Origin of the sequence: Bacteroides sp. 11BF (genome assembly GCF_019633765.1) — a bacterium.
GTDB lineage: Bacteria > Bacteroidota > Bacteroidia > Bacteroidales > Bacteroidaceae > Bacteroides > Bacteroides hominis.
This window is the reverse complement of record NZ_JAFKPJ010000003.1, coordinates 173,015-230,685: the sequence shown is the minus strand read 5'-3', so window position 1 is coordinate 230,685 and position 57,671 is coordinate 173,015. Positions and strand designations below refer to the sequence as shown.

At 41.3% G+C, this 57,671-nt stretch carries 53 protein-coding genes and 1 tRNA gene (2 of these 54 running past the window's edge); 26 read left to right on the top strand and 28 right to left on the bottom strand.

Annotated features, from left to right (window positions below):
* Positions 1-190: the end of an AraC family transcriptional regulator gene (locus JZY04_RS04350; RefSeq protein WP_004329302.1), read on the top strand. 710 nt of this gene lie to the left of the window's left edge; the window shows 190 of its 900 coding nt (coding positions 711-900); the start codon falls outside the window, past its left edge; its stop codon occupies positions 188-190.
* Positions 191-237: 47 nt separating this feature from the next.
* Here JZY04_RS04350 and JZY04_RS04345 read toward each other — a convergent pair whose 3' ends face one another.
* Positions 238-426: a hypothetical protein gene (locus JZY04_RS04345; protein WP_005775886.1), complete on the bottom strand. Its 189-nt coding sequence runs from the start codon at positions 424-426 to the stop codon at positions 238-240.
* 23 nt (positions 427-449) lie between these two features.
* On the opposite strand from JZY04_RS04345, the gene JZY04_RS04340 reads away from it, so the two are divergent.
* Entirely contained in the window at positions 450-1,109 is a 660-nt protein-coding gene (locus tag JZY04_RS04340; RefSeq protein WP_004329304.1) for an AraC family transcriptional regulator, read from the top strand.
* 21 nt (positions 1,110-1,130) lie between these two features.
* Here JZY04_RS04340 and JZY04_RS04335 read toward each other — a convergent pair whose 3' ends face one another.
* The 6 genes from JZY04_RS04335 to JZY04_RS04310 all read right to left on the bottom strand — a co-directional run bounded on the left by JZY04_RS04335 (position 1,131) and on the right by JZY04_RS04310 (position 6,905).
* Positions 1,131-2,078, bottom strand: coding sequence for a relaxase/mobilization nuclease domain-containing protein (locus JZY04_RS04335; RefSeq protein WP_117817625.1), 948 nt, complete (start codon positions 2,076-2,078; stop codon positions 1,131-1,133).
* On the bottom strand, positions 2,075-2,440 hold the full coding sequence (locus JZY04_RS04330) for a MobC family plasmid mobilization relaxosome protein (protein WP_004329306.1): 366 nt from the start codon (positions 2,438-2,440) through the stop codon (positions 2,075-2,077). Before JZY04_RS04330 ends, JZY04_RS04335 begins: the two co-directional genes overlap by 4 nt.
* A gap of 176 nt (positions 2,441-2,616) precedes the next feature.
* Positions 2,617-3,555: a toprim domain-containing protein gene (locus JZY04_RS04325; RefSeq protein WP_005775883.1), complete on the bottom strand. Its 939-nt coding sequence runs from the start codon at positions 3,553-3,555 to the stop codon at positions 2,617-2,619.
* A 257-nt stretch (positions 3,556-3,812) separates the two neighbouring features.
* Positions 3,813-5,018: a primase-helicase family protein gene (locus JZY04_RS04320; protein ID WP_004328112.1), complete on the bottom strand. Its 1,206-nt coding sequence runs from the start codon at positions 5,016-5,018 to the stop codon at positions 3,813-3,815.
* A gap of 277 nt (positions 5,019-5,295) precedes the next feature.
* Positions 5,296-5,685 carry a hypothetical protein gene (locus JZY04_RS04315; RefSeq protein WP_004328110.1) on the bottom strand — a complete coding sequence of 130 codons (390 nt, stop codon included), beginning with the start codon at positions 5,683-5,685 and terminating at the stop codon, positions 5,296-5,298.
* Positions 5,682-6,905 carry a site-specific integrase gene (locus JZY04_RS04310; RefSeq protein WP_005775881.1) on the bottom strand — a complete coding sequence of 408 codons (1,224 nt, stop codon included), beginning with the start codon at positions 6,903-6,905 and terminating at the stop codon, positions 5,682-5,684. The genes JZY04_RS04315 and JZY04_RS04310 overlap by 4 nt, the downstream gene beginning before the upstream one ends.
* A gap of 304 nt (positions 6,906-7,209) precedes the next feature.
* Here JZY04_RS04310 and JZY04_RS04305 point away from each other — a divergent pair, with 304 nt between their 5' ends.
* From JZY04_RS04305 to JZY04_RS04290, 4 genes are all read left to right on the top strand, one after another.
* Complete coding sequence (locus tag JZY04_RS04305) at positions 7,210-8,193, top strand: aminodeoxychorismate synthase component I (protein ID WP_122142198.1); 984 nt, start codon at positions 7,210-7,212, stop codon at positions 8,191-8,193.
* On the top strand, positions 8,177-8,773 hold the full coding sequence (locus JZY04_RS04300) for an aminotransferase class IV family protein (protein ID WP_122142084.1): 597 nt from the start codon (positions 8,177-8,179) through the stop codon (positions 8,771-8,773). Before JZY04_RS04305 ends, JZY04_RS04300 begins: the two co-directional genes overlap by 17 nt.
* A gap of 287 nt (positions 8,774-9,060) precedes the next feature.
* On the top strand, positions 9,061-9,729 hold the full coding sequence (locus tag JZY04_RS04295; RefSeq protein WP_122142086.1) for a DUF2461 domain-containing protein: 669 nt from the start codon (positions 9,061-9,063) through the stop codon (positions 9,727-9,729).
* A gap of 67 nt (positions 9,730-9,796) precedes the next feature.
* Complete coding sequence (locus JZY04_RS04290) at positions 9,797-11,809, top strand: alpha amylase C-terminal domain-containing protein (RefSeq protein ID WP_122142087.1); 2,013 nt, start codon at positions 9,797-9,799, stop codon at positions 11,807-11,809.
* Between the two features lie 69 nt (positions 11,810-11,878).
* Here the strand turns inward: JZY04_RS04290 and JZY04_RS04285 are convergent, their stop codons facing one another.
* The 4 genes from JZY04_RS04285 to JZY04_RS04270 form a co-directional block, all read right to left on the bottom strand.
* The gene (locus JZY04_RS04285) at positions 11,879-13,576 is read right to left on the bottom strand and encodes an alpha-amylase family glycosyl hydrolase (protein ID WP_122142088.1); all 1,698 of its coding nucleotides are present in this window, start codon (positions 13,574-13,576) and stop codon (positions 11,879-11,881) included.
* 11 nt (positions 13,577-13,587) lie between these two features.
* Positions 13,588-14,646: a Gfo/Idh/MocA family oxidoreductase gene (locus tag JZY04_RS04280; protein WP_122142089.1), complete on the bottom strand. Its 1,059-nt coding sequence runs from the start codon at positions 14,644-14,646 to the stop codon at positions 13,588-13,590.
* The gene (locus JZY04_RS04275) at positions 14,637-15,437 is read right to left on the bottom strand and encodes a patatin-like phospholipase family protein (RefSeq protein WP_005806024.1); all 801 of its coding nucleotides are present in this window, start codon (positions 15,435-15,437) and stop codon (positions 14,637-14,639) included. Before JZY04_RS04275 ends, JZY04_RS04280 begins: the two co-directional genes overlap by 10 nt.
* 180 nt (positions 15,438-15,617) lie before the next feature.
* Positions 15,618-16,826 carry an MFS transporter gene (locus tag JZY04_RS04270; RefSeq protein WP_005777683.1) on the bottom strand — a complete coding sequence of 403 codons (1,209 nt, stop codon included), beginning with the start codon at positions 16,824-16,826 and terminating at the stop codon, positions 15,618-15,620.
* 223 nt (positions 16,827-17,049) lie between these two features.
* Here JZY04_RS04270 and JZY04_RS04265 point away from each other — a divergent pair, with 223 nt between their 5' ends.
* The 4 genes from JZY04_RS04265 (at position 17,050) to JZY04_RS04250 (ending at position 20,800) form a co-directional block, all read left to right on the top strand.
* Positions 17,050-18,552, top strand: a complete 1,503-nt coding sequence (locus tag JZY04_RS04265; RefSeq protein ID WP_122142199.1) for a glutamine synthetase family protein — start codon at positions 17,050-17,052, stop codon at positions 18,550-18,552.
* An 87-nt stretch (positions 18,553-18,639) separates the two neighbouring features.
* Entirely contained in the window at positions 18,640-19,218 is a 579-nt protein-coding gene (locus JZY04_RS04260) for a Crp/Fnr family transcriptional regulator (protein WP_181996308.1), read from the top strand.
* Positions 19,219-19,289: 71 nt separating this feature from the next.
* Positions 19,290-20,003 (top strand): SDR family NAD(P)-dependent oxidoreductase, encoded by a 714-nt coding sequence (locus tag JZY04_RS04255; protein ID WP_122142091.1) that lies wholly within the window; start codon positions 19,290-19,292, stop codon positions 20,001-20,003.
* 203 nt (positions 20,004-20,206) lie between these two features.
* Positions 20,207-20,800 carry a phosphatase PAP2 family protein gene (locus JZY04_RS04250; protein WP_122142092.1) on the top strand — a complete coding sequence of 198 codons (594 nt, stop codon included), beginning with the start codon at positions 20,207-20,209 and terminating at the stop codon, positions 20,798-20,800.
* Positions 20,801-20,881: 81 nt separating this feature from the next.
* Here the strand turns inward: JZY04_RS04250 and JZY04_RS04245 are convergent, their stop codons facing one another.
* The 6 genes from JZY04_RS04245 to thiD all read right to left on the bottom strand — a co-directional run bounded on the left by JZY04_RS04245 (position 20,882) and on the right by thiD (position 26,120).
* Positions 20,882-21,091 (bottom strand): winged helix-turn-helix domain-containing protein, encoded by a 210-nt coding sequence (locus tag JZY04_RS04245; RefSeq protein ID WP_005777689.1) that lies wholly within the window; start codon positions 21,089-21,091, stop codon positions 20,882-20,884.
* Between the two features lie 724 nt (positions 21,092-21,815).
* Positions 21,816-21,986, bottom strand: coding sequence for a hypothetical protein (locus JZY04_RS04240; RefSeq protein ID WP_005806034.1), 171 nt, complete (start codon positions 21,984-21,986; stop codon positions 21,816-21,818).
* Between the two features lie 40 nt (positions 21,987-22,026).
* Positions 22,027-22,896 carry a succinate--CoA ligase subunit alpha gene (sucD, locus tag JZY04_RS04235; protein ID WP_122142093.1) on the bottom strand — a complete coding sequence of 290 codons (870 nt, stop codon included), beginning with the start codon at positions 22,894-22,896 and terminating at the stop codon, positions 22,027-22,029.
* Positions 22,893-24,041, bottom strand: a complete 1,149-nt coding sequence (gene sucC / locus JZY04_RS04230) for an ADP-forming succinate--CoA ligase subunit beta (protein WP_122142094.1) — start codon at positions 24,039-24,041, stop codon at positions 22,893-22,895. Before sucC ends, sucD begins: the two co-directional genes overlap by 4 nt.
* A gap of 255 nt (positions 24,042-24,296) precedes the next feature.
* On the bottom strand, positions 24,297-25,184 hold the full coding sequence (fabD, locus tag JZY04_RS04225; RefSeq protein WP_022012733.1) for an ACP S-malonyltransferase: 888 nt from the start codon (positions 25,182-25,184) through the stop codon (positions 24,297-24,299).
* Between the two features lie 102 nt (positions 25,185-25,286).
* Complete coding sequence (thiD, locus tag JZY04_RS04220; protein WP_122142095.1) at positions 25,287-26,120, bottom strand: bifunctional hydroxymethylpyrimidine kinase/phosphomethylpyrimidine kinase; 834 nt, start codon at positions 26,118-26,120, stop codon at positions 25,287-25,289.
* 342 nt (positions 26,121-26,462) lie between these two features.
* Between thiD and JZY04_RS04215 the strand changes: the two genes are divergently transcribed.
* The 4 genes from JZY04_RS04215 to xylE all read left to right on the top strand — a co-directional run bounded on the left by JZY04_RS04215 (position 26,463) and on the right by xylE (position 31,675).
* Complete coding sequence (locus tag JZY04_RS04215; protein ID WP_005806044.1) at positions 26,463-27,194, top strand: NUDIX domain-containing protein; 732 nt, start codon at positions 26,463-26,465, stop codon at positions 27,192-27,194.
* A gap of 50 nt (positions 27,195-27,244) precedes the next feature.
* Positions 27,245-28,750 (top strand): xylulokinase, encoded by a 1,506-nt coding sequence (locus JZY04_RS04210; RefSeq protein ID WP_122142096.1) that lies wholly within the window; start codon positions 27,245-27,247, stop codon positions 28,748-28,750.
* 92 nt (positions 28,751-28,842) lie between these two features.
* On the top strand, positions 28,843-30,162 hold the full coding sequence (gene xylA, locus JZY04_RS04205) for a xylose isomerase (RefSeq protein ID WP_122142200.1): 1,320 nt from the start codon (positions 28,843-28,845) through the stop codon (positions 30,160-30,162).
* Positions 30,163-30,226: 64 nt separating this feature from the next.
* Complete coding sequence (gene xylE / locus JZY04_RS04200) at positions 30,227-31,675, top strand: D-xylose transporter XylE (protein ID WP_022012729.1); 1,449 nt, start codon at positions 30,227-30,229, stop codon at positions 31,673-31,675.
* Positions 31,676-32,230: 555 nt separating this feature from the next.
* Here xylE and JZY04_RS04195 read toward each other — a convergent pair.
* Positions 32,231-33,439: a nucleotide pyrophosphatase/phosphodiesterase family protein gene (locus JZY04_RS04195; RefSeq protein ID WP_022012728.1), complete on the bottom strand. Its 1,209-nt coding sequence runs from the start codon at positions 33,437-33,439 to the stop codon at positions 32,231-32,233.
* 105 nt (positions 33,440-33,544) lie between these two features.
* On the opposite strand from JZY04_RS04195, the gene JZY04_RS04190 reads away from it, so the two are divergent.
* The 3 genes from JZY04_RS04190 (at position 33,545) to JZY04_RS04180 (ending at position 36,290) form a co-directional block, all read left to right on the top strand.
* A complete protein-coding gene (locus JZY04_RS04190) occupies positions 33,545-35,086 on the top strand; it encodes a carbon-nitrogen hydrolase family protein (RefSeq protein WP_005777718.1) in 1,542 nt (513 codons plus the stop codon).
* Between the two features lie 115 nt (positions 35,087-35,201).
* Positions 35,202-35,834, top strand: coding sequence for a peroxiredoxin (locus JZY04_RS04185; RefSeq protein WP_005777720.1), 633 nt, complete (start codon positions 35,202-35,204; stop codon positions 35,832-35,834).
* Between the two features lie 210 nt (positions 35,835-36,044).
* Positions 36,045-36,290, top strand: a complete 246-nt coding sequence (locus tag JZY04_RS04180; RefSeq protein WP_005777722.1) for an RNA-binding protein — start codon at positions 36,045-36,047, stop codon at positions 36,288-36,290.
* Between the two features lie 73 nt (positions 36,291-36,363).
* On the opposite strand, the gene JZY04_RS04175 is transcribed toward JZY04_RS04180, so the two are convergent.
* From JZY04_RS04175 to JZY04_RS04165, 3 genes are read right to left on the bottom strand one after another with little or no spacing between them, the layout of a single operon-like run.
* Positions 36,364-37,755 (bottom strand): cytochrome-c peroxidase, encoded by a 1,392-nt coding sequence (locus JZY04_RS04175; RefSeq protein ID WP_005777723.1) that lies wholly within the window; start codon positions 37,753-37,755, stop codon positions 36,364-36,366.
* Positions 37,756-37,770: 15 nt separating this feature from the next.
* On the bottom strand, positions 37,771-38,556 hold the full coding sequence (gene ccsA, locus JZY04_RS04170) for a cytochrome c biogenesis protein CcsA (protein WP_005806056.1): 786 nt from the start codon (positions 38,554-38,556) through the stop codon (positions 37,771-37,773).
* The gene (locus JZY04_RS04165) at positions 38,553-39,428 is read right to left on the bottom strand and encodes a cytochrome c biogenesis protein ResB (protein ID WP_122142097.1); all 876 of its coding nucleotides are present in this window, start codon (positions 39,426-39,428) and stop codon (positions 38,553-38,555) included. Before JZY04_RS04165 ends, ccsA begins: the two co-directional genes overlap by 4 nt.
* 270 nt (positions 39,429-39,698) lie before the next feature.
* Here JZY04_RS04165 and JZY04_RS04160 point away from each other — a divergent pair, with 270 nt between their 5' ends.
* Entirely contained in the window at positions 39,699-40,964 is a 1,266-nt protein-coding gene (locus JZY04_RS04160; protein WP_181996310.1) for a S41 family peptidase, read from the top strand.
* Positions 40,965-41,030: 66 nt separating this feature from the next.
* On the opposite strand, the gene JZY04_RS04155 is transcribed toward JZY04_RS04160, so the two are convergent.
* Positions 41,031-42,080 (bottom strand): DUF2776 domain-containing protein, encoded by a 1,050-nt coding sequence (locus tag JZY04_RS04155; protein ID WP_122142098.1) that lies wholly within the window; start codon positions 42,078-42,080, stop codon positions 41,031-41,033.
* 224 nt (positions 42,081-42,304) lie between these two features.
* Between JZY04_RS04155 and ileS the strand changes: the two genes are divergently transcribed.
* The 5 genes from ileS (at position 42,305) to JZY04_RS04130 (ending at position 48,289) form a co-directional block, all read left to right on the top strand.
* The gene (gene ileS, locus JZY04_RS04150; protein WP_122142099.1) at positions 42,305-45,730 is read left to right on the top strand and encodes an isoleucine--tRNA ligase; all 3,426 of its coding nucleotides are present in this window, start codon (positions 42,305-42,307) and stop codon (positions 45,728-45,730) included.
* A gap of 35 nt (positions 45,731-45,765) precedes the next feature.
* Positions 45,766-46,146 (top strand): TraR/DksA C4-type zinc finger protein, encoded by a 381-nt coding sequence (locus JZY04_RS04145; RefSeq protein WP_005777736.1) that lies wholly within the window; start codon positions 45,766-45,768, stop codon positions 46,144-46,146.
* 112 nt (positions 46,147-46,258) lie between these two features.
* Positions 46,259-46,891 (top strand): lipoprotein signal peptidase, encoded by a 633-nt coding sequence (locus JZY04_RS04140; RefSeq protein ID WP_005777738.1) that lies wholly within the window; start codon positions 46,259-46,261, stop codon positions 46,889-46,891.
* A 10-nt stretch (positions 46,892-46,901) separates the two neighbouring features.
* Positions 46,902-47,948, top strand: coding sequence for a DUF4296 domain-containing protein (locus JZY04_RS04135; RefSeq protein ID WP_122142100.1), 1,047 nt, complete (start codon positions 46,902-46,904; stop codon positions 47,946-47,948).
* An 8-nt stretch (positions 47,949-47,956) separates the two neighbouring features.
* Complete coding sequence (locus JZY04_RS04130) at positions 47,957-48,289, top strand: hypothetical protein (RefSeq protein WP_122142101.1); 333 nt, start codon at positions 47,957-47,959, stop codon at positions 48,287-48,289.
* Here JZY04_RS04130 and JZY04_RS04125 read toward each other — a convergent pair.
* The gene (locus JZY04_RS04125; RefSeq protein ID WP_005777744.1) at positions 48,243-49,004 is read right to left on the bottom strand and encodes an RNA methyltransferase; all 762 of its coding nucleotides are present in this window, start codon (positions 49,002-49,004) and stop codon (positions 48,243-48,245) included. The two genes, JZY04_RS04130 and JZY04_RS04125, sit on opposite strands and share 47 nt — an antisense overlap.
* Positions 49,005-49,310: 306 nt before the next feature.
* Between JZY04_RS04125 and JZY04_RS04120 the strand changes: the two genes are divergently transcribed.
* Both JZY04_RS04120 and JZY04_RS04115 read left to right on the top strand, forming a co-directional pair.
* Positions 49,311-49,829 (top strand): energy transducer TonB, encoded by a 519-nt coding sequence (locus JZY04_RS04120; protein ID WP_122142102.1) that lies wholly within the window; start codon positions 49,311-49,313, stop codon positions 49,827-49,829.
* A 120-nt stretch (positions 49,830-49,949) separates the two neighbouring features.
* Entirely contained in the window at positions 49,950-52,262 is a 2,313-nt protein-coding gene (locus JZY04_RS04115) for a BamA/TamA family outer membrane protein (RefSeq protein ID WP_122142103.1), read from the top strand.
* 81 nt (positions 52,263-52,343) lie between these two features.
* Here the strand turns inward: JZY04_RS04115 and JZY04_RS04110 are convergent, their stop codons facing one another.
* The 4 genes from JZY04_RS04110 to JZY04_RS04095 form a co-directional block, all read right to left on the bottom strand.
* The gene (locus JZY04_RS04110; RefSeq protein ID WP_005806068.1) at positions 52,344-52,898 is read right to left on the bottom strand and encodes a DUF3332 domain-containing protein; all 555 of its coding nucleotides are present in this window, start codon (positions 52,896-52,898) and stop codon (positions 52,344-52,346) included.
* Positions 52,899-53,019: 121 nt separating this feature from the next.
* Positions 53,020-53,457 carry a DoxX family protein gene (locus tag JZY04_RS04105; RefSeq protein ID WP_005806070.1) on the bottom strand — a complete coding sequence of 146 codons (438 nt, stop codon included), beginning with the start codon at positions 53,455-53,457 and terminating at the stop codon, positions 53,020-53,022.
* Positions 53,458-54,026: 569 nt separating this feature from the next.
* Positions 54,027-54,554, bottom strand: coding sequence for a hypothetical protein (locus tag JZY04_RS04100; protein WP_005806074.1), 528 nt, complete (start codon positions 54,552-54,554; stop codon positions 54,027-54,029).
* Between the two features lie 757 nt (positions 54,555-55,311).
* Positions 55,312-55,384, bottom strand: a tRNA-Lys gene (locus tag JZY04_RS04095).
* 522 nt (positions 55,385-55,906) lie between these two features.
* Between JZY04_RS04095 and JZY04_RS04090 the strand changes: the two genes are divergently transcribed.
* Positions 55,907-57,049 (top strand): OprO/OprP family phosphate-selective porin, encoded by a 1,143-nt coding sequence (locus tag JZY04_RS04090; protein WP_005777760.1) that lies wholly within the window; start codon positions 55,907-55,909, stop codon positions 57,047-57,049.
* A 122-nt stretch (positions 57,050-57,171) separates the two neighbouring features.
* On the opposite strand, the gene JZY04_RS04085 is transcribed toward JZY04_RS04090, so the two are convergent.
* Positions 57,172-57,671: the 3' portion of an MFS transporter gene (locus JZY04_RS04085; RefSeq protein ID WP_032530007.1), read on the bottom strand. Its footprint extends 712 nt past the window's final position; 500 of the gene's 1,212 nt are visible here — the last part of the coding sequence; the start codon falls outside the window, past its right edge — the gene reads right to left on this strand; the stop codon is at positions 57,172-57,174.

Sequence of the window (57,671 nt, the reverse complement as noted above, 5' to 3'; positions counted from 1 at the left end):
CCATTTGATAAAACAACGTCTGCTTGAGGAACTGAAGAACGAATTGCTATTCTCCAACCGCACTGTCAGTGAAATGGCGGATGATTTCAATTTCTCTGATCCGAGCCATCTCATGCGCTTCTTCAAACAGCAAACAGGCAAAACATTTACTCAGTACATGACGGATTACAATAAAGGCATATACGAATAACTTCTTAATATAGTCGATAGCGGCTATCGAAATATGGTTGTTGATGTTCAGGCGTTTTTGTACTGCATGAACCATTTTACGATTTCTGGATCTTCGTGCGAGCCGAGTAAGAAAGGCTTGTCGGTATCCAGCGTCTTTATCCGTGCCATGTCGTCGGCCGACAGGGTGAAGTCTAATATGTCGAGATTCTGCTTCATGCGTTCCGGTTTCACAGACTTAGGAATAATTATGCACACTGATATTTATCGCGCCCGGACAGGTGTTCGGTGCGGAAGATGACGGCATGCAGTTCCAACCAGATGGCTACCTGCTTATGTTCCATCCCGACCTGCTGCGGAATACACCTCTCGGGCGGATAATGCGTGAATATTCGTTCTTTTCCTACGAGACAAACGAGGCATTGCACCTTAGTGTGGAAGAACGGCAAATCATCATGGATTGCTTCCACAAGATTCAATATGAATTGAACCATCCGATACACCGTCACAGCAAGAACCTCATCACAGACAGCATCAAGACGTTCCTTGATTACTGCACACGTTTCTATGACCGTCAGTTCATCACACGCGACAACCAAAACCGAGACATCCTCGCAAGATTTGAGCGGTTGCTTGACGAATACTTCCATGATGGGGCTGCTAAACGGATAGGCTTGCCCACTGTACAGTATTGTGCAGACAAGCTCTGCCTCTCGCCCAACTATTTCAGTGATTTATTGAAAAAAGAAACAGGTTCAACCGCCCTGCATTTCATTCATGACAAGTCTATTGAAATAGCCAAGACGGAACTTGCATCTACAGACGACACCGTTAATGAAATCGCCTATAATCTCGGTTTTCAGTACCCGCAACATTTTACCCGACTGTTCAAGAAAGAGGTAGGTTACACTCCGAATGAATATAGAGCGCAAGTGTCGTGAGAATTGGATTAGTACAGAATATTAGAACCCAACACCTCTCTTGCGCTTAACTTTCTTCCTTCTGCGAAGTATATCCACCATTTCCTGATTGGCTTCCGCATCAGCAGCGTTATAAGATGAGCCACTGCTTTTTAGCAATCCCCAAGAGCCGTTGAACAACTCGCTTTGTGCCGTGCCGGACGGTGCGCTTGGTGTAGCCGTTTCATATATTCCGGCTGTTATTCCCATACGTTCCCTGCATCTGTTGTGCTGCAAAGCCGCGTCAATCTTGGAATAACTGAAACGCCTGTCCACTTTGGAGCCGTTGAAATGGTAGCCATTCATGGAGAATACAACACCCTGCACCTCGCTGGTCTGCCCCTTATGCTTGAAATGTACTTCCACTCCCTGCCGTTTCAGGTTGGCGATAAGCACGTTCCAGTTGCCGCATCTGCCGACTTCCATTTTGATGATGTCGTAAAGCGCATATTTCGTCCTGTCTGGCTCTTTCAGGCGGTTGCGTTTGACATTGTCCTTTCCGCCAGCCATATGCAAGCCGTATTTCAAGGTCAATTCCTTGCAGATGCGGGTACTGCGCAGACGCTCGTGCCTGTCCGATATGGTATTGCCGTTGTTGTCTATGCGGTTGAAAGCAATATGCACGTGCGGATGCTCCTTGTCGAAATGCTGGGCGATGAAGAACTGCGTATTCTTGATTCCCATCCGTTTCATATATTCAAGCGCGATGCCTGCCATGATACGGTTCGTCAGCCGTAACTCATCCTCTTTGGAAAAACTCAACGCGATATGTCCGACAGGTTTTGTCACCTTATCGTTCATCCGTGACTGGGCATTGAAACTCATGGCGATAGTTTCCAGATTTTCCATAAACAAGCCTTCGCTTGCTACTATCTGCGTATCCTTCTTCTTGTCGATGATGTAATCCACCGCACCCTTGAAGTCGCTTCCTTTTACGATTTTCGCCATCATATCCCTATCTTGGTTATAAGTTCATGAATCCTTGCCACTGCCACCTTGCAGTCCCACCGTTCATCGTGGAAGCCTCCGGCGTTTGCCTTACGCGCAAGCTGGTTGAGATTGTTAGCCATGCCGCAGAGTTGGCGGATGTATCCGGCATGTTCCTCCGACAGCCGTTCTTTCACATGACCGTTACGGAAACATTCCCTCATGTACTCGCTTGGTGATACGCCCGCCTCATGCGATCGTGTCAGCAGGCGGAAGTAGTCGGCTGCCGTCATTTTCACTGCGATACGGTATTTCAGTTTCTCGGTTGCTTCCTTCTTGGGGCGACCTCCCTTGTTGCGTTCCTTGTGTTCCTTTGTCTGTTCCATATTTTATTCCTTTTAATTCGGTTACTGATTCAACTGTATAGACCGACGGGATGCCACCTCCTGCAATTTGGATGGTGGGTGGCAAGCGGTTTCGGTACACCCGAAACACAAACTTGCTACCTCCCAATCCTTAAGGAATGAGTTTCGGGCATCTCCCGTTTTTCTCATTCGGGATGTCATAATCCCAACCCTTTCTTCTTGGGTTTTACGATAGTTCTTGGCGGTGGACTAACGGCTAATTTCTGCCGGATTCCACGCAGGTAATCGTTCAGGTCTTTATGCCCTTTGTAGTTGTCGGAGAAGTCGCGGATGCGTCCGGCGAACTTCCTTTCCAATTCCCGATACGCCTTTCTTCCCGCCTCGTCATTGTCGAGCATGCAGTGGATACGTCCATACCCGTGCAGCACATCTATAGCTTTGGAAACATTGGCGGTCGAATTGAGGATGACGTAATCCTGCCTGTCAAGGTCGGGCAAGTTCGAGCAGTTCCTCTTCCGCAACGTGAGGAATGAAAGATAGTCCATCATGCCCTCGAATACAAGGCATTTCTCTCTCGCTTCTCCCTGTTGCCGAATATGGCTGATGTCTTTGGGTGCGACACAGCCTTTGAAAAAACGGTTACGCACTTCAAATCCTCCCGCCACATTCGGAAAACCGATGGCGAAATAGGGCTTGCCGTTATGGGTGAAGTGGAGCTCTTTACATTGCGCCTTTGCCAAAGCGATGTTTATGCCCCGTTCCTGCAAGTATCGGAGCAATGCCGGATGGGTGAGTTCGCCCACCTCCAAATGTTGGAAACTCGGTTCGGATGCCTGCTGGCGAAAAGAGAAAGATATGGGACGGATGTGTGGTGCCTGTTCCGCTATCTTGCCAAGCAGATAAGGCACATGGTCGGATGCGTACAGTACCCCTGCAAGTGCGATGATGTTACCACCTCTTCCCAGTCCATAATCGAACCACAGGTTGCGGTCGGTGTTCACCTTGAACGAGGCTTCCGTTTCCTGACGGAACGGGGATTTATACCACAGGCAGTTTCCCTGTTGCTTTACGGGCGAATAACCCAAACTTTGCAGATAGTCCGCAATTTTGATTTGTTTTGCTTCTTGGATGTTCATGATATAATTTCTATGGATTTGATGATGACTGTAAAAACGTTGATTTGATGAATGAGATATGTATTGTCCTATACGTTAATGCTTTATATTCTCAACATCTTCTCAACAAACCACTCACAAATAGAGAATCCAACAAACTGATGCTGTTTCCCTCTCAACTTTTCTTTTCGATTGTTGAGAATTTGTTGAGAGTGTATGCTGTTTATTATCAGTATGGTTATATCATTATTCATCAATTCAACAAAAAAAGAATAGTATTACAGGGATTCAAGTTGTTCCCTTGTGACGGTGTAGAAACGACCGACTCTTTTTATCGGCTCATATCGGCACTCCCGATTGTAATTGAATTGGTAAGTGGTATATGTAAGCCCGTTAGAGGCAGGAGTAAGTTTCCAACATTCCTGCAATACCTTTCTGACTTGGTGCTTCTCCACCTTTACCTGCGAATGTACCAGCAAAAGAAGAATGTCGTTGTGGCAGAACGAGAATGTGTCCGTGCCGACACTTTCCATAATGTCAAGGATAAGTTCGCACATCTCTATCTCCAATCGGTTGCGGTTGCTGCGGATAATCTTCTGCAAGGCTTCGGTATGCAGCAAAGAGGGCGCAAACCACATACGGCTTTCCTTTTCGGTGGAAAGTTGTCTGTATTGCAGGTAATACAGAAAGGCAGGTATCTCAGCTTTCAGCTTTTGCAGGAAGTCTGTGTCATCGGATTGCAGACGGTCTATCTTGCGCACCCAATAGCGTGTTTCACCTGCATCAATGATAACAGGCAGATACTCGTTGTTGGAGCATAGCACGAACTTGGCAAAGAACGCTATCTCGTCACGGTCTTTGCCTTTGGCTTCCACCTTGTAGGAAAGTGTGGTGCTGAGGTTCTTCAACCGCTCGCTGTCCTCCCTGCGGTTGAGCAATACCTCGTCCACCACGATGAGCAGTTTTCCTGCCCAGTCGGAATTGAACTGGCTGCGGAAGTCCTCGTTGGTATTGAAAGTGACATTGTTTTGAAACACAGCTTTCAGGAAGTTCAGGAATGTACTCTTGCCCGTGTTGCGTTCTTCTGATACCAACAGCAGGATAGGCAGTTTCTGCACGGGTTGCAGGTAGAGCAATTGAAGATAGTCCATGCCCAATTCATACTGTTCACCGAAGATATGGCGCACCAATGACCGGATACAGGGAAACTCGCCTTGTTGCGGACGGTGTCCTATCGGCTCGTAGAGGTTCAGGAACTTGTCCACCACGGGACGGTAGTCCACATGGTCGGGGACGGTGCAGAAGCCGTCGTACTTCGGCACGGTGGCGAGATAGTCCTTGCCGTAGTCCTGCCGCAGTGTTTCGTTGTTCCACACGATGCGCTTCTTCACATAGCCTCCGTTCAGACGGGGCTGGTTCACTAACTTGTAGAGGGTAGTACCCACACGGATAAACTCCTCATTTTCAAAGTTGCCTTGTTTCATTAGCACTTCATTTTTTTGTTTAATCAGTGCAAAACTCGGCAATTAGCGCAGAACGGATTAACAACTCACGCATACCTCACGTAAGATTTTCTTGGATTTGGCTTTATGACATACAACAAAAGCCCGAAGAAATGCCATTCTAATGGATTTTTCTTCGGGTTTGTCGTAATCGTACGTATGAATGGCAATACACCTATTCACATACTCGTATAAATACATTGTTGGCAATGGGAATACGCATAGGTCTCACTACTTCATGTCGTCATATCATTAGAACTTATGCCTGATAATTAGACATATCCCAACCATTTATACCCAGCGAAAAGAAGATATTTGTTTTCTCTTTTCGCAAGTACAGCCTTTTAAATATGGCATTGCGCACCTGTTCCGCACCGAAGCTGTCAATGCGGAAAGCAAGTGCGACTATCATCGGAAAGCTGAACACATCGGCATGATACCCGTTCTCCTGCCGAACATACTTCTGTACCTCGTATTCTTTTAATGCTCCACTGTTATAGATGTTTCTGATGGCAGAACGAAGTGTCGGAGCAATTACTCCGAACAGTTCCACCAATTCCGGCTCGCTCATCCAAATGTTTGAGACATTCTCCGGCATGATGATATTGCCGGATTCATTCACTGTTATGCTGTTTCTTCTCATACTCATGACATCGTTATTCCGTTAAACGTCTTACTCAGTTTGTCGCCGAACATGGTCAGGTCGTTGTCGAGCTTCTGCGTGGTTATCTTTGCGTAGAGTTGGGTCGTGACTATATTCGTATGTCCCAACACACGGCTTACGCTTTCAATGGGCATCCCCTTGCTCAAAGCTAATGTTGCGAAGCCATGACGACTGCAATGAAATGATATTGACTTGGTTATGCCACATTCCCTTATCATCCGTTTCAACGGTTTGCAGATAGACCAATAGTTCAAGCCGGGGAATATACGATTGTCTTTCTGCATCGGTCGGTAGCGTTCGACTATCTGCAAGGGTATATCCAGCAGCTTCACTTGGAAGGCGACTTTTGTCTTGTGGCGTTTGGACAATATCCACTTCTCGCCGTTCACCTCCACGATGTTGTCATTCGTCAGTTCCTGAATGTCCACGAATGACAAGGCGGTGAAACTGGCAAAGATGAAAATGTCACGGATGTATGCGAGCTTGCTGTCTGCAAACTCATGTGTCATGACCGCTTTCAGTTCATCCTCCGTCAGATATTCCCGTTCTTTCACATTGGGGCTGATATGAAACTGGATGAAAGGATTGCGCGGTATCAACCCGTTATAATGCGCTTTCATGACCACGCCTTTCAGCCACATACAGTTTGCCCATATCGAACCGTTCCGCAATCCGGCTTCAGTCGAGAGGTATGCGGCGAACTCCTTGATGAAATCGGGAGTAAGTTCCAACATGGACATATCGCTGCGTCTGTAAAACGACTTGATAAAGGCGGCTACATGGTTTCTTGCCCGTACACGTGCCCGATAGGTAGCCATTACCCTGTCTTTGCCTACCCGTTTCTTGAACACTTCGTTCTCACGGTCGAATGCTTTTAGCAGCGTCTCATACTCGCTGCCGATTCCCTGATAGGCGTTGCGCACCATCTCAGCCGTAACAAATGCCTCGCGGTCTGAAATGCGCTGGTAATGTTTGATGATTTGCGCCTTGATGTTGTCAAGGGCAAGGTTGATGTCTCGTGCCTCGCGGCTCTTGCCTTTCGCCTTGTTTCCTTTCACGTCCCAAAGCGTTTTCGGGATGTTCTGCTTACAACTGAACTGCGCCACAGTCCCGTTGATTGTCACTCGTCCCATGATGGGGACAATACCGTTTTTCTCCTTGCTGCCGTTCACGTAGAACAGAACCTTGAATGTGCTTCTTGCCATACTCGTTTTTTGTTTGCAAAGTTATTACTCAACGAGTTAGACCTTGATATGCCAACCTGTGCCACAAGCTGCCAAATACAACACGGTGTGTTAAAAATCACCATTCGGCGGGTAATGATTTGGAGACCGTTCTTCTTCATAAATCCGCTTTCCTTTACGTTACCTCGATTTTTCGCCTGTCCTCATTTGTCTTCGCAAACGCCTTATTGACAGGCATTACGAAGACATTTGTCCCTTTTTATTCGTCTTTTCCAGAGATTTATTGTAAGTTTGTCACTTGAACTAAACAGTGAAAAAAAGAATGATGCAATCCTATAGTAAAAATGAAGCTATCGACCGTATAAACAAACTGGCCAAAACAGGAGAAGCGTTTCTGTTTATTATAAACTATAAACAAGATTGTTCTTTTGTAGAGCAGATAGATAATATTGACCCGTCTGAGCTTCTTTATAATCTGAATGGCTTTAGCAACTGTACGTCTGTACCTACACCTTTACAATCTCCTATAACATGGAGAACGACCCCAATATCGCTTGTACAATATAAAACTTCGTTCGATACTGTACGCAGAAATATTCTGGGAGGAAATAGTTTTTTAACGAATCTCACCTGTATAACTCCGGTCACTACAAATTTAGGATTGGAAGATATCTTTTATCATTCTCGAGCTTTATACAAACTTTGGCTGAAGAATCGCTTTGTCGTTTTTTCCCCAGAGATATTCATTCGTATAGAGAATGGGAAGATTTGTTCTTATCCTATGAAAGGAACAATGGACGCAACTTTACCTTCCGCCTTGGAAGTCTTGATGCAGGATGAAAAGGAGGCGGCAGAACATGCCACAATTGTTGATTTGATACGGAATGATTTGAGTATGGTGGCAGATTGTGTAGCTGTAACCCGTTATCGCTATGTAGATACTCTCCATACAAATCACGGCCCTATTTTACAGACCAGTTCGGAAATCAGTGGGATTTTGCCGAAAGATTATGTTTCCTGTTTGGGAGATATTCTTTTCAAGCTTCTCCCTGCCGGTTCCATTACGGGAGCCCCAAAACATAAAACGATGGAGATAATAGAACAGGCGGAAAATTATGATAGAGGGTTTTATACTGGCATTACCGGATACTATAACGGAAAAAAGTTGGATAGTGCCGTCATGATTCGTTTCATTGAAGAACAAGATGGAAAAATGTTTTTTAAGAGTGGAGGAGGGATTACCTGTAAAAGTGACTTAGAAAGTGAATATAATGAAATGAAGCAGAAAGTTTATGTGCCAATTTATTGAAACAATACATATAGAGAGAGGAATAATATATAATCTGGATTATCACACGAATCGGATGAACCGGACACGTGCAGTTTTTTGGCCGGAACAGCCTGCGTTAGAGCTATCAAAATACCTTTATCCTGTATCAAGCGAAGGAGTGATGAAGTGCAGAGTAATCTATGGTCGCGAAATAGAGGAGATTACATATACGTCTTATCAGATACGTCCGGTACATTCTTTACAGATTGTTTATTCGGATGATATCGATTACACTTACAAAAGTACAGACCGGAGTGTAATTAATGAGCTTTTCGCTCGCAGACAGGAACAAGACGACATACTAATTGTCAAGAATGGACTTCTGACAGATACATCTATAGGTAATATTGCTCTTTTCGATGGAAGTGAATGGTATACCCCAAAACAGCCTCTCCTTAAAGGTACCCGAAGAGCATCATTGTTAGCTATGAATCTAATCAAGGAAAAAGAAATAACCGTAGAGCGGTTGTTTGAATACTCTCAAATCTGTTTATTCAACGCAATGATCGACTTTGGTAAGATAAAGATTGATGTCAATCAGGATCTCATACGGATATAACGATTATTAACAAGTTTATTTCTGGTCTGTTTGAACAAAACCTCTTTGGGGCATGTTATATAGATGTGTTTTTCATAGTATTAGATATAAGATTAATTAAAGAGATTGTACCAGCTTGTGATAAGTAAGTACGTCAGAAACAGAGGCGTCTGTTTTATTGATAAATGTGTTAAAGTGTCGGCTACAAAGAGCCGACACTTTTTTTATACCTGTTTTTCGTCCATTTTATGGATAGTTACAAATAATTCTTATATATTTGTGGGATATAAACAGAAAAGAATGACACAATGAGTAATATACCTGTTATCTTTCGTTTTTTAAAAGACCTTACTGCGAATAACAATCGTGAGTGGTTTAATGAACATCGGGGTGAATATGAAATAGCCCGCATAGAATTTGAAAACTTCCTTTCTTCCGTAATGGCCCGTATTTCACTCTTTGACGAAAGTATCCGTGGCATTCAACCCAAAGATTGTACCTATCGTATTTACCGGGACACCCGTTTTTCTTCTGATAAAACTCCTTATAAGAATCATTTCGGAGGATATATTAATGCGAAAGGGAAAAAATCCAATCATAGTGGTTATTACGTACATATACAACCAGAAGGTTGTATGCTGGCCGGAGGTAGTTTATGCCTGCCACCCAACGTTTTAAAAGCATTGCGTCAATCTATTTATGATAACATTGACGAGTATCGTTCGATTGTGGAAGATCCTGAATTCAAAAAGTTCTTTCCAGTTGTTGGTGAAGATTTTCTAAAAACTGCTCCTAAAGGTTTTCCTAAAGATTTCAAATACATTGATTATTTGAAACCTAAAGAATTTACTTGTGCTTATTCTGTGCCAGACAGTTTTTTCCTGGCTCCTGATATTCTGGATAAAACAGAAGAGGTGTTCCGGCAATTCAAACGCTTTGCTGACTTTACGAATTTTACTATCGATGATTTTGAATAACGATTGGATAGTTATATCCTGAATGACTCTAAAAACAAATTCTGAAACACAATAATACATCCTTTTTATGGAAAAGACTCTTAATCTGATTAAAAATGATCCTTGGCTGGAACCTTACAAAGACGCTATCGTCGGACGTTTTGAACATGCCATGGATAAGAAGGCCGAATTGACCAATGGGGGAAAATCTACGTTGTCGGACTTCGCTTCCGGATATCTTTATTTCGGTTTACATCGCACTGATAAAGGATGGATATTCCGTGAGTGGGCACCAAATGCGTCGCATATTTACATGGTAGGTACATTCAGTAATTGGGAAGAAAAACCTACTTATAAACTAAAACGCCTGAAAAATGGTAACTGGGAAATTAAATTGCCTGCTGACGCTATCAAACACGGCGATCTATATAAATTACATGTATACTGGGAAGGTGGTCAGGGAGAACGAATTCCCGCTTGGGCTAACCGGGTGGTGCAGGATGAAAACACCAAAATATTCAGTGCCCAGGTATGGGCACCGGAGAAGCCATTTAAATTTAAAAAGAAAACCTTTAAACCCAGTACCGATCCATTGCTGATTTACGAATGCCACATCGGTATGGCACAGCAAGAGGAAAAAGTTGGAACATATAATGAATTCCGTGAGAAAATTTTGCCACGCATTGCCAAAGAGGGATACAATTGTATCCAGATTATGGCCATACAGGAGCATCCATATTATGGTAGTTTCGGTTATCATGTGTCAAGTTTCTTTGCGGCATCATCTCGTTTCGGCACTCCAGAGGAACTTAAACTGTTAATTGATACAGCTCATGAACTGGGTATTGCCGTTATTATGGACATTGTTCATTCGCATGCCGTAAAAAATGAGGTAGAAGGATTGGGTAACTTTGCAGGTGATCCGAACCAATATTTCTATCCGGGCGGACGCAGAGAACATCCGGCATGGGATTCACTTTGCTTCGACTACGGTAAAAACGAAGTAATGCATTTCTTGCTTTCAAACTGCAAATACTGGCTGGAAGAGTATCGCTTTGACGGATTCCGTTTCGATGGTGTCACTTCTATGCTCTATTACAGCCACGGATTGGGCGAGGCATTCTGTAATTATGGGGATTATTTTAATGGGCATCAGGATGGCAATGCCATCTGTTACTTGACACTGGCTAATGAATTGATTCATGAAGTGAATCCTAAGGCTATTACCATTGCAGAAGAGGTATCCGGTATGCCGGGACTTGCCGCCAAAGTGGAAGACGGAGGGTATGGATTTGACTATCGTATGGCTATGAATATCCCCGACTATTGGATTAAGACCATTAAAGAAAAGATAGACGAAGACTGGAAGCCATCCAGCATGTTTTGGGAAGTAACTAACCGCCGACAGGATGAGAAGACAATCTCATATGCCGAAAGCCATGATCAGGCGTTAGTAGGAGATAAGACAATCATATTCCGCCTGATTGACGCCGACATGTACTGGCATATGCAGAAGGGCGATGAAAACTATATGGTTCATAGGGGCATTGCTCTCCATAAAATGATTCGTCTACTTACGGCAAGTACGATCAACGGTGGATACCTGAATTTTATGGGAAACGAATTCGGACATCCGGAATGGATTGACTTCCCGCGTGAAGGTAACGGATGGTCATGTAAATATGCTCGCCGCCAGTGGGATTTGGTTGATAATAAAAACCTGACTTACCATTACTTAGGTGATTTTGATGCTGACATGCTGAAAGTAATCAAGAGCGTTAAAAACATTCAGCAGACTCCTGTACAGGAAATTTGGCATAACGATGGTGACCAAGTACTGGCATACCAACGTAAAGACTTGATTTTTGTGTTCAATTTCAATCCGAAACAATCATTTACTGATTATGGATTTTTGGTAACCCCCGGAACTTATGAGGTAATATTGAATACAGACAACGTAGTTTACGGAGGCAATGGCTTGTCAGATGATAGTGTGAAGCATTTCACATTACCCGATTCTTTGTATAAAAAAGAAAAGAAAGAATGGTTGAAACTCTACATTCCTGCGCGAACAGCAATGGTATTGAAAAGAACCAAATAAAAATGGGAATAAACAGATAAAAAAACAGCCCTTGCACAGATTAGATTGCAAGGGCTGTTTTATATTCAATTAAAATTTAATCTTCAGTATTTTACCGGTATATGCTCCTAAAGCTATTTCTGTGGCTTTATAAGGCAATAAACAGACTACTTCTTCTTTATCGGTCATTAAATCGGTTGCTTTGTATGAGTCAAATTGGGGAATCTGCAAAAAATCGAAGGCATGAGAAGGTACATTAATTGCAACATTTACCGATTGATTATCAAAGTTTACGACTACAAACAGCAATTCATTTTTATACTTACGCATGAAAGTATACTGCTTATGTTCATTAAATCTCCATCCATTTTCATTGGCATACATCAAATCAAAAAATACACCTTTTGATATTGCTTGCTCTTCATTACATAGAGTCAAAACCTTATGGTAAATTGCATATAAATGCTTTTGTTCTTCAGTTAGCATTTTTCCATCAAATTTACCTTCGTTACGCCAACGCCGAATGGTGTCTACACTCCAATAATCGAAAATAGTGGTTCGTCCGTCACGTCCGCTGAATCCTTCACTATCCATTCCCATTTCTCCGAACTCCTGACCAAAATAGATCATCATCGGATTCGTATTCATGCAAGCTGATACGATTAGCGCGGGAATGCCCTTGCGTGGGTCTCCGGCAAAGAAATCAGATGCAATGCGCTGTTCGTCATGATTTTCAAGGAAGTTAAGCATCCGCTTTTCAATCCCCCCCAAAGACTGCCAACTACGGGTGATGGCAGTTGCTGAATCGTAACCACAAGCCACGTTACGCAAGGTATCATACAGTCCTACTTTATCATAGAGATAATCGAACTTACCACGAAACAGATAATTTTTATATTCGTGAGGATTGTATACTTCAGCAATAAACAAAATATTGGAATAGGTTTGTTTCACTTGTGGAATAGCCCATTCCCAGAACTCTACCGGAACCATTTCAGCCATATCACAACGGAATCCATCAATGTTCTTGGAAGCCCAGAAAAAAAGAATATCCAACATTTTAATCCAGGTATCCGGAGTCGGTGAAAAATGACAGGTTCCTCCATTTTGATAATCTACTCCATAATTCAGCTTTACAGTTTCATACCAGTCATTTATATTCGGGTAAGCATCAAATCGATTGTTACCAGTTGCTTTGGCAGGAAATTCACGATAAGGTTCCACTGCGTTTCCTGTCATATCAAACTGACCGTGCAATTCCGATTGTGGAATATAATAAAAATTATTGTATGGACTGAACGAGTAATTAGGATCATCGTTGGCTCCGAGTTGGCTGGTACCATCCGGCTGTGCATCCGAATGATATTGGCGCGCTACATGATTCGGTACAAAGTCGATAATCACTTTTAGTCCTGCCCTGTGTGTGCGGTTTACCAGGTTTTCAAACTCTTTCATTCGTCCGGGAACATCAGTAGCCAAATCCGGATCTACATCATAATAATCCTTAATGGCATAAGGAGAGCCCGCTTTGCCTTTTACAATAGCCGGATGGTCCGGTCGGATATTATATCTTCTGTAATCAGTCTGAGTAGCGTGTTCGATAATACCGGTATACCAAATATGAGTCGCTCCGAGCTTTCTGATCTCACCCAAAGCTTTGGTTGTGAAATCAGCCATTTTTCCACAACCGTTTTGTAAGATGTCTCCGTTATTGATGCAGTGGTTATTATTATTTCCAAACAAGCGCGTAAACACTTGATAAATAATCATTTTTTCTTCGTTCTTCATTTTTATAAAAGCTATTTAAGATTAACTATTTTAGTTTCCCGATGGCTCTGATAAGCCGCTTCGATTATTCGTATCACATTCAAGATGTCTTGTGCATGCGTTTTCAACGTTTTTCCTAAACACAAGTGTTCATATATATTCTGATAGAAACCACCATAATTACCGGATATACCCGGATATTTCCGGCAGATTTCTTTTCCATTCATTTCTGTATGCAATAATCCCCATTCTTGTTCCGATTCCTCTCCCCAATTAGGGCTGCTAGGCATTTCACCAGCCAATAAGGCAGCTTCTTGTTTGTCGACTCCATATTTGACATACGATCCTAACGTCCCATGCAACATGAAACGTGGTTCGGCTTCCCGCATCAAATAGCTTGCTTTCAGGGTGATCTTCACATCAGGTGCCAAGGAAGGACGTAACAAATGAATTATAAAATAATCATCTACTTTTCCTCCATTACGAAGTACACCCAAATCGGCAAAAACAGCTTCAGGCATTCCGAAAAGCTGAACTGCCTGATCAATCAGGTGTGATCCCAGATTATATGTCAGTCCACCTCCCGATACTCCCGTTTCTTTCCATGTGTTAGGCTTGATGAAGTTTCGGTAACGGGCGAAAGTTGATTCATATTCCACTAAGCGACCTAACAACGACTTATCAAGAATATCACGTACTGTCAAAAAGTCTGCATCCCACCTGCGGTTTTGATACACACTAAGCATTAGTCCTTTTTGTTCAGACAAAGCTATTAATTCTTTTCCTTGTTCTGTAGTAGAAGTAAAAGGTTTCTCAACTACCACGTTTTTTCCGGCTTCAAGAGCCATTCGGGTATATTCATAATGTGTGCTGTCCGGGGTATTAACCACAATCAGATCTATCTCGGGATCCTCTGTCAACTCATTAAAACTACGCACAATCGTTGCTTGCGGATAACGTGCTTTAGAGAGTTCCTTGGTACGCTCTACTATTTTACAAAGTTTGAAATGCGGATTCGTACTGATAAACGGGGCATGAAATACCTGTCCCGACATACCAAAAGCAGCCAATCCGGTTTTTATTATCTCCATATCTTTCCTTTCTCCTCAATCAGTTGATCCAAAACTTCGGAAGCTGTGTTATAGCCTTGCTCAAAAATCTCTTCAGCTTTTTCAAGCTCAGTATTGCTGTAACCCTCCAGATTATAAGGTTCTATTAGTAAATCACAATTATCGCGCTCCGGAAACGTATTGGCGCGAAACATAAAATGATAAGAGCGCATGGCAATACTGACAATATTCATTTTATATTTCTCTGCCATCAGCGGACTGACATTTACTGCCACTACTTTTTCACATTCATTTCGGATGGTAGAAACTGGTAAATTCATCAAAAGCCCTCCATCCACATAGTGTGTATTTCCTATTTTTACAGGCGTAAACAATACCGGCATACAGCATGAAGCTGCCACTCGTTCGGCTATATTCCCTTTATGAAAATGCATACTGCGCCCATGATCCAGATCAGTGGCGGTGATGATAAGTGGAAGTTTTAAGTCTTCCAGTTTCTGTGCTTTAAGATTCGACTTCAGAAAGTCTATAAATTCTCCCAGTGCAAATAAACCGACTTTGGGAATCACAAGTTTGGTCAAGTCCTGAAATTTATGTCCGGAAAAGTAGTCCAACACTCTATAGGGTTCGTTACCGTCGGCGTAAAAAACTCCGGCCAAAGCTCCGGCACTTACTCCTGAAATGATATCCGGTTTAATATCATGCTCCAATAAGGCCTGGATAACTCCCAAATGGGCAAATCCTTTAATAAAGCCTCCGCTTAAGGCATATCCAATGTTATAAGGTTTTCCGGTTAATGCGTTATTCTCCATTTTCATTTACTTGATTCATATATGTACGCCACGAAATTAGTAAAATAATTAAGAGGGAGAATTGATATAAGAAAAAAACTGGTAGAAAATAGCATTAAAAAGGATAAAATCCGGAAAAGTGCTTCCGGATTTTATTTATTCAAATATAAAAAGCAGATACAGACTACTTTTCAATTATTCTTATTTTTCTTTTTTCGTTTTTTTTAAATCCGGTAAAAACCAAGTTACCAATCCTAATAACGGCATGAATGCACAAACATTGTATACCGCATCGATTCCAAATTTATCGGCCATATTGCCAAGGACAGCAGAGGCAATACCGGCAACACCAAATGCAAATCCAAAAAAGAGTCCCGAAATCAGCCCTAATTTATTAGGAAGCAGTTCCTGCGCATAAAGCAAAATAGCGGGAAAAGCGGACGATAACATCAGTCCGACGCAAAAACTAAGAAGTACAGTCCATACAAGTCCGGCATGTGGCATCAACAAACTAAACGGTGCTGTGCCAAGGATTGATCCCCAAATTACATATTTGCGCCCGACCTTATCACCGATAGGGCCTCCCATTAATGTACCGATGGCAGTAGCTACCAGAAATACAAATAAGAAGAGTTGTGATTGCTGAATACTTACATTAAACTTATGTATCAGATAGAAAGTATAATAGCTGTTCAGACTCGCCATATAAATATATTTAGAAAAGATCAAGATCATCAGTATCGTAATGGCAAATACTGTTTTGCCTGGAGAGAGCGGGCGTTCAATATAGGTTCTTGCAAGTATGGGACGTTTTTTAAGATGGTTCAGATAGGCCCGGTACCAACGACAAATAGGGAACATTGCACAGATAGCCGCTAAAGCAAGAATTGCAAACAAAGCAATATAATGCCTGCCGTAAGGAGCCACTAACAACGCCACTAACAAAGGGCCTAATGATCCGCCCAAATTGCCGCCCACCTGAAAGAGTGATTGCGCTAATCCCCGTTTTCCTCCTGAAGCTAAAAAGGTGATACGTGATGCTTCGGGATGAAGGACAGAAGAACCGATTCCAATAATAAAAACGGATGCAAGCAACCAGTGTAAATTGGATGCAAAAGCCAGATTCAACATACCTACCAGTGTGAAACTCATTCCGATGGGAAGTGACCATGCTATAGGACGTTTGTCAAAAATGAGACCGGTCAGTGGTTGAAACACGGAAGCGGACATCTGGTAAACAAGAGTTATCAATCCAATCTGAGCAAAACTTAACGAGAGATCTTCTTTAAAGAGAGGATATACAGCCGAAATGACAGCCTGCAAAAGATCATTTAAACAGTGAGAAATACTTAATGCGATCAATATAGGAAATGCAATCCTACGAACCGGTTGGACCTGATTTTGTACCATATATTCTATACCTTATTTAAAATCGGATGCAAAGGTATAAAAAACAAAGAAGTAAGTAGCATAGGAGTGAGTCTAAATTAAAGAATAGCCGAATCGTCAGCGGATGAGAGGGAGCTATTATTTTTCATGGGAATAAATCTTGATTTGCTAACTTTTTGTGTATCTTTGGTTCATAAAATAATCTGTTAACCCAAATAATTAATGAAACAACAATCAACGTATGATGAATCAAGAATTATTAATGAGTCCCAATCATCTGGTGACATTTTTGCACAAGCCTGCTGCTGAATTTACAAAAGCAGATATTATTTCCTATATCCAACAAAATGAAATCCGCATGGTCAACTTTATGTATCCTGCTGCGGACGGACGACTTAAAACATTGAATTTTGTAATAAACAATGCTGCCTATCTGGATGCTATCCTGACTTGTGGTGAACGAGTGGATGGATCAAGCCTGTTTCCTTTTATAGAGGCAGGGAGCAGTGATTTGTATGTAATTCCACGCTTCCGTACTGCATTCGTTGATCCATTTGCAGAATTACCTACACTCGTGATGCTTTGCTCTTTCTTTAATAAAGATGGAGAACCTCTGGGAAGTTCTCCCGAATATACCTTACACAAAGCTTGTAAAGCGTTTACGGAAGTAACAGGCATGGAGTTTCAGGCTATGGGAGAATTGGAGTATTATGTGATTGCCGAGGACGACGGAATGTTTCCGGCAACCGATCAGCGCGGTTATCATGAATCAGGACCTTATGCTAAATTCAATGATTTCCGTACACAATGTATGTCTTACATAGCTCAAACGGGAGGACAAATAAAATACGGGCATTCTGAAGTCGGTAATTTTATGCTTGATGATAAAGTCTACGAGCAAAATGAAATAGAATTTCTGCCAGTCCGTGCAGAAGATGCTGCCGACCAATTGATAATAGCCAAATGGGTTATCCGCAACTTAGCTTACCAATATGGTTATGATATTACATTTGCTCCGAAAATTACAGTGGGCAAAGCTGGATCCGGATTACATATCCATATGCGCATGATGAAAGACGGACAGAACCAGATGCTAAAAGGTGGGATTCTTTCTGATACAGCTCGTAGAGCCATTGCGGGCATGATGCTGCTTGCCCCATCCATCACGGCTTTCGGAAATACAAATCCTACTTCATATTTCCGGCTTGTACCACATCAAGAGGCGCCGACTAATGTTTGTTGGGGCGATCGAAACCGTTCTGTATTGGTACGAGTTCCATTGGGATGGTCTGCTAAGACAGATATGTGTGCGTTAGCCAATCCATTGGAGTTGGACAGCCACTATGATACGACGCAAAAGCAGACAGTGGAAATGCGTTCACCGGACGGATCAGCCGATCTCTATCAATTACTGGCAGGACTTGCAGTGGCCTGTCGTCACGGTTTTGAGATAGACAACGCCTTAACCATTGCAGAGAAGACATACGTTAACGTAAATATCCATCAGAAAGAAAATGTTGATAAACTGAAAAACTTAGCACAACTACCGGATAGCTGTGCGGCATCAGCAGACTGCTTACAGAAACAACGGACTGTATTTGAACAGTATAATGTATTCAGCCCTGCTATGATTGATGGCATTATCAGTAGATTACGAAGCTATAATGATGCTACCCTGCGTATAGAGATACAGGGCAAACCGGAGGAGATGCTGGCATTAGTAAGCAAGTACTTCCATTGCGGATAAAGTCCCCAAAAGATCATTTTAATGCGGATTGAGTATCATAGTTCAGTCCGCATTATTTATATTCGCACTTCAAAATGAAATTATATCATGGAAGAAGCAAAAGATTTCAATAAGTATACATCGAAGGTTAACTTTGCCCCCATTACAGATTTTGTACTTCAAAATGGGCAACTTACCCAATATCAAAAAGGAGATTTCTTTTGTCGACAAAATGAATCCTGCAAATTGATGGGGTATGTGGCAGAAGGTTCTTTCCGCTATTGCTGTACCAACAGTCGGGGAGAAAATAAAATTGTAGGCTATACATTCGAACACTCGTTTGTGGGTAATTATCCGGCATTCCGTTTAGGAGATAATTCAAATGTAGATATACAAGCCATTTGTAATTGCACTGTTTATATAGTAAACAACAGACAGTTAGAGGAATTCTATGACCGGGACGACACGAATCTGAAATTGGCCAGACATATAGCTGAAATATTGTTATGGGAAGTATATGAACGGATGATATCGATGTACAGCATGACGCCCGAAGAACGATATAGGGAGATACTTGAACGTTGTCCCGGACTGTTGAATTTGATTTCATTGAAGGAACTGGCATCCTATCTGATGATATGTCCGGAAACACTCAGCCGTCTTCGAAGAAAGTTAGTACAAAAATAAAATCTTGATTTCAGTCAAGATTCATTTGTTCCGATCCCAATACCTTTGTGTAAGCATTAAAAAGAATAAAAATGAAAAAGGTTATCATAATAGGAGCTACATCCGGGATCGGCAGAGGATTGGCAGAACGGTTTATTCAGGAAGGGAATATGGTTGGCATAACGGGACGCAGGGAAAATAAACTGCAAGAGCTTTGTTCACAAAATAAAAACTGTTTTTATACCATATCAGATGTTACAAAGGAAACTGATACAATCCGGCAACTCAATAATCTTGTGGACAGAATGGGAGGTATGGATATACTCGTGTTCTGTTCGGGGGTAGGGGAACTAAACCCTGAGCTCGATTATAATTTAGAGAGACCGACTCTTTTGACCAATGTTATCGGATTCACCAATGTAGCAGACTGGGCATTTTATTTTTTCCAGAGACAAGAATCGGGGCATCTGGTTACAATTTCCTCTGTAGGCGGGATGCGTGGTGAAGGAATAGCACCGGCATACAATGCTTCGAAAGCCTATCAAATCAATTATACGGAAGGCTTGAGGAAGAAAGCAGCCAAGCTATCTTACCCCATTCACATTACGGACATACGCCCAGGATTCGTAGATACAGCGATGGCTAAAGGAGAGGGGTTGTTTTGGGTCACTCCACTACAGAAAGCCGTACAACAGATATACCGGGCGATCTTTCGGAAAAGAAAAGTTGTATACATCTCAAGAAGGTGGAGATATGTAGCAATGCTTTTGAGAATAATGCCTGCTTCTATTTATTGTAAAATGTAACAGCAGAAGTAGGGCTCCGGTTTTTCTGATATTTGACAGATTGAGTTATCTACTTTCGTTCGATCTTTGCTGCTCCTGGAATATTTATTAATATGAATGTTATAATAAGACAAATAATATTTTCATATTAATTGTTCCTAATGTCTTCTGCATCAAAAGAATTATCTTTGTAGGCATATACTATAAACCTATAATAGAACGAAATGAGTCCACGTAAATTAATACTTTGGCTATTTGCCTGTACCCTTATAGTATGTGCCCTGCGGGCCGGGTTATTGACAAGTGCAGATCATTATATCTATCATCTGCGGAATATGCATGCTTCGACTTTTGCATATCGGTATGATGATTTTCTACCCTATCTACCGATTGTTGTCATGTTTATATTGAAACTTGCAGGAGTAAAAAGTCGTAGTGACTGGAAACGTATGCTCGTTTCAACTGCATTTGCGTATGTCTTGATGGGAGCAGTAGTCATCTCCATGAAATCATTGGCGGGTGTTCTCCGTCCAGACGGTTCGGATTTTCTTTCCTTCCCTTCAGGCCATACGGCTACTGCTTTTACGGCTGCTACTCTTTTATATAAAGAATATGGCTTCAAGACTCCTTTAGCCACCATTGCCACTTTCCTGCCGGCTGTTGTTACCGGCTTCACACGCCAATTAAACAATCGTCATTGGCTAAGTGACGTATTGGCCGGTGCTACCATTGGCATCATGATGGTAGAGTTAGCTTATTTTCTGACAAATTTAATTTTTAGGAAGGAGAGTGACACGCATACTTGTCCTAAACCGTAAGAAATATAATAGGGATTATCCTGATCGAATAATCCCTATTATATTTCTTAGACTCTGACAGTCAATTCTCTTAAAGTAAAATCAGAAAGCATCATGACTGACATATAGCAGGTAGTTGTGTCTCTGAATAAAAATATTATTTTCTCTGGCTAACCAACCTACTGCAAGTGCAACATCTTCAGCGCTGAGGTTAATTTTCCGACTAAGTTCCTGAATAGATATTTTTCCCCTCATTTCATTCAGGGTGCGCCATACTTTGCCGGCGTTTTCTCCAATTGTTTCTAATTCCATTTTACATTATTTGGTTATGTTCCTAATATACAGAAAAACATTCAAATACAGAATTTTTAAGTCATGTTTTTATTCTGGTTTTGCATTTTTTAGTGTAAATCTCAAGTACTCTTTACCGGATAATCCGGCTTTGGAACAAGAAGAGTAAAATAAACCATATTTGTGCAAATAATAAGGGGGATTAACTAAAAAAGGAGTCCGCGATAATCCCGGCCTCCTTTTTCAAACGTTTTTTTCAATCAAACTCTGTTTTATAATCCTTTATTCATGGAGCATTACATAGCCCCAAATCATAGAATCGGAATTACCGATTCTATCCAACAATCTTTTTACCCATTTCATAATCTCAAATTTTTATGTTATACCTTGAAAACATTACAAATGTAAGGGAGAAATATGACGATTGAATTGACGTAGGATAAAAAGGCTGTTTTAAACTGTTTGTTTTTGATGTATGTCAATGATTGCAGGATAATCCTGTTACATCTTATCAAAGAATAACCCGACAAAGAGTAAATGTGAAAATAAATAGTTAAAAGATGGATGAAAACGGAACAAAGTAGATAAAATACCGTCTTATTATAAATGTTATACAACTGATAAAGTGAGGGAGCCGTACACCCTTTATGCGTAGCCATTCCCGAAGGTAGCCGGGAGTATTCTATTTCCTTTGAAAAAGCCCGTACAATTTTTGTACGGGCCTTTTATTATGCAGAAAAGTGATTCAATCGTTATTATCTTCCTCGTCGTCGACCAAATTATTAAGTTCCACTTCCAGATCAACTAACTCTTGCTCCCATATCTTCAGTATCTCTCTGGGGGTATCTTTGGGAGCTTTCTTAATTCTTTCCTGAGCAAGAGATACCTCATGCTCTAATTCCTTGCGCCTGCTCATATCGTTAAGTCTATAAGTTTGATGAATTAAAATGATTTGTTCAAAAACGACCCTTTAACAGGTCCGGTATTTCCGAAGGTTCGCCGGCGACCCTGATTCCTGCAATCTCCAATGCTGAAATTTTTTCGGCAGCAGAACCGGAACTTCCGGATATAATGGCTCCGGCATGTCCCATCTGCTTGCCCGGCGGGGCAGATTGCCCTGCAATAAATGCTACTACAGGTTTAGTTACATGTTTACGAATATATGCTGCGGCCAGTTCTTCTGCATTTCCTCCGATCTCACCAATCATAACAATAGCATCTGTTTGAGGATCATTCTGTAACATTGCCAATAATTCGCGGAAATAAAGTCCAACAACAGGATCTCCTCCCATGCCGATAGCGGTGGATTGCCCCATACCTTCGGCTGTGAGATGTGACACGATTTCGTAAGTCAGTGTTCCGCTTCGGCTTATCACTCCTATATTGCCCGGACTGAATACCTGTCCGGGAAGAATACCTACCAGACTTTTCCCCGGAGAGATAAGCCCCGGACAGTTTGGTCCAATCAGTTTTGCCCCTTTCTGTTCAGCAAACCGATAGGCTTTTATCACGTCCAGTGTCGGAATTCCTTCTGTAATGCAAATAATCAATCGGATACCTGCGTCGGCAGCCTCCATAATAGCATCAGCAGCAAAACGGGCCGGTACAAAAATAATAGATGTATTGGCCTGTGTGCGACGGACAGCTTCATACATGGTATTGAATACCGGAAAGGTATCATCTACCATTGTGCCTCCTTTTCCGGGCGATGTGCCACCCACTACATTAGTTCCATATTCAGCCATCTTTTTTGCATGAAAGAGTCCGTCCCTGCCTGTAATTCCCTGTACCAGGAGCCGGGTGGATTTATCAATAAGTATGCTCATATCGATTCTTTTTTTAATGATTCTACAGCCATCCGAGTAGCTTCTTCCATTGTTTGTGCTACCTGAAAACGACTATTTTTACTCAATAATTCACGTCCCATACGTTCGTTCGTACCCGTTAGTCGTACAATAATAGGGATATCCGTATGTATCTGGTCAAATGCCTGCAATAGTCCGATAGCCACGTCATCACCTCGGGTGATGCCACCGAAAATGTTGATAAAGACAACCTTTACCTTTTTATCATCCAGCAATAATTTCATTGCTTCTATTACTTTGATAGGATTCGAGCTACCGCCAATATCAAGAAAATTTGCCGGATTACCTCCATAAAGTTTAATCATATCCATGGTTGCCATAGCTAAACCGGCTCCGTTAACCATACAGCCAATTTCGCCATCCATACGGACATAACTGAATCCCCTCTCTTTGGCAATAGCTTCAAGCTTTTCATCTTCTGTAGGTTCTGATAGTTTCTGCAAATCCGAATGACGGTAAAGTGCGTTATCATCAAACACCACTTTCGCATCAATTGCCAGTAATGTACCCGTAGGGGTAAGTACCAATGGATTAATCTCAGCCAGTGAGGCATCCTTTTCAATAAATGCTTTGTAAAGGTTTTGAATAATGGTTGTCATCCGATTGGCCTGCTCTGCTTGTTCGAATAGAGAGAAAGCAAATTTACGTGCCAGATAATCGGGAATCCCGACCAGAGGATCAATGTTGTAACGCATTATTTTTTCGGGATATTGACGAGCCACTTCCTCAATGTCCATGCCACCGGCTGCACTCATGATCAGTACAACAGAACGTGTATTACGATCTATCGTAATACTGATATAATATTCTGCGGCGATATTGATGGCTTCACTAAGAAGGACTCTGGTTACGGGATATCCTTTAATGGTCATCCCCAAAATCGTTTGAGCATATTGATAGACATCTCTGTCGTTATCGGCAAGTTTTACCCCACCGGCTTTTCCACGGCCCCCGGTCAATACTTGTGCCTTAATTGCAACCCGGTTTACACCCATACGGTGGTAAGCGGCTACAGCGCCGTCTGCAGTATGGCACAAAGCATGTCTTTCGACAGGTATTCCGTAAGAGGAGAAAATCTCTTTTGCCTGATATTCGTGTACTTTCATTGGACAAATAGGTTTGTTTCTAATTATAACAAAAGCATAGGCAAAAAGGTTGCAAAGTACTCAGGACACGCCAGATATGTCCACCCATCGGATTCACTTGTGCAAAATGGGTATAAAGGCAACTGGATATCTCCTTAAAACCAGAAGGAAGATTGTAAAATCAAGATATCGGATATGTTATTTTAAAAAAGTAACACCGAAACCCTATAGAAAGAGTTTCGGTGTTGTATTATAGGAAAGTCTTCAAAAAGACTTTTATGCAATTCCGTGAGCAGATACTGTAGAGTCGATCTTCTTGATCAGCCCTTGTAATACGGCGCCCGGTCCACATTCTGTGAAGTCGGTAGCACCGTCGGCAACCATATTCTTTACGGTTTGAGTCCAGCGTACAGAAGCTGTCAATTGAGCAACCAGGTTCTTTTTGATTTCTTGCGGATCTGTATGAGGCAGAGCATCCACATTCTGGTAAACCGGACATTTCGGAGTGTGGACTTCGGTTGCGTTGATAGCAGCTTCCAGTTCTACTTTGGCAGGATCCATCAGAGGAGAGTGGAATGCTCCACCTACCTTCAGCGGAAGTGCACGTTTTGCTCCGGCTGCCTTCATCAGTTCGCAAGCTTTCTCGATTCCCGGTACAGATCCGGAAATTACAATCTGTCCCGGACAGTTGTAGTTAGCCGGTACACAAACTTCGCCTTCGGCAGCAACAGCCGCACAGATTTCTTCTACTTTCTCATCAGGCAGAGCGATAATGGCAGCCATTGTAGAAGGAGTAGCTTCACAAGCCTTCTGCATTGCCATGGCACGTGCATAAACCAGTTTCAAACCGTCCTCAAAAGAAAGAGCACCGGCAGCAACCAATGCAGAAAACTCACCCAATGAGTGTCCGGCAGTCATTTCCGGTTTGAAATCTTCCCCCATGCAAAGCGCAGAGATAACAGAATGAAGGAATACAGCAGGTTGGGTAACCTTGGTCTGACGGAGGTCTTCGTCAGTACCGTTGAACATAATATCTGTAATGCGATATCCCAGGATATCATTTGCTTTTTCAAACAATTCTTTTGCTAAAGCTGAAGTTTCATACAGGTCTTTGCCCATACCTACGAACTGGGCGCCTTGACCGGGGAATACAAATGCTTTCATATTTTTGTTTTTTAATTTAATTTGCGGGTGCAAAGTTATATATTTTTGCAATATGATAGCACAGAATTGACAAAATTGTGCAATAGAGAAGCGTTTTTCGGTTTATTCCTCTTCTTTATCTTCCCATATATTGGCTTTTTCCGGTCCCCAGAAATGACACAACGGGCCGTTGCCATGACCGACAATTATTTCTTTTCCGGCATCAATGGCCCTGCTGACATATGTTTTAGCTTTGCCTACTGCCTGATCCATTGGAAGTCCTGATGCCAGATAGGTGGCGATTGAAGAAGAGAGAGTACATCCGGTACCATGTAAATTCCGGCTTTCTATTTTTCTCTCCTTATATATATAGGTGTTTCCGCCCGCAAACAATACATCCTGCATTTCGTTTCCCTGCAAGTGTCCTCCTTTCACCAATACCGCAGTATGATACATCGTGGAGAGCGTCCGGGCCGCATCTATCATCTCTTCCACTGTGGTTATTTTCATTCCTGTCAGCACTTCCGTTTCATCCAGATTGGGAGTTATCAGGGTTGTTTGCGGGATAAGTTCTTCTTTAATCAACTGTATTGCATCGTCAGTCATTAATTTCCGCCCACTGGTAGACACCATAACGGGGTCATAAACCACCGGGCGGTGAGGGTATTTCCGTAAACAATCCGCAATCACTTTTACGAGGAGCGGTTCACTTACCATACCTATTTTCAGAGTATCTGGACATAAGTCGTCCATTACCGCTTCAATCTGTCCCTGCACAATCCCGGCGGGAACCGTGTGTACAGCCTTCACTCCCCTTGTATCTTGTACGGTGACTGCGGTAATCACCGATGCCGCGTATGCGCCCAGAGCAGAAATCGTTTTAATATCTGCCTGTATACCCGCCCCTCCCGAACAATCGGAACCGGCAATAGAAAGAACAACCGGATAACGTTTCATTTTAGTTTTTTTTAATAATTCTACAACAAAGATAGGATAAAAACAAAGAAGATACAAAATGACACACCTTATAAAATACAATAAGTCCGCCGTAAAACCAATGGTCTGCCATCAATCGAAAGAGCTGATTATAAAGTATCCCCGTCTTTTTGTACTTTCTACAATTACTGTCTTTCCTGGAAGGTAGAAATACATATTGTTGTCTATACAATAAGATGAATACTCCTTAGTGTAAAACATACGATATGTATATATATGAAAAACAATGCTTTATAGCATATAATTTAATTGCTTACCAGATGAGAATATCTCTATATTTGCAATGTTCAAAGACTAAATATTATGCATGACATACCGAAACAAACCCCATTGGCAAACAATCATATCTCAGTAGACTGTGTAGTGATTGGTTTTGACGGAGAGCAACTCAAAGTCCTGTTGATTAAGCGGGTAGGAGAGGAAAACGGAGAAGTTTACCATGATATGAAGCTTCCCGGGAGTCTGATCTACATGGATGAAGACCTGGACGAAGCAGCACAACGTGTTTTATTCGAACTGACAGGTATCCGGAGCGTCAACCTGATGCAATTTAAAGCATTTGGTTCTAAGAACCGGACGAGCAATCCTAAAGATGTGCGTTGGTTGGAACGGGCAATGCAATCGAAAGTAGAGCGCATTGTCACCATAGCTTATCTATCGATGGTAAAGATAGACCGGGCGTTGGACAAAAACCTGGATGAGTTCCAGGCCTGTTGGGTGGCACTGAAAGACATAAAGACGTTGGCTTTTGACCATAATCTGATTATCAGAGAAGCGCTGATTTATATCCGGCAATTTGTGGAGTTCAATCCTTCGATGCTGTTTGATCTGCTGCCGCGCAAGTTTACCGCTTCCCAACTTCGGATCTTGTTCGAACTGGTATACGACAAAGCAGTGGATGTACGCAACTTCCATAAAAAGATAGCCTTGATGGAGTACGTCGTACCATTGGAAGAAAAACAAACCGGAGTGGCCCACCGGGCAGCCCGCTATTATAAATTCGACAAAAAGATATATAATAAGGTAAGACGGTAAGTCTTATGGAGATTTTATTTTAAATCACAAATTAATTAATAAACAAGATCATGTTTTTATTAGGGTATGACATAGGCAGCTCGTCTGTCAAAGCGAGCTTGGTAGATGCCGGGACAGGCAAATGCGTCGCTTCCGCATTCTTTCCGAAAACGGAGGCAGGCATTATTGCCGTACGCTCCGGATGGGCAGAACAGGAACCGGAAGACTGGTGGGAGAATCTGAAACTCTCCACACAGTCCGTCCTTTCAGAATCGGGGATAGCTGCCGGAGACATCAAGGCCATCGGCATCTCTTATCAGATGCACGGCCTGGTATGTGTAGACAGACAGCAGCGCGTGCTGCGCCCGGCTATAATCTGGTGCGATTCGCGTGCGGTCCCCTATGGACAAAAGGCGTTCGAAACGATCGGAGAGGAGTTTTGCCTTGCGCACTTGCTTAATTCTCCCGGCAATTTTACCGCTTCTAAACTGGCATGGATAAAGGAAAACGAGCCGCACATTTACGCACAGATTGATAAAATTATGTTGCCGGGTGATTATATTGCCATGAAACTGAGCGGAGAAATCTGTACGACAGTCGAAGGGCTTTCCGAAGGTATGCTTTGGGATTTCCGGAATGACCGTAAGGCAGATTTCCTAATGCAATATTATGGGTTCGATTCCTCTCTGATAGCCGACATCCGGCCAACTTTCGCCGAACAGGGACTATTAACCGGGAGTGCTGCCCGGGAACTTGGATTGCAGGAAGGTACACCGATCACTTACCGTGCTGGCGACCAACCCAACAACGCTCTTTCCTTGAATGTATTCAATCCGGGTGAAATAGCTTCCACTGCCGGAACGTCGGGAGTCGTATACGGAGTAAACGGGGAAATCAGCTATGATCCGCAGTCGCGTGTCAACACCTTTGCGCATGTCAATCATACTGCCGCGAATCCACGTCTGGGTGTATTGCTTTGCATCAACGGAACAGGAATTCTCAATTCGTGGATAAAACGCAATGTCGCTCCGGAAGGCATCTCATATACAGAGATGAACCGCCTTGCTTCACAGGTTCCGGTTGGCAGTGCAGGCATCAGCATTCTCCCTTTTGGTAACGGGGCGGAACGCATGCTGAGCAACCGGACGACCGGTTGCAGTTTTCACGGTATTGACTTCAACATGCATGACAAGGCGCATTTGATCCGTGCGGCACAGGAAGGCATCGTCTTTTCCTTTAAATATGGTATCGATATTATGGAAGGAATGGGTATCCCTGTCGAAAAGATCCATGCCGGACATGCCAATATGTTTCTCAGCCCCATTTTTCGTGAGACATTGGCCGGCACGACGGGAGCTACCATTGAACTTTATAACACAGATGGTGCTGTCGGCGCAGCCAAGGGTGCCGGGATGGGAGCAGGCATCTACAAAAACCATCAAGAGGCTTTCGCGTCACTCGACAAGCTGGAAGTCGTTGAACCCGATCCGGTCCGGCAACAGGAATATGCCGATGCATATGGACGTTGGAAACAATGCCTGGCCCGATCTATGCAGATGAATAAAGAAAACGAATAATCATAAGATAAAAAAATGAATCATCAAAGCTGTCTCCTGTGCTTTCTCCAAATGAAGAAGGAGCGGGAGAAGCTCCTAAAATTTTAAATAATATGGCAACAAAAGAGTACTTCCCAGGTATAGGGAAAATTAAGTTCGAAGGTAAAGATAGTAAGAACCCGATGGCATTTCGTTATTACGATGCCGAGAAAGTGATTAACGGCCGCAAGATGAAAGACTGGCTGAAGTTTGCAATGGCGTGGTGGCATACACTTTGTGCCGAGGGCGGTGACCAGTTTGGAGGCGGAACCAAACAATTTTCATGGAACGGTGACCCTGATCCCTTACAGGCAGCCAAGAACAAGATGGATGCAGGTTTTGAGTTTATGCAGAAGATGGGTATTGGATATTATTGTTTCCACGATGTAGACTTGGTTGCAGAAGCTGATACCATCGAGGCCTATGAAGCCAACCTGAAAGAGATGGTTGCCTACGCAAAGCAGAAGCAGGCCGAAACCGGTATCAAACTATTGTGGGGAACAGCCAATGTATTCAGCCATGCTCGTTACATGAACGGTGCGGCTACCAATCCCGATTTCGATGTTGTGGCCCGTGCTGCTGTTCAGATTAAGAATGCGATTGACGCCACTATAGAACTGGGGGGGACAAACTATGTCTTTTGGGGCGGACGCGAAGGATATATGTCGCTGCTGAATACCGACCAGAAACGAGAAAAAGAACATCTGGCACAAATGCTCACCATTGCCCGTGACTATGGCCGCGCACAAGGTTTCAAAGGCACCTTCCTGATTGAGCCGAAACCCATGGAGCCGACCAAGCACCAGTATGATGTCGACACCGAAACCGTCATCGGTTTCCTGAAAGCTCACGGGCTGGAACGCGACTTCAAAGTGAACATTGAAGTGAACCATGCCACCCTTGCGGGACATACATTTGAACACGAACTGGCAGTGGCTGTAGATAACGGTATGTTAGGATCTATCGATGCAAACCGCGGCGACTATCAGAATGGATGGGATACCGACCAGTTCCCGATTGATAACTTCGAACTGACACAAGCCATGATGCAGATTATCCGTAATGACGGATTGGGCAACGGCGGAACAAACTTCGACGCCAAGACCCGCCGGAACTCTACCGATCCGGAGGATATTTTCATTGCCCACATTGCCGGAATGGACGCGATGGCACGTGCTTTGGAAAGCGCAGCCAATCTGCTCAATGAATCTCCTTACCGGAAGATGCTGTCCGAACGCTATGCCTCGTTCGATACAGGTAAAGGGAAAGAATTTGAAGAAGGTAAAATGTCTCTGGATGAACTTGTTGCTTATGCAAAATCCAATGGTGAGCCGAAACAAACCAGTGGTAAACAGGAGTTGTATGAAGCGCTCGTTAACATATACTCACTATAAGTCCGTACAATGCGGTTTGCAGACAGTTTCCGTCTGCAAACCGTAATTCAAAAAAGCTAATGCCATGAATCATACCAACGAAGGTAGCAAGCTCTACCTGTATTCCATCACATCGGTAGCCATCCTGGGCGGACTGTTGTTCGGCTATGACACCGCTGTGATTTCGGGAGCTGAGAAAGGGCTCGAAGCCTTCTTCCTCACAGCCACAGATTTTCAATACGACAAAGTGATGCACGGCATCACCTCTTCAAGTGCACTGATTGGTTGCGTACTGGGTGGTGCATTGTCCGGCATCTTTGCTTCACGGTTGGGTCGCCGCAACTCGCTGCGACTGGCTGCCGTTCTCTTTTTCCTTTCGGCACTGGGGTCATATTACCCCGAGTTCCTGTTCTTTGAATATGGAAAAGCTGATATGAACCTGCTTATAGCCTTTAACCTTTACCGCATCGTAGGTGGTATCGGTGTGGGGCTGGCATCTGCTGTCTGTCCGATGTATATTGCCGAAATAGCACCATCCAATATCCGGGGTACACTGGTGTCCTGCAATCAGTTTGCCATTATTTTCGGCATGCTGGTAGTCTACTTTGTAAACTTCTTGATTTTGGGTGACCACCAAAATCCGATCATCCTGAAAGATGCCGCCGGTACACTTTCCGTCAGCAGCGAATCGGATATGTGGACCGTAACCGAAGGATGGCGATACATGTTTGGTTCCGAAGCTTTTCCGGCTGCCTTCTTCGGCATGCTGCTCTTCTTTGTACCCAAAACTCCCCGCTATCTGGTGATGATCGATCAGGATCAGAAAGCATATTCCATTCTAAAGAAAGTGAACGGAGCCGCCAAGGCACAAGAAATCTTGGCGGATATAAAGGCTACTTCGCAGGAAAAGGCAGAAAAGCTGTTCACTTATGGCGCAACAGTGATTGTCATCGGTATTCTGCTTTCCGTTTTTCAGCAGGCCATCGGCATCAATGCCGTGCTTTATTACGCACCTCGAATATTCGAAAATGCCGGCGCCGAAGGGGGAGGAATGATGCAAACCGTCATTATGGGGATTGTCAACATTATCTTCACACTGGTAGCCATCTTTACCGTCGACCGTTTCGGTCGTAAGCCCTTACTCATCATCGGGTCCATCGGTATGGCGGCCGGGGCATTCGCTGTTGCCTTGTGCGACAGCATGGGCGTCAAGGGGATACTTCCCGTGCTGTCGGTAATTGTATACGCAGCCTTTTTCATGATGTCGTGGGGACCTATTTGCTGGGTACTGATATCCGAAATCTTTCCCAACACCATCCGTGGCAAAGCCGTAGCCATTGCCGTAGCATTTCAATGGATATTCAATTACATTGTTTCGTCCACCTTCCCTGCCCTCTATGATTTCAGTCCGATGTTTGCTTACAGCCTTTATGGGGTCATTTGTGTGATTGCCGCACTGTTTGTATGGCGTTGGGTGCCCGAAACCAAAGGAAAGACATTGGAAGATATGAGTAAACTTTGGAAAAAACATTGATGGGAGAGGATTCTTGCCCCATTCCACTTTGAAAGCAGAATGGTCTGAATACTGACCGAATGTAGCATATACTTATCTATTGCTGACATGCACTTTTTATGAATCCGGCGAACCGGAAGCGTAATAACATGAAGCCTATAGTCCTACCCCTCTCAGAAGTAACGTGAGAGGGATAGAACGATAGGCTTTCGGACAAATTACAGTAAGCAAAGAGAGAAAATGGTTACTGCATTTGCTCATTATGCCGTAACCATCCCATCCGGATGATTACTACATTTGCCCCATATGGTATAATGATATTATAAAATGGTAAGAACGCAGACCTTTTTTCTCTATTTGAGCGCAAAAGATCAACAAGCGAAAAATAGAAAAAAGATCACTGTTTAGAGCCGACTCCGATCATAAAGCTTAAAATAACACAATCCTATTGTGCATATTGTAATAAATATACGCAATAGACTTGCATTCTTAAATAGACTGATTCAAATTCCGGGCGTTTTTTTTCTCCGCCTTGCCCATTGGACAGAAATATGCTATACTACACGCAGTAGATTATCAAAAAGACAGATCTTTCAGAATGTCTTTTATCCTTTCAAACTGTCCGTCCGTTTTCTCCGGAGTGATCTTCATCAAATACGCCAGTAACGGATAAATATCTACATTGACAAAACCTTTCGATTCATATCCTTCCTTAAAGTCGGGACCGCAGGCACGAAACATTACTTGCATATCCGGACTTTGCGGAAAATAACCATGAGCACCTTTCAGCGCACGCGGCACATCGGTAAATTGCCATCCCAATTCGGGAGCCACTACAATATCTCCAACACGGTCACTGCTTCCGTAATTCAGCTCAGCAGGAATCTCTTCTTTTTTCCAAACATGGATGTGGGCTACATTTTTTAAAGCATTGTATACCGAGTCACGATATTCCGGCTTGGTAAAGATAGAAGTCGGTGTCCGCCCGTCTACCGCTTCGCACCATTCCGGACGCAGATATTTATTCATATCTACCACCCGGTCGTCACTGATTTCCGTCATCCCATGATCGGCAGTAACAATCAGGTTGACATCTTTTCCGAAGGGGAGAGCAGCGATTCCCTGTCGCAACATTCCTATCAGACTATCCATACGATGTACGATAGCGGCAGCTTCCGCGCTTTGAGGACCATGATGATGCGTCACTCCATCCGGCTCCTCAAAGTAAAGCATAACAAAACGGGGACGTTCCGCTTCCGGCTTTCTCAGCAGAGCGATGGTCGAATCTACCCGTTGCTCAAAAGTAAGACGGGGCTTTTCTGCATATTCCCGGTAATAAGTGGGGTAGCAACCTTTAATGGCAATATCCGAACCTACCCAATAGATGTTTCCTGTTTTTACACCTTGCTTCTGAGCTGTTATCCAAATCGGTTCACCCAGATAATAGTCGGGATTGTTTCGTGTGGCAGGATCTCCCATGGAGTATTGCCGATGCCGTTTTACATCCCAGAAAGTGTTGTTGATAATACCGTTATGGTCAGGTACCAGCCCCGTAGCCAATGTATAATGGTTGGGGAAAGTAGATGCCGGATAGGAGGGGAGCATAGTTGCCTTAACCCCTTCGCGGGCCATCTGGTTCAGGTTAGGGGTATCATACATCTCCGGGTAATCCCAGCGGAAGGCATCCAACGAAACAATTACGGTGTAGTGCGGAGCCTTGTCCTGCGCTGCCAAAGTAAAAATAAAGAAAACATAGCAGCAGAAAGAAATAATAAATTTACGCATACTCTTGATAGTTGTTATGAAGTGCAAAGGTATAAAATTATATGAAAGCTGTCCGGTTATAAAGATAAAGCTTACCTTTGCAACGTTTTTTTAATACAAGTTACTATGGATTATCCTCATAAAATTAATAAGGTACAGATCCGTAACCTCCAGATTGAAGATTACGCTCAATTATCCCAATCGTTTACACGTGTATATTCGGACGGAAGTGATGTTTTCTGGACACACGGACAGATTGAGAAACTAATCAAGATTTTCCCCGAAGGGCAGATTGTAACCGTAGTCGACGAGAAGATCGTTGGCTGTGCACTCTCTATCATTGTAGATTATGATAAAGTGAAGAACGACCACACTTATGCCCAAGTCACAGGGAAGGAGACTTTCAATACCCACACAGCCCAAGGAAATATCCTATATGGCATCGAGGTCTTTATTCATCCCGAATATCGCGGATTACGGTTGGCACGGCGCATGTACGAATATCGCAAAGAACTTTGCGAAACGCTTAACCTGAAAGCGATCATGTTTGGCGGACGTATTCCGAATTACCATAAATATGCTGACAAGATGCGTCCCAAAGAGTATATTGACCGCGTACGCCAGCGGGAAATCTACGACCCGGTGCTCACTTTTCAACTTTCCAATGATTTCCACGTTCGGAAGGTGATGACCAATTATCTGCCGAATGATGAAGAATCCAAACATTATGCTTGCCTGTTGCAATGGGACAACATTTACTATCAGCCCCCTACACAGGAATACCTTGCTCCCAAAACGACGGTTCGCGTAGGATTGGTGCAGTGGCAGATGCGCAGTTACAAAACTTTGGACGACCTTTTCGAACAAGTAGAATTTTTCGTTGATGCCGTATCCGACTATAAAAGCGACTTTGTGCTTTTCCCCGAATACTTTAATGCGCCACTGATGTCAAAGTACAATGATAAAGGCGAATCACAAGCTATCCGCGGACTGGCCCAATATACCGAGGAAATTCGTGACCGCTTTATCAATCTGGCAATCAGCTACAATATCAATATCATTACGGGCAGCATGCCGCTGATAAAAGAGGACGGACTGTTGTACAACGCCGGTTTCCTCTGCCGGCGTGACGGAACTTACGAAATGTATGAAAAGCTTCATGTCACTCCGGACGAAATAAAGAGCTGGGGACTGAGCGGGGGCAAACAGTTGAAAACATTCGAAACAGACTGTGCCAAGATCGGCATATTGATTTGTTATGATGTAGAGTTTCCCGAACTTTCCCGCCTGATGGCCGACCAGGGAATGCAGATTCTGTTTGTGCCGTTCCTCACCGATACTCAAAATGCTTATTCACGTGTACGGGTCTGTGCACAGGCACGTGCCATTGAGAACGAATGTTTTGTTGTAATAGCCGGCAGCGTAGGCAATCTTCCCCGTGTACATAACATGGACATTCAGTATGCCCAGTCTGGGGTATTTACACCTTGCGACTTTGCCTTCCCGACGGACGGAAAGCGCGCTGAAGCCACTCCGAATACAGAAATGATCCTGGTTTCGGACGTAGATCTCGATTTGCTGAATGAGTTGCATACTTATGGCAGTGTACGTAACTTGAAAGATCGCCGGAACGATGTATATGAAGTGAGATTTAAGAAGCCGCAATAGATTTTGTCTATTATCCGATAGATATTATAAATCGTTAAACTTTGGTAGCAAACAAAGATTCTGATAGCTTTGTTTCCGAAATGAATCGTTTAATAACTTCTAAAACAAGAAAATTATGAGATCATTAATTGGAAAACAAGCGCCGAAATTTGATGCCACGGCTGTAATCAATGGGCATGAAATCGTTCAGGACTTCTCGTTGGATCAGTATAAAGGGAAAAAGTATGTAGTATTCTTCTTCTATCCGATGGACTTTACTTTTGTATGCCCCACCGAACTGCACGCATTTCAGGAAAAGCTCGACGAGTTTGAAAAACGGAACGTAGCTGTGGTAGGTTGCTCGGTCGACTCTGAATATTCTCATTTCTCCTGGTTGCAGATGCCCAAGAGCGAGGGAGGTATCCAAGGCGTGAAGTATCCTATTGTGTCCGACTTTTCTAAATCAATCTCTGAAAGTTACGGAGTACTGGCCGGAAGCTATGCTCCCGATGAAAATGGCAATTGGGTATGCGAAGGGGCACCGGTGGCTTTCCGCGGTCTGTTTCTGATTGACAAAGAAGGTGTAGTGAGACATTGTGTCATCAACGACTTACCATTGGGACGTAACGTAGACGAAGTACTGCGTATGGTGGATGCCTTGCAACATTTTGAAGAGTATGGCGAGGTTTGTCCGGCCAATTGGTCGAAAGGTAAAGATGCCATGAAAGCAACCGAAGACGGAGTGGCCAGCTATCTGAGTAAACATTAATAGAGACACATCTGTAAGAAAAAAGGGCGTTTATTGAAAAATAAATGCCCTTTTATAGTTGATAATCCAAATATTATGGCGTTCTTTGCTGCCGAAAACAATTGATCGTTTTATTTTACTCTATTTTCTACTGAATCAGTCGAATCCGGATCTAATCTCAAACTTCTGTTGTTTCTAAATTTATTTATCAATTTTTATTTTTTTTATTTTATGAACATGTACATTGGAAACCTTAGCTATCGTGTTAAGGAAGCAGATTTGAGACAAGTAATGGAAGAGTACGGAACAGTTGATTCAGTAAAACTGATCACCGACCGCGAGACTCGCAAATCTAAAGGATTCGCATTCGTTGAAATGCCGAACGACGACGAAGCAAAAAATGTTATCGCTGAGTTGAACGGTGCTGAATACGAAGGCCGTCAGATGGTTGTTAAAGAAGCCCTGCCTCGTAACTAATCCATTTATAGCATAAAACAAGAAAAGGATACTCTTTGCAGAGTATCCTTTTCTTGTTTTTATCCGGCAGACATTACAATGCCTTGCTCTGATTATCATTGGTCAGTGGTTTACCTTTATACTCTCCGGTCAGTGTTTCCAGGAAAGCTACTATTTTATTCAGTTCATCTTCCGGCAGATTCTTGTCTACCTGATATTTGGCCATATAATCCACGGCCTCCTTCATTGTTTTCATGCTACCGTCATGAAAGTAAGGAGCTGTCAAGGCAATGTTTCTTAAACCGGGAACTTTGAAACGATGTTTATCACGATCATTTTGGGTCTGTTTGAAGCGTCCGTTATCTTCTTCTGTCAATTCAATGCCACGATCTGCAAAATAATCTCTCTTCACACCCATTAACTCGTAAGACTGACCACCCAAAGTTTCACCTACATGGCAAGTAGCGCAATCGTATTTCTTAAACAATTCGTATCCGGCAAGTTCCATATCGTTAATAGCAGTCTTTTCACCTTTCAGATAAAGGTCGAAACGAGAATTGGGAGTGAGCAATGTCTTTTCGAACTCTTCGATAGCGTCAGTGATATTCTTTTCCGAATATCCGTCGGGATATACAGCTAAAAAAGCTTTGGTGAAATTAGCGTCCTGTTCGAGTTTTGCAATGATTTCGTCAAAAGACTGGCAAGCCATCTCGACCGGATTCAACGGAGGACCGGCAGCCTGCTCGGCAAGTGTTCCGGCACGTCCGTCCCAGAACTGCACGAAATTGTAGGCAGCATTGTATACCGTCGGAGCATTCACACCTCCGAATTGTCCACCTACACCTTCTGAATATTGCTTGTTGTCTACCCCTCCCGTATTCAATCCATGGCATGATGCACATGAAACGGTGTTGTCGGCCGAAAGGCGAGTATCGTGATAAAGCATATCTCCCAAAATCACTTTACGCATATCTACCGGAATGGAATCAGCGATGGGACGCACCGGCTCGTTAGCGAATTCGGCTGAAGCCAGCCCGTTAGCATAATGTGCCAGACGGTGTTGTTTTGCCCACGCCATAGCCATTTCCTTTTTAGCATCTGTCACACTGGCTCCCCAGTGTACCATATAGTAGGCATGTTTGGGCATTGTTCCGTCCATGATCACTTTCTCTACTTTGGCCAAAGCCACTTTTCCTACAGGTTTACCGACTTTTAAGGCTTCAGCCATTTCGGTCATGTCAAAAGCGCGATAACCTTGTTCCACGTCCTTCTGAACCATTCCGCCGGCAACAGGCCAGTTTGCATAAAAAGGAAGATCCGGACTACCCGAATGGCATTGCAGGCAGCCACCGGAAGTAATGATCTCTTGCATCTGAGCGTCAGCGGCAAGCTCTTTTGACGGAGCCTGATTTACGACGCGGTAAGTGATAGCCAAAGCTCCGACCGTCACCAGTAATGCGATGATAAATTTTGTACTTTTCTTCATTGTGGATTCTTTTAGTTAATTATTACGATTATATAAATGTACACTTTGTTGAGCCGAAGGCAAATAATTTACTCCATACCAACACATCTGCAAAGCCAAAAAGGAGAAAATAAGTATGACATACAGCATCTTTTTACGAAACCTGCCCCGTAAGCGCAGGTGCATATATAATAGGTATCCCATCCAGGTAACCACTGCCCAGGTCTCTTTGGGATCCCAACTCCAATAATTTCCCCAGGCCTCCTTTGCCCATAAAGATCCAAGAAGCATGCCGATCGATAAAAAAGCCACACCAGAATAGACCAGATTATCTGCTGTCACCAAATATTCTTCTTTGTGGTGTACAAGCCCGCAAATAGCAATAATGAAAGCACATCCCAATACAGAGTAGGAGAACATATAAACTGTGACATGGGGAATAAACCAGACACTTTGCAAAGCCGGCATAAGTGATTGGTCATGTATCTCGGGCTTCAGCAAATTGATGATAACAAAAACAGTGGACAGCAGAGTAGAGAAAGAAAGTATCCATCGATATTTCCAGCGAATATACGTCAACAGCCCGGCAATCCCCATAAAAAAGGAATACCACAAACGGGTTTCACCCATAGTGCGAAGAGGAGGGCGTTGCAGAGATATCCATAGCCCGGCAATGAATATCCCCAGACAAGTAATTCCTGCTACAGTCAGTACAACAGCTATTTTACTTTGTCCCGATGAACGAAGTGCCGATATGGCACCCGTAAGCCAAAGGCAGATGGAGACGGTTGCAAACAGATAGAAGTTATCCCAGGTTATCATGATTTAGCTTTTTTAGGACCATTAATAAATAGCAGAACAGCTCCTGCTAACATCATTAAAATACCAGTCACCATTACATATTTCCAGGGTTGACGTACAATCTGAAGAATGCAATATTGGGTATTTCCCACATTACGTGTATCATATCCGGTCAGATAAATATCTTCTCCCAAACGGTAACTGTGAGGATGATTTACTTCAAGCGTAGTTCTCTGCTCTCCAATACGTACATCTGCCGCAAAACGCGAAGGCATCCCGTTCGGATAATACTCTGTATTGAAAGAGTAGAGTTCCAATTCATAATCCAGATAATAGGCTTTCCCATCCATACTATAGGCTTCGCGTCCCGGTTGTCCGGCATAAAGCGGGATCCGTAATGTCTGCACATCGCTGCTACCGAAGAATCCGGCAAATAAAGCGAGCCATAATCCCAAATGGTTCAGGAGAAAACGCTTCTTTGCCGGTACACGATGATAGAAAGCATGGATAACCACCATTGCCAGATTACTCAATAATAGAAAAAGAATGGCAATGAATATCCAGGAAGTCATAAAGTTATAGCATCCCAATGAGGCTGGGACTCCTGATATGGATGCAGCTTCTGCTTCCGATAATTGGGGAAACAACCCGATAACCAAGCTGCCACCTACTAATAATAAGATTGATAAAATACTTGTCCGGGAAGACAGCAGAAAACGGGTTAACGGCAACTTATTCCCTTCTTTATAGAGACGCCATAATAAATAGACCCATATAACTGCTACAATCACATTCAGAGGGAATGCAAAAAAAGATAAGGGGAAATTGCCTGTCATAGTTTGCAATAATGCCGCTATTACAAAATATGCAGTTACTAATAGTTTTTTGTGCATAGTTGTGCCTTTATATGGTGCAAAGTAAGTAAAAATATGCCAATAAACGTATAAAAGGGCTATTAATTTGTATTAAATACAATTTTGAAGTAGATTTAAATTAAAAAGGAAAGTTACTATTTATAATATTGGTTGGGGATGGCCGGGATACAAAATAAAAGAAAATATAAATTAGTACTTAGAATAAAGTAGCTTTCCAGGAGATTATCTATATTAGCATTCACAAAATAGCTTTAATCATTAAATGTCTAATCTTAAAAACGGCAAAACATGAAAACTCCATCTTTAATTCTGATGATAATCATTTTATGTAATCTCAGCATCCCAATAAATGCTCAAGTACTAACCTCCCGCCAGCAAAAAGAAGATTTTGACACCTTATATAGCTTATTATGTCAAGTACATCCGGATTTATTTATGTATCAAACGCAAAAAGAATTCGAAGAAAAGCATGATTCAATATATCGCTTGTTAAATAAAGAACGAAACGTTTCTGATTTCTACTTTATAGTCTCTCCATTTGTTGCATCTGTAAAAGATGGTCATACTAATTTCGCAATTCCTGCTACTCCAGACAGAATCGACTATTTGAATCATGGAGGACTGACTCTGCCTTTACGCTTAAAAATAGTAGACGATAAGATCGTAGTTGATTTCCCCTTAATATCCTGTTCGATGCAGGAAAATGATGAAATAACATGTATGAATAATATAAATAGTCAAACTATATTAAGCCAATTGTATCTCTTACTGGGAGCTGAAAAAGGAAACGCTATTAAGGAAAATCAATTGACCCTTTATCTTTCTACTTTGCTATGGTATAAATATAATTGGGGTGACAAATATGATTTTACAATTAAAAGGGGAAATAAGATCTGGAAAGAATCATTGAATGGCATCGGACAAATAGATGCCCTCCCTGTTTTAAAAGCAAAACTTGGAAAAAGCCTGCCGCAATTTAGTTATACTCTAAGCCCCGATAGACAGACTGCTACTCTGCAAATAATGAACTTATATCAATTACCACAACTAAAACAATTTTGTGACTCTGTCTTTTCGGTGATTAACAGAGAGCATGTACCCAATTTGGTTATAGATATCAGGAATAACAAAGGAGGGTCAAGTGACGGAATTGACATGCTTCTATCATACTTATCGCATGATGCTTATACATTATATACTAAAACTGATTTAAAAATCAGTTCATACTCAAAACTGTATAATAAGCAAAAACATCCGGAAACCTATGAAGAGATCAAAAATTTACCTGACGGATCTTTATTTGCTATTCAAGATTCTTCTGTAGCGGGAAACCGGAATAAAGCAGATATTTATAAAGGAACAGTTACAGTATTGGTAAATGAAACTACTTATTCCGGAGCGTCGACATTTGCATCTGCTATTAAAAAATCTCATGCAGGAAAAATTCTTGGTGAAACCGGCTGTCCAAATGTATATTTTGGCAATTATATGTCATTCACATTACCCAATTCCCGATTAGAATATTATGTCTCACTTAATAAATTCTATGAATAAATGAACTCTCTAAAAAGAAAGCGGAATTGTGAACTCCGCTTTCTTTTTAGTATTGTCCTATTGCATTTATTTTGAAGATGTTCCACTCTCAAGAATACTGACAATTGAAAAGAGGGTGAAGCAAATGGCCCCTAAACCGGCTAATACGCGTGCAGGGATAAAATAATCATCGTGTGTTGTACCTAATTCGAAGGCGAAAGAGGCCAGAAACAGACAAGCTAATGCTGTTAATACCGGAATCAGAGGGATGCGGTTGGCCAAAGCAAATTCTCGTCCCCAGATTTTTGCCAGTAGAATTACTTTACTGGAAATACTGTAACAAACAAGGCCAAGCCCAATCATAATATATCCGATAACCCCATTTGTACTGCTTGAATCGGCAAAAATAACAAACAGCCCCCAAAGGAGGGAAATAGTTCCCATCAATAATACGAGTTTCGGCCATTGTTTACGTTCTTTATCCGTATATACATTTCTGATTTGACGGGCAATAGTAGCGACCAAAGCAATCAGGCTCGTGCAAATACAAGCCAGACCTGCCATCACATGCCCTGCTACGAAATAAGCAGGATGTACATCGCTTTGGGCCAATAAAACAAAAGCCCATATCCAAGCAATCAACGAGACAATAATAGCTATTGTTTTTAATACAAGTTCTTGACCTTTAGTAAACGCTCCTTTAGGAATATCATTACCAATCATTTTTGAGTTGGCAGGAATCAGTGAAAAACGGGTAGAAGATGTTGCAGCAGTTGCTACACAAGTAGTTATCAGTCCTACTCCGGCAACCACATGCCCAGCCACAAAGGAAGAGGCAGAGGCAGATCCGGTAAACATACAAATTCCACCAATAATAGTAACGGCAGCAGCCAAATAACCGATAATAGGCAGTGCGTACAGAGAACCGCGCCCATAAGTATGTATGATTTGCCGGATAATAGTAGCAGCCGTTGCAAACAATGCAATACAAATCATACCTAATGAAAAGACTACAGGACCTGCCACCAATCGGTTAGGATCATCTCCATATGCACTGATAAATGCTCCGTAGCCGAAACAAAACAGAGCCATCGCCAAAGGAATTGCTCTGAACAATATACTAATACCGTAATTCATAACATATAGGGTTTTAAAATTTCCCTGATAAACAAGGCATATAGTTTTTTGTTTTGCTCCCCTTACTACTTTTTACACTCTTTTCACAAGGCGGTCCTTCCTGTCAGACTGAAATTAAAAAGGCTTTTCTTGTATGAAAACGAATGTTTTTGTACATTTGCACCCTTAAAATAGGGAGGGTATCCCGATCTTAAATTGTAAATAGTAAAATTGTAAATATAGCCATGAGCAAGAAATTTGCCGAATATTCGCAGTTCGACCTCTCGCAGGTGAATAAGGACGTATTGAAAAAATGGGACGAAAACCAGGTTTTCGCCAAGAGTATGACAGAACGTGAAGGCTGTCCTTCGTTTGTTTTCTTCGAAGGACCTCCATCAGCTAACGGTATGCCGGGTATTCACCATGTAATGGCTCGTTCTATAAAAGATATTTTCTGTCGTTACAAAACGATGAAAGGATATCAGGTGAAACGTAAGGCAGGTTGGGATACACACGGACTCCCTGTAGAATTAGGTGTAGAAAAGTCTTTAGGGATCACCAAAGAGGATATTGGAAAAACAATTTCTGTAGCAGAATACAATGCTCATTGCCGTCAGGATGTAATGAAATTCACAAAAGAGTGGGAAGACCTGACTCATCAAATGGGGTATTGGGTGGATATGAAGCACCCGTACATCACATATGACAACCGTTACATCGAAACACTGTGGTGGTTATTGAAACAATTGTATAAAAAAGGATTACTTTATAAAGGATATACTATCCAGCCATATTCTCCGGCAGCCGGAACAGGATTAAGTTCACATGAACTGAATCAGCCGGGATGCTATCGTGACGTGAAAGACACAACGGTAGTGGCACAATTTAAGATGAAGAACCCTAAACCCGAAATGGAAGAGTGGGGTACTCCTTATTTTATAGCATGGACTACTACTCCATGGACACTACCTTCGAATACAGCACTTTGTGTAGGTCCTAAAATTGACTACGTTGCAGTTCAATCGTACAACGCATATACAGGACAGCCAATCACGGTAGTATTGGCAAAGGCATTGTTGAATGCACATTTCAACCCGAAAGCAGCCGAACTGAAGCTAGAAGATTATAAACCAGGTGATAAGTTGGTTCCTTTCAAAGTAATTGCTGAATATAAAGGTACCGATTTGGTAGACATGGAATATGAACAATTAATTCCATGGGTAAATCCGGGAGAAGGTGCTTTCCGTGTAATACTGGGCGATTATGTAACAACAGAGGACGGTACGGGTATTGTACACATCGCTCCGACATTTGGTGCGGATGATGCTCAAGTGGCAAAAGCTGCCGGTGTGCCTCCATTACAGTTGGTTAATAAAAAAGGTGAACTTCGTCCGATGGTAGATCTGACCGGTAAATTCTATACTTTAGATGAGTTGGATGAAGAGTTTGTAAAACAGCGCGTTAACGTAGATTTATACAAAGAGTATGCAGGTCGTTTCGTGAAGAATGCTTATGATCCGAATCTGTCCGATCAGGATGAATCATTGGATGTAAGTATCTGTATGATGATGAAAGTTAATAATCAGGCTTTCAAAATAGAAAAGCATGTGCATAATTACCCGCACTGCTGGCGTACAGACAAACCGGTGCTTTATTATCCGCTGGATAGTTGGTTTATTCGTTCTACTGCGTGCAAAGAGCGCATGATAGAGTTAAATAAAACCATTAACTGGAAACCGGAATCTACCGGAACCGGACGTTTTGGCAAATGGCTGGAGAACCTGAATGATTGGAATCTGAGCCGTTCCCGTTACTGGGGTACTCCGTTGCCTATTTGGCGAACAGAAGACAACAGCGACGAGAAATGTATAGAGTCGGTTGAGGAGTTATATAATGAAATCGAAAAATCGGTTGCCGCAGGGTATATGCAATCGAACCCCTATAAAGATAAAGGTTTCATACCGGGTGAATATAATGAAGAAAATTATAATAAGATAGATCTCCATCGCCCATATGTAGACGATATTATCCTTGTTTCAAAAGATGGTAAGCCTATGAAACGCGAAACAGACCTGATTGACGTATGGTTTGATTCGGGTGCAATGCCTTATGCACAGATCCATTATCCATTTGAAAATAAAGAGTTATTGGATAGCCATCAGGTATATCCGGCAGATTTCATTGCAGAAGGTGTGGACCAGACACGTGGATGGTTCTTCACTCTACATGCCATTGCAACCATGGTATTTGGCAGTGTTTCATACAAAGCAGTCATTTCAAACGGATTGGTATTAGACAAGAATGGCAATAAAATGTCTAAACGCTTAGGAAATGCAGTTGATCCGTTCTCTACTATCGAGAAATATGGGTCCGATCCCTTGCGTTGGTATATGATTACCAATTCTTCTCCATGGGATAACCTGAAGTTTGATGTAGAAGGCATCGAGGAAGTTCGTCGTAAATTTTTTGGTACTTTATACAATACCTATTCTTTCTTTGCTTTGTATGCTAATGTAGACGGGTTTGAATACAAAGAGGCTGATGTTCCGATGAGCGATCGTCCGGAAATTGACCGATGGATTCTCTCTGTACTGAACACATTAATAAAGGAAGTAGATACCTGTTATAACGAATATGAACCGACTAAAGCAGGACGTTTAATTTCTGATTTCGTAAACGATAATCTGTCTAACTGGTACGTCCGCCTGAACCGTAAGCGTTTCTGGGGTGGTGGATTCACTCAGGATAAACTATCTGCATATCAGACTTTGTATACATGTCTGGAAACGGTAGCCAAATTAATGGCACCTATCGCTCCTTTCTATGCAGACCGTCTGTATGGCGACCTAATCGGTGCAACAGGACGCGATAATGTAGTTTCTGTCCATCTGGCGAAATTCCCGGAATACAATGAAAAAATGGTAGATAAGGAACTCGAAGCACAAATGCAGATGGCACAAGACGTTACTTCCATGGTGTTGGCATTGCGTCGTAAAGTGAATATTAAAGTTCGTCAGCCGTTGCAGTGTATCATGATTCCTATAGTGGATGAAGCACAAAAAGCCCATATCGAGGCTGTAAAAGCACTTATCATGAGTGAAGTCAACGTAAAGGAGATTAAATTCGTTGATGGTGCAGCCGGCGTTCTGGTGAAAAAGGTTAAATGTGACTTCAAGAAATTGGGACCAAAATTCGGCAAACAAATGAAAGCTGTAGCAGCAGCTGTAGCAGAAATGTCACAGGAAGCTATTGCCGAACTCGAGAAGAACGGCCGTTATACCCTTAATTTAGATGGGGCAGAAGCTATTATAGAAACTGCAGATGTAGAGATCTTCAGCGAGGACATTCCGGGATGGTTGGTTGCCAATGAAGGGAAATTGACTGTTGCGCTGGAAGTTACTGTAACGGAAGAACTTCGCCGTGAAGGAATTGCACGTGAATTGGTAAACCGCATTCAAAATATCCGTAAATCAAGTGGTTTCGAGATTACAGACAAAATAAAAATAACATTATCTAAAAATCCGCAGACAGATGATGCGGTAAATGAATATAATGGTTATATTTGTAACCAAGTTTTGGGTACATCCCTTACTTTGGCAGACGAAGTAAAAAGCGGTACAGAATTAAATTTCGACGACTTCTCTTTGTTTGTGAATGTAGTGAAAGAATAATTCTAATACTAATAACCTAATAAACAGTAAAAGTTATGGCAGAAAAGACAAGATATTCGGATGCGGAGTTAGAAGAATTCCGTGCCATCATTAATGAAAAACTGGAACTAGCACAACGTGACTATGAACAGTTAAAACTAAGCTTAATGGGACTGGACGGAAATGACACAGATGACACGTCCCCCACATATAAAGTCTTGGAAGAAGGAGCAAATACATTGTCGAAAGAAGAGACTACACGTTTGGCTCAACGCCAACTGAAGTTTATTCAGGGTTTACAGGCTGCTCTTGTACGTATCGAGAATAAAACGTATGGTATTTGCCGTGAAACAGGAAAATTAATTCCGGCAGAACGTTTGCGTGCTGTGCCTCATGCTACACTGAGCATTGAAGCAAAGAACAGTGGAAAGAAATAAATAGTAGGCTACGAGCTACCTATTGCAAGAGACAAGTGTATACACGGCAATATCGTGTTTCTCTTTAGCTTGTAATTGGTAGCTCGTATCTTATATAACATAGCTTAACAAAATGAAGAAACTACTCACGAAAGGACAAATCGCTCTGCTCGTCATTTTTTCTGTGCTGATTATTGATCAAGTGATTAAAATCTGGATCAAGACTCATATGTATTGGCATGAGAGTATCCGTATTACAGATTGGTTTTATATTTATTTTACCGAAAATAATGGTATGGCGTTTGGAATGGAGATATTTGGAAAACTCTTTCTGACTACATTCCGAATCGTTGCAGTAGGCTTGATAGGGTGGTACTTATATAAAATAGTAAAAAGAGGATTAAAAACCGGATATATCATTTGTGTATCGTTAATCTTGACCGGTGCACTGGGTAACATTATTGACAGTGTTTTCTATGGAGTCTTTTTCAACGAAAGCACACATTCACAAATAGCCAGTTTTATGCCCGAAGGAGGTGGTTACTCCACTTGGTTCTATGGTAAAGTAGTTGATATGTTTTATTTCCCGATTATCGATACAAACTGGCCGGCATGGATGCCTTTTGTAGGTGGAGAGCATTTCATTTTCTTTAGTCCGATCTTCAATTTCGCAGATGCCGCCATTAGCTGCGGAATTATTGCCTTATTACTGTTCTATAGCAAATATCTGAATGATTCATACCATCATTCTGTGACCAAAAAGTAAAAAAGAGGTAATGAAAAAGTATTTCCGGTTTCAATTATGTTGTATCTGTCTTTTGGTACTGATTACATCTGCTTGTAAGGTGAAAAGACCTGATAGCATTATATCAGAATCACAGATGGAAAATCTGCTATACGATTACCACATTGCCAAAGCGATGGGTGAGAACATGCCTGGTGGCGAGAATTACAAAAAAGCACTGTATGTAGAAGCTGTATTTAAGAAATATGGTACAACAGAAGAAGTTTTTGACTCGTCTATGGTATGGTATACACGCAACACAAAAATACTATCGGAAATCTATGAAAAGGTAAATAAAAGGCTGAAAGCCCAACAGGATGCCATCAACCACTTAATAGCATTGCGTGATAATAAGCCTAAGATGTCTGCTCCAGGCGACAGTATTGATGTCTGGGCATGGCAGCGGGTTGCCCAGTTAACGGGATCTCCATTGAATAATAGGTTCACGTTCACATTACCTTCTGATACAAATTTCAAGAAACGTGATGTATTGCTCTGGAAAATACAATATAACTTCCTGGATGGAATGCCGGACTCAACAATGGCTCCGGTAATGGCGATGCAGATTGTTTATAAGAACGACAGTGTGACCAATAGTTGCACGAAACATATATTTGAATCAGGAATTCAGGACATTCGTCTTCAATCAGATACGATGACTATCAAGGAAATAAAAGGATTCATTTTTTATCCGCAATCCCAAAAGTCAACAACACTTTTGGTTAGTGACATTTCGTTGACCCGTTATCATGTAAATGACTCATTAACACAAATGGGAAAAGACTCCTTAAATGCCGATTCAATAACAGAAAAAAATAAGGTAGATTCTATCCGGAAGAAAGCTCCCCAAGATACTATTCAAACGACGCTGGTACATCAACGGACTAATCCAAAGGATTTGAACCGCCCCAATAACGATGTCCGTCCCGTTAAACCGGAACAACGAGAGAAAGAGCAACAAATAGAAAAAGAAAAACAGCAATTAGAAAGACAGCAACGAACTAATCCAAGGAGACCATTGCGTCGTCAGAATAATTAGAAAATAAGATGAAACGTTTTGCTGCACATTATATATTTATTCCGGAAAGTGGATTTTTAAAACTGCATGCCATAGAAATGGAGGGAGAGTATGTCTATCGTATTTTTCCCTGTAGTGAAGAATTTGAATCTGTAGAATGGTTTCCCGGTGTCATTTTATTGATTCCGCAAGAAAAGATGGACATAAATAATACTTTGTTCAACTTAACCAATACCGATGAGCAAAGTATTACTATTCCGGAAATTACCTTATGTATGAAATGGCAGGCTTATTTGTTATTTCCTTTTGATTTTGCTACAATGCGGCCTGTCGCCGAAACTCAGCGCAGACAATTGCGGTAGCAATGGCTACATTCAATGATTCTGAGGTCTCGCGCTCCTGAGGATAATTTGGAATGTATAACTTACGGTTTACCAGCTTTTCCACTTCGGCTCCAATACCATTTCCTTCATTCCCCATTACTATTATTCCATTCTTAGACAAAGGCTGCTCATACATATTCTTTCCATCCAGAAAGGTACCATATACCGGTACATTTCCCAGTACATGAATCAACTCTGGCAATGCGATATAATGTACTTTTACTCTGGCAATGCCTCCCATGGTAGCTTGTATGGCTTTAGGATTAAAAACATCAACAGTATTGGGCGAACAGAAAATGTGTTCAATACCAAACCAGTCTGCAAGACGAATGATTGTCCCAAGATTACCGGGGTCTTGAATATCATCCAAAGCTAAACATAAAGAGTTACGAATAACTTCTGTATCGATCTCGTACTTCGGTTGTTCAAACAATGCCAGTACTTGTTGAGGGCTCTTCAACAAACTGGCACGAGATAAATCCTCAGGACCGACTTCAATTACCTCCACAGCCTTAACTGCAGAATGTTCTCTAAGCCATTCCGAAGTGGCCGCCAAAAACTTGCAAGGGAAATGTCCCAGTAAATCACCTACCAATTTGGGACCTTCTGCCAGAAAGACTCTTTCTTCTTTCCTATTTTTTTTTAATTCCAGCGATCGGATATATTTAACTCTATTTTTACTTAATGTTCCCATCTAACTCTAATTTTACGGCAAAGCTATAAAGATATTCCCAATTAACTATTATATTTCTAATCCTTTTTATGTCTTTATTTTCTTACCATTAACAAACTTTATATTGATAAATATAAACTATCTACTTAAATTTAGTAGATTTGTAATACATCATTATATTGATATCCAGAACGAAGAAGGTATGCCCAGACATATAAAATACAATAAAGAAAGAAGAACAGTATCTTCTCTTAAAAATAAATAAGCTCTGATTTGCAGCAAATCCAGATATTAATCCTAATGTATAACCTTTAAAAACGAATTAAAATGTTGAACGAAAAAAGAACTCAAAAAATTATGAAGAGCAAATTTCTGATATTTCTGCCGGTAGTAGCCATGTTGCTATTGTTTAGCAATTGCGGGAATAAAACAAGTAACGAGCAGGCTGTTACCGAAGTGAAAGACTCTGTAAGTGCCACACAATCCCTTAAAGAAGAAGCTGTACCGGACTCTGTAGCTATACTAAAAGACGTAGTGTATGATGTCGTTGATAGTGCTCCTACATTTCCGGATGGAATGAAGGCATGCTTACAGTTTATTGCAAAGAGCATCAAATATCCGGCCCAAGCCATTGAAAACAAGGAAGAAGGTCAGGTAGTAGTTCAGTTTGTTGTTTCTAAGAATGGTAAACTGCTTAACCCGATTGTTGTAAAAAGCATATCTCCGCTACTTGATGCGGAAGCTATCAGAGTGGTAAACTCAATGCCTGATTGGATTCCTGGAAAGCACAAAGGCGAAAATGTAAACTCACGATTTACACTTCCGGTCAGATTTAGGCTTAAATGATGTAATCATCTATAAAAATGCCGGAAGAGTAGAAATGCTCTTCCGGCATTTTTATTTCCCAAAACAAAAAATATGGTTTATATTTGTAACCTATTTGGCGTAATCTATTAAAAACCGTATATGAAGAAAGGGGTTCTTTACACGATTCTTCTTTATTTTGTTTTGTCACTGGCTTCGTGTTCTGCCACTAAGTTTGTGCCGGAGGGTTCTTATTTGTTGGATGAAGTAAAAATACATACTGATAATAAAGACATAAAACCGTCGGACATGCGACTTTATGTGCGACAGAATCCTAACTCGAAATGGTTCAGTGCAGTCAAGACTCAACTGTATGTGTATAATTGGTCCGGAAGGGATTCTACGAAATGGCTCAATAAATTCTTGCGCAAGATAGGAGATGCTCCGGTTATCTATAATGAAGCCGATGCTATCCGTTCGCAAGAAGAAATTGCAAAAGCAGTGCAGAATCTCGGCTATATGGGAGCTACCGTAAAAAGAACCATAAAAACTAAAAAGAAAAAGCTAAAACTGTTTTATGAAATCAATTCAGGCAAACCTTATACTGTACGCACACTGAAGTATGATATTTCTGATAAGAAAATAGCCGAATATCTTCAAAATGATTCTACCAAATCAACGTTGAAAGAAGGAATGCTTTTCGATGTAAACACACTTGATGCGGAACGGCAACGTATTACAGACTACTTATTGTGTAACGGTTATTATAAATTTAATAAGGATTATATTACTTATACGGCAGATACTGCCCGCAATACTTATCAAGTAGATTTGACTTTACATCTGTTGCCCTATAAAGCTTATGTTGGTGATGTTCCTAAAGAACATCCTCAGTACAAGATCAACAAAATCAATTTTATTACTGATTATGATGTCTTGCAATCATCAGCTCTGAGCAGTATTGAAATTAATGACTCTTTGCATTATAACGGATTTCCGATCTATTATAAAGACCAACTGTATTTACGTCCTAAAGTGCTCGTAGATAACTTAAGATTCACCTTCGGAGATTTATATGATGAACGTAACGTACAAAAGACCTATACTTATTTTGGGAGACTTTCAGCTCTCAAGTATACTAACATTCGTTTTTTTGAGACACAAAATGACGATAGTACCAGACTGAATTGCTATGTAATGCTAACCAAAAGCAAGCATAAATCCATTTCTTTTGAGTTGGAAGGTACTAATTCGGCAGGTGATTTGGGAGCTGCCGCGTCCGTTTCTTTTCAACATAGAAATTTATTTCGCGGCTCAGAAACTTTCATGGTAAAATTCCGAGGAGCTTATGAGGCCATATCCGGATTACAGCCGGGATATAAAAACCATAATTATACTGAATACGGAGTTGAAACAAGCATCAATTTCCCCAGTTTCTTATTTCCCTTTCTTACTTCTGACTTTAAACGGCGAATAAGAGCAACGACAGAGTTCGGACTACAATACAATTATCAATTACGCCCCGAGTTCTCCCGTACCATTGCTTCGGCTTCATGGAGCTACAAATGGATGCAAAAGCAAAAGATTCAGCATCGCATCGATTTATTGGATATCAGTTACCTCTACCTTCCCTGGATTTCTCCTCAATTCCAGGAAGACTATATTGATAAGGACAAAGACAACTACATCCTCAGATATAATTATGAAAATCGTCTTATTGTACGTATGGGATATACTTATAACTATAATAGTGCAGGAGGAACCCTTGTCAATAATACGATAACTTCTAATTCTTATTCCATACGGGCAGGCTTCGAATCTGCAGGCAACATTCTTTACGGAGTCTCTAAAATGATTAATATGAGAAAGAATAAAGATGGGGAATATGCTATTTTAGGGATACCTTATGCACAATATTTGAAAGGCGACTTTGATTTTGCCAAGAATATTATAATCGATCATCGCAATTCCCTTGCGTTTCATGCGGGGATAGGAGTTGCCGTACCTTATGGAAATGCCAAGGTAGTTCCTTTTGAGAAACGTTATTTCTCAGGAGGAGCCAACAGCGTAAGAGGATGGTCTGTACGTAATTTAGGACCGGGCTCTTTTGCCGGCGATGGAAATTTCATGAATCAGTCCGGAGATATCAAATTGGATGCAAGCATCGAATACCGGACCCGTCTGTTTTGGAAGTTCCGCGGAGCGGCATTTATCGATGCAGGTAACATATGGACTATCCGTGAATATGAAAACCAGCCGGGAGGAGCTTTTGAATTCGACAAGTTCTATAAGCAAATCGCAGTGGCTTATGGATTAGGGCTCAGACTGGACCTTGACTTTTTTGTACTTCGTTTTGACGGAGGTATGAAAGCTGTAAATCCTAAATATGAGAAAACAAAAGAACGTTATCCTATTATTCATCCTAAATTTAGCCGTGATTTCGCATTTCATTTTGCTGTAGGCTATCCATTCTGATTCTATTAAGGATAGAGATAAAAAAAGATGAAACTGACTCTCAGAGCGGTTTCATCTTTATATTTATAGTTATTTCGATAATCAGCGTGCTGCAAAAAGCAGTCCGCCCATTGTAGCCTGACGTGCAGCCATCATACCTTGTGCATCAAGAGTCACGTTCATCTTTTCTCCATTCGGTAAATTCATTTCAGCAGTACCGTCATTGTTCATTTTCAACAATTCCGTGCTTACTCCGTCAGCAACAACATTCCAAGTGTTTGCTTCTTTGTTATAAATCAACTCCATAGCTGAATCTTCACCTTCTTTAGTGATGGAATAACCATTCTCAAGGGTCTTTACCAGATAATCTCCGTTCTCACCCTTTACTTTCTTCACATCACCTACATTAGCCATAGGATTGGTGCCACTCCAGAATTCGATTGAGTTAATCACCAATGCATCTGCCAGATAAGCGACACCATATACCGGAACGATATTTAAAGCAAGGAAAACAAGTTCATTTACAAATTTTGTACCAATGGACTGATTCCATGACGAAATGCGATTGAACAATCCGAATGATCCTACACATGAACTAAACAGGATAGTACCACTGAGAAAAATGGCAGCAACCAAAGTTAATCTGTTCTTTTTCATACTAATTTTTTTATTTGTTATTAGGTTAATATTATGGATCATTTATATAAAAACGATCCTGTTATAATCTGCAAATATACTCTTTTTAGCTAAAGAGAACAAATTTAGGTTACTTTTCTGCTTACATTTTCCTTTTGTTTCGGAGTTGCCGGCCTATCATATAATCGACAGAATATTTCCCCGGTCCGCTTATATACATCAAAATAAAAACAATCAAATATACTAATGCCAATTCTTTCATTGCAAATGCATCATTTGCATGAATAACAAAGAATGCAATACCCATAGTAAAGATCATTGGAATCATGGCTAACCTGTAAAGAAAACCTATAATAAAGGCCATCGAACATACTAACTCTGCAAAAATGGCCAACCCCAAGGAGAGGGGAGAACCTAATCCCAACGGATCAGGAAAGGATGTGGAAAGTTCCTGAAAATTACTCCATTTTTGTATGCCATGATTCATTAACAATAATCCAAACGAGATTCTTAGAATCAGCAGGAATGCGGATGCTCCCATACTGTCTGGTTTAAGAGGAAATAAAAATTTGTAAATCATAAGTTTATATTTTTAGATTTTATAATATAAACAACTATCCGTTTTGTATTGTTTACTTGATACAGATCAAATAATAGCCAGATCCCCCCAAAAAGCAATATCAAAATACAACTCATGAATTATCATTTTTGTTATATCGGCGAATGACAACTAAAATGAAAGGAATGTGATCATGAAAAAAATAGGGAAGTTTCTGAGAAGCTGTCTGGAGGAGATTGGCAGAAATATTCTTAAAGAATACGGCTACTCTGATGACAAATAAATCTCTTACTGATGTTATTATTGGAGAAATGTATCGTATTCTCAGGAACAATGCATTTATTTTCATCCGAATATGCAAAAAAAATGTAATACGAACATCTTTTCAAAATCCAACCTGTTATATAGTCAATAAAATAAAGGGATTATGGAATATATAATTATTTATATAGCTTTTTTGCTTATCACGTGGGCATTTATAATGAAAAGTATACATGATGCACCGGAAATGGAGGATACAGAGAGTAATCCTCTATAGAAATAAAGGAGGATTGATACTCTGAATAGTATAAAATCCTCCTTTATTATTCTTATTTATTATTATTTTCCGAAGAAGGAGCAATGTAATCTTCTTTAATGAATTCGTCATACACCTTTTTCGGATGATCAAACGGAGCTACTCCAGTGCGATTTTCATTAAAATTCTCACGTCTGAATTTCTTCAGTTTAAGATTATCCTCAGCATATTCCCGGAGTTTTTTCTTTTCATGCCCATACAATGAACTATCCAAAACTTCCGAATCCAATAAACTCTCTTTAGGAGTTATAGACGGCAATAAGTTTTGTTCTAATAACCCACGATAAGCACCGTTGTATTCACACCACACACAATCTCCCAATATAAACAGCCGATAAGTGTATCTGGACCATGCTGTTTTAATAGTAACCTCACGAGAGTAGATCTCCACAGTTGCCTCCGAATCGAATGCACGATCACGGATTACGACTAATTTCCTACCTGAAATATCTTCCTTAATAAGGGTCGTCCATCTTTCGGAATTTAGAATTTCCCCGATTATTTCAGGTAACTTTTCCTTAATTTCAAATTGTATTCTCATATCATTCGCCTGTGGGCCAGGACTTATTAATTGCCCCCAATTATAATCTATTTCCTAAAGATAGTAAGTTTCAAGGTTAAAAACAAAATAAAATCCATTTTTTTCCAGTCTTTTTGCTATAATTATCTATCTATTTACTATCAAATACATAAAAACGGAGTAATCGGAAATTTTTGTTGGCATTCATCTTTATGTAAAAAGGGACAGTCCGATTGCAGCCCATAAAAATGATTAAAGTACACCTAAGGAAATATAATCAGAACTTAACCACAGGAGCGGTATACATTTCTTTTTATTGGTTGTAAAGACCCAATTATAAAATAACAAATCACTTTACTCTAAAGTGCTGAAACATAGAAAATAAACTTTTCAGACCGATAGTTAAAGTCCATCTTACGGGCTAAGATCTACATCTTAGCTCGCAAGATACACATCTTGACCCGCAAGATCTGTATCTTAGCTGCCAAGATGAACTTGAATTATAGGAAGCAACCATTTTCCCAAGGATCAAAAGATACTCCTCCACCTGAACCTTTAGGTTTCATTATTGATGGACTATCCTTACTTATCAGGAAAAACATCAATACGAAGAAGGTTGTGCGACAAAGGCATCGCTAAGATGCAGAAATATAAAGAGAGGAGCACCAACAAAAATTTCCGATTAATTCAATATCTTGTTGAAGAACAGAAGCTAAATAAAAATAAACACATAAAAAATCCACTACATTTTTATATGCAGTGGATTTATAACGAATTGTACACCCTCAGGGACTCGAACCCTGGACCCATTGATTAAGAGTCAATTGCTCTACCAGCTGAGCTAAGAGTGCATGTTATCAAGCGTTCTTGATTTCGGGTGCAAAGGTAAACCTTTATTTTTAAACTGCAAATGTTTGAAGGAATTTTTTGCGTCTAAAGAATGTCTTTTATTCTGTCTAATGAAACACTTGTATCTTTTTAAGTATTCATTCATAAATAATCATACATGATAAATTGTCTCATTTACAATAATCTATATTAGACCAAGAAGCGTTGAATTAAGATTTAGTAAAGAAAAAACATATTCCGGTCAAAGATTAAGTTTTAAAAAAGTTTTTTTAATCGCACATTAAAGCATTTTATATAGTACGATTTACGTAAACTATTATAATTCAACAGATAAATGTATAATACCTCTTATAATATATAATTTATAAAATTATCTGTATCTATTTAATTAGATTTATATTACAATCTTCTAATGAAGAAAAACATCAATATATCAATAAATTATAAATATTCATTTCATCTATATTTCTTTTAATGTATTTTTGTATCCGAAATAAATAGCAAGGCTAAAAATCTAATAACAAATGAACTTATATCTAAAACACACTTTTTCCTACTTGTTGGGCATATCTTACGCTTTATTATCTTCGGCACAGCCCAACTCGGACAAACTACAATGTAAAGTGACAGGACGAATGCTTCTGGATGGAGGCGTATATCTTAAAAATGATAACCATTTTGGTAATGGAGTGGAATTTGGTGATCTTCGCATAGGCGCAAAAGTTGCTTATCAAAACTGGAATATGAAAGTTGAAATAGGCTATACCGGCAATAAAGCAGCAATCAAGGATGCTTACGCAATGTATACACAAAAAAAGCACACTATACAGGTTGGACAATTTTACGAACCCTTCAGCTTAGAAATGCTGTGTAGTACTTTCGACCTTCGCTTTAATCAATCTCCCGGAGTCGTTCTTGCCTTGACAAACAGCCGGCGAATGGGAGTCGCATATAGCTATAGAAGTAAACGTTACTATTTGTCGGGAGGGGCATTTACCGACAATGATGTCAATAATCTGAAAAATGTTTCACAAGGCTATGCGTTGGATGGCAGGATAGTATATCGACCGGTATTTGAAAATGAGAAGCTTATCCATATAGGGTTTGCAACAACTTATCGTACTCCTGACGGTTCATTGAATGAAGAAGACAAAAACGTATTTTCTTATAAATCTCCTGGAGTGAGCACGATTGACAACCGAAACATTGTTGCAGCCACTGTCGACCATGCGACACATCAGATAAAGTTTGGCACCGAATTATTGGTTTATTATCACCGTTTTTGTCTGCAAAGTGAATATATACGTACACATGTGAAGCGTGATAATGCATTTAAAAATTATGTAGCACAAGGTGGTTATCTTCAATGCTCTTGGCTTTTAGCCGGTCAGACTTATTTATATGACGAATCAGTCGCATGTCCCGGCCGGCCGAAAGGAAAAAGCCTGGAGCTCTGTTCCCGATTTAATTATCTAACACTTAATGACGGAAAAGCTGCTATCTGGGGAGGAGAGCAAAAAGATATCTCCGTTGGACTTAATTATTACATTAATAAATATATCGGAGTAAAATTAAACTATAGCTATATGATGCCCGGGGCTAATATAAAAGAGATAAGCAACCAAAACTTCAGCGTAGTTCAGGGAAGATTCCAATTCATTTTCTAATCAATAGTCTTTAATATATTCAGGTTATACTATATTTCATAAAATGCTCACTGTTTATCTCTTCACAACCCAAGAGATAAACAGTGAGCATCAATGGATGACTTATAATAAATAAATTCGTTCTACCTGCCTTTTCTTTCCAAATCCCTAACAGCTGGAATACACATCATCAAAACGGCGGTAAGCACAATTGCTATTCCGCAATAAATGAAAATATTGGCTATCCCCAGATTATCAGCAACAAATCCCGTAATAAACAACCCTATAATAGAGGGGAGTAAGCTCACGCTATCAAAAAGTGAAAATACCCGTCCTAAATATGCCGGTTCAAATTGAGTTTGAAGCAATGAAGTAAAAGGTCCGGAAAAGAACGGAACAACTATGCCCTGTGCTACTGTTAGTATGGCAAAATAGATAAAGCCTTCAGCCGGAAGCACTCCACAGAATGCCAACGCCAGACCGAGTAAAAAGTAAGAGGTGGCAATCAGCAGAATTTTCCGTATCTTAGGATTCCAAACACCCAGCAATGCACCACCGGCCAGCATGCCTGCACCGAAAAGGGCCTCTATCAAACTCACCTGATATGCCGTTCCCGAGAAATTCTTCAAGGTCATCAATGGCA

Coding starts and splice junctions, on each gene's coding strand:
- JZY04_RS04250 (WP_122142092.1), top strand. CDS start 20,207: ATGAGTCCACGTAAATTAATACTTTGGCTATTTGCCTGTACCCTTATA.
- JZY04_RS04195 (WP_022012728.1), bottom strand. CDS start 33,439: ATGCGTAAATTTATTATTTCTTTCTGCTGCTATGTTTTCTTTATTTTT.
- JZY04_RS04135 (WP_122142100.1), top strand. CDS start 46,902: ATGAAAAAGTATTTCCGGTTTCAATTATGTTGTATCTGTCTTTTGGTA.
- fabD (WP_022012733.1), bottom strand. CDS start 25,184: ATGAAAGCATTTGTATTCCCCGGTCAAGGCGCCCAGTTCGTAGGTATG.
- JZY04_RS04115 (WP_122142103.1), top strand. CDS start 49,950: ATGAAGAAAGGGGTTCTTTACACGATTCTTCTTTATTTTGTTTTGTCA.
- ileS (WP_122142099.1), top strand. CDS start 42,305: ATGAGCAAGAAATTTGCCGAATATTCGCAGTTCGACCTCTCGCAGGTG.
- JZY04_RS04215 (WP_005806044.1), top strand. CDS start 26,463: ATGCATGACATACCGAAACAAACCCCATTGGCAAACAATCATATCTCA.
- thiD (WP_122142095.1), bottom strand. CDS start 26,120: ATGAAACGTTATCCGGTTGTTCTTTCTATTGCCGGTTCCGATTGTTCG.
- JZY04_RS04130 (WP_122142101.1), top strand. CDS start 47,957: ATGAAACGTTTTGCTGCACATTATATATTTATTCCGGAAAGTGGATTT.
- JZY04_RS04210 (WP_122142096.1), top strand. CDS start 27,245: ATGTTTTTATTAGGGTATGACATAGGCAGCTCGTCTGTCAAAGCGAGC.
- JZY04_RS04180 (WP_005777722.1), top strand. CDS start 36,045: ATGAACATGTACATTGGAAACCTTAGCTATCGTGTTAAGGAAGCAGAT.
- xylA (WP_122142200.1), top strand. CDS start 28,843: ATGGCAACAAAAGAGTACTTCCCAGGTATAGGGAAAATTAAGTTCGAA.
- JZY04_RS04255 (WP_122142091.1), top strand. CDS start 19,290: ATGAAAAAGGTTATCATAATAGGAGCTACATCCGGGATCGGCAGAGGA.
- JZY04_RS04125 (WP_005777744.1), bottom strand. CDS start 49,004: ATGGGAACATTAAGTAAAAATAGAGTTAAATATATCCGATCGCTGGAA.
- JZY04_RS04300 (WP_122142084.1), top strand. CDS start 8,177: ATGTGCCAATTTATTGAAACAATACATATAGAGAGAGGAATAATATAT.
- JZY04_RS04265 (WP_122142199.1), top strand. CDS start 17,050: ATGAATCAAGAATTATTAATGAGTCCCAATCATCTGGTGACATTTTTG.
- JZY04_RS04285 (WP_122142088.1), bottom strand. CDS start 13,576: ATGAAGAACGAAGAAAAAATGATTATTTATCAAGTGTTTACGCGCTTG.
- JZY04_RS04110 (WP_005806068.1), bottom strand. CDS start 52,898: ATGAAAAAGAACAGATTAACTTTGGTTGCTGCCATTTTTCTCAGTGGT.
- JZY04_RS04260 (WP_181996308.1), top strand. CDS start 18,640: ATGGAAGAAGCAAAAGATTTCAATAAGTATACATCGAAGGTTAACTTT.
- JZY04_RS04245 (WP_005777689.1), bottom strand. CDS start 21,091: ATGGAATTAGAAACAATTGGAGAAAACGCCGGCAAAGTATGGCGCACC.
- sucC (WP_122142094.1), bottom strand. CDS start 24,041: ATGAAAGTACACGAATATCAGGCAAAAGAGATTTTCTCCTCTTACGGA.
- JZY04_RS04325 (WP_005775883.1), bottom strand. CDS start 3,555: ATGAACATCCAAGAAGCAAAACAAATCAAAATTGCGGACTATCTGCAA.
- JZY04_RS04145 (WP_005777736.1), top strand. CDS start 45,766: ATGGCAGAAAAGACAAGATATTCGGATGCGGAGTTAGAAGAATTCCGT.
- JZY04_RS04175 (WP_005777723.1), bottom strand. CDS start 37,755: ATGAAGAAAAGTACAAAATTTATCATCGCATTACTGGTGACGGTCGGA.
- JZY04_RS04165 (WP_122142097.1), bottom strand. CDS start 39,428: ATGCACAAAAAACTATTAGTAACTGCATATTTTGTAATAGCGGCATTA.
- sucD (WP_122142093.1), bottom strand. CDS start 22,896: ATGAGCATACTTATTGATAAATCCACCCGGCTCCTGGTACAGGGAATT.
- JZY04_RS04100 (WP_005806074.1), bottom strand. CDS start 54,554: ATGAGAATACAATTTGAAATTAAGGAAAAGTTACCTGAAATAATCGGG.
- JZY04_RS04155 (WP_122142098.1), bottom strand. CDS start 42,080: ATGAATTACGGTATTAGTATATTGTTCAGAGCAATTCCTTTGGCGATG.
- JZY04_RS04190 (WP_005777718.1), top strand. CDS start 33,545: ATGGATTATCCTCATAAAATTAATAAGGTACAGATCCGTAACCTCCAG.
- xylE (WP_022012729.1), top strand. CDS start 30,227: ATGAATCATACCAACGAAGGTAGCAAGCTCTACCTGTATTCCATCACA.
- JZY04_RS04185 (WP_005777720.1), top strand. CDS start 35,202: ATGAGATCATTAATTGGAAAACAAGCGCCGAAATTTGATGCCACGGCT.
- JZY04_RS04290 (WP_122142087.1), top strand. CDS start 9,797: ATGGAAAAGACTCTTAATCTGATTAAAAATGATCCTTGGCTGGAACCT.
- JZY04_RS04090 (WP_005777760.1), top strand. CDS start 55,907: ATGAACTTATATCTAAAACACACTTTTTCCTACTTGTTGGGCATATCT.
- JZY04_RS04305 (WP_122142198.1), top strand. CDS start 7,210: ATGCAATCCTATAGTAAAAATGAAGCTATCGACCGTATAAACAAACTG.
- JZY04_RS04295 (WP_122142086.1), top strand. CDS start 9,061: ATGAGTAATATACCTGTTATCTTTCGTTTTTTAAAAGACCTTACTGCG.
- JZY04_RS04310 (WP_005775881.1), bottom strand. CDS start 6,905: ATGGCAAGAAGCACATTCAAGGTTCTGTTCTACGTGAACGGCAGCAAG.
- JZY04_RS04280 (WP_122142089.1), bottom strand. CDS start 14,646: ATGGAGATAATAAAAACCGGATTGGCTGCTTTTGGTATGTCGGGACAG.
- JZY04_RS04120 (WP_122142102.1), top strand. CDS start 49,311: ATGTTGAACGAAAAAAGAACTCAAAAAATTATGAAGAGCAAATTTCTG.
- JZY04_RS04270 (WP_005777683.1), bottom strand. CDS start 16,826: ATGGTACAAAATCAGGTCCAACCGGTTCGTAGGATTGCATTTCCTATA.
- JZY04_RS04335 (WP_117817625.1), bottom strand. CDS start 2,078: ATGATGGCGAAAATCGTAAAAGGAAGCGACTTCAAGGGTGCGGTGGAT.
- JZY04_RS04315 (WP_004328110.1), bottom strand. CDS start 5,685: ATGAGTATGAGAAGAAACAGCATAACAGTGAATGAATCCGGCAATATC.
- JZY04_RS04320 (WP_004328112.1), bottom strand. CDS start 5,018: ATGAAACAAGGCAACTTTGAAAATGAGGAGTTTATCCGTGTGGGTACT.
- JZY04_RS04105 (WP_005806070.1), bottom strand. CDS start 53,457: ATGATTTACAAATTTTTATTTCCTCTTAAACCAGACAGTATGGGAGCA.
- JZY04_RS04140 (WP_005777738.1), top strand. CDS start 46,259: ATGAAGAAACTACTCACGAAAGGACAAATCGCTCTGCTCGTCATTTTT.
- JZY04_RS04240 (WP_005806034.1), bottom strand. CDS start 21,986: ATGAGCAGGCGCAAGGAATTAGAGCATGAGGTATCTCTTGCTCAGGAA.
- JZY04_RS04160 (WP_181996310.1), top strand. CDS start 39,699: ATGAAAACTCCATCTTTAATTCTGATGATAATCATTTTATGTAATCTC.
- JZY04_RS04330 (WP_004329306.1), bottom strand. CDS start 2,440: ATGGAACAGACAAAGGAACACAAGGAACGCAACAAGGGAGGTCGCCCC.
- JZY04_RS04275 (WP_005806024.1), bottom strand. CDS start 15,437: ATGGAGAATAACGCATTAACCGGAAAACCTTATAACATTGGATATGCC.
- ccsA (WP_005806056.1), bottom strand. CDS start 38,556: ATGATAACCTGGGATAACTTCTATCTGTTTGCAACCGTCTCCATCTGC.